At 67.6% G+C, this 56,412-nt stretch carries 49 protein-coding genes, 3 pseudogenes and 1 riboswitch (2 of these 53 cut by a window edge); of the genes and pseudogenes, 34 read left to right on the forward strand and 18 right to left on the reverse strand.

All coding sequences use genetic code 11. The annotated features are described in order from the left end of the window. From THIARS_RS08890 to THIARS_RS08900, 3 genes are all read left to right on the forward strand, one after another. On the forward strand, positions 1-2,678 hold the 3' portion of the coding sequence (locus THIARS_RS08890; protein ID WP_094160387.1) for an efflux RND transporter permease subunit. Its footprint begins 427 nt before the window's first position; 2,678 of the gene's 3,105 nt are visible here — the last part of the coding sequence; its start codon lies off the left edge, out of view; the stop codon is at positions 2,676-2,678. Between the two features lie 20 nt (positions 2,679-2,698). Beyond that, the gene (locus tag THIARS_RS08895) at positions 2,699-4,204 is read left to right on the forward strand and encodes an efflux transporter outer membrane subunit (RefSeq protein ID WP_245845676.1); all 1,506 of its coding nucleotides are present in this window, start codon (positions 2,699-2,701) and stop codon (positions 4,202-4,204) included. Positions 4,205-4,268: 64 nt separating this feature from the next. Further along, positions 4,269-5,759 carry an MFS transporter gene (locus THIARS_RS08900; protein ID WP_245845687.1) on the forward strand — a complete coding sequence of 497 codons (1,491 nt, stop codon included), beginning with the start codon at positions 4,269-4,271 and terminating at the stop codon, positions 5,757-5,759. 10 nt (positions 5,760-5,769) lie between these two features. Here the strand turns inward: THIARS_RS08900 and THIARS_RS08905 are convergent, their stop codons facing one another. After that, the gene (locus THIARS_RS08905) at positions 5,770-6,351 is read right to left on the reverse strand and encodes a TetR/AcrR family transcriptional regulator (protein WP_094160389.1); all 582 of its coding nucleotides are present in this window, start codon (positions 6,349-6,351) and stop codon (positions 5,770-5,772) included. A gap of 93 nt (positions 6,352-6,444) precedes the next feature. Between THIARS_RS08905 and THIARS_RS08910 the strand changes: the two genes are divergently transcribed. From THIARS_RS08910 to THIARS_RS08920, 3 genes are all read left to right on the forward strand, one after another. After that, complete coding sequence (locus tag THIARS_RS08910; RefSeq protein WP_094160391.1) at positions 6,445-6,912, forward strand: nuclear transport factor 2 family protein; 468 nt, start codon at positions 6,445-6,447, stop codon at positions 6,910-6,912. A 73-nt stretch (positions 6,913-6,985) separates the two neighbouring features. Next, positions 6,986-7,888 carry a D-hexose-6-phosphate mutarotase gene (locus THIARS_RS08915; RefSeq protein WP_094160726.1) on the forward strand — a complete coding sequence of 301 codons (903 nt, stop codon included), beginning with the start codon at positions 6,986-6,988 and terminating at the stop codon, positions 7,886-7,888. A 223-nt stretch (positions 7,889-8,111) separates the two neighbouring features. Beyond that, complete coding sequence (locus THIARS_RS08920) at positions 8,112-9,377, forward strand: D-amino acid dehydrogenase (protein WP_094160727.1); 1,266 nt, start codon at positions 8,112-8,114, stop codon at positions 9,375-9,377. A 7-nt stretch (positions 9,378-9,384) separates the two neighbouring features. Here THIARS_RS08920 and THIARS_RS08925 read toward each other — a convergent pair whose 3' ends face one another. Both THIARS_RS08925 and THIARS_RS08930 read right to left on the reverse strand, forming a co-directional pair. Further along, a complete protein-coding gene (locus tag THIARS_RS08925; RefSeq protein ID WP_094160393.1) occupies positions 9,385-11,049 on the reverse strand; it encodes a GMC family oxidoreductase in 1,665 nt (554 codons plus the stop codon). Between the two features lie 123 nt (positions 11,050-11,172). Next, positions 11,173-12,693, reverse strand: a complete 1,521-nt coding sequence (locus tag THIARS_RS08930) for a CoA-acylating methylmalonate-semialdehyde dehydrogenase (RefSeq protein ID WP_094160395.1) — start codon at positions 12,691-12,693, stop codon at positions 11,173-11,175. Positions 12,694-12,848: 155 nt separating this feature from the next. Here THIARS_RS08930 and THIARS_RS08935 point away from each other — a divergent pair, with 155 nt between their 5' ends. Both THIARS_RS08935 and THIARS_RS08940 read left to right on the forward strand, forming a co-directional pair. After that, the gene (locus tag THIARS_RS08935) at positions 12,849-13,811 is read left to right on the forward strand and encodes a LysR family transcriptional regulator (protein ID WP_094160396.1); all 963 of its coding nucleotides are present in this window, start codon (positions 12,849-12,851) and stop codon (positions 13,809-13,811) included. Between the two features lie 76 nt (positions 13,812-13,887). After that, complete coding sequence (locus THIARS_RS08940; protein WP_222423044.1) at positions 13,888-14,664, forward strand: SDR family NAD(P)-dependent oxidoreductase; 777 nt, start codon at positions 13,888-13,890, stop codon at positions 14,662-14,664. 15 nt (positions 14,665-14,679) lie between these two features. Here THIARS_RS08940 and THIARS_RS08945 read toward each other — a convergent pair whose 3' ends face one another. Then, positions 14,680-15,507, reverse strand: a complete 828-nt coding sequence (locus THIARS_RS08945) for a HesA/MoeB/ThiF family protein (protein WP_094160729.1) — start codon at positions 15,505-15,507, stop codon at positions 14,680-14,682. 255 nt (positions 15,508-15,762) lie between these two features. Here THIARS_RS08945 and THIARS_RS08950 point away from each other — a divergent pair, with 255 nt between their 5' ends. From THIARS_RS08950 to THIARS_RS08960, 3 genes are all read left to right on the forward strand, one after another. After that, positions 15,763-16,227 carry a pyridoxamine 5'-phosphate oxidase family protein gene (locus tag THIARS_RS08950; protein WP_094160398.1) on the forward strand — a complete coding sequence of 155 codons (465 nt, stop codon included), beginning with the start codon at positions 15,763-15,765 and terminating at the stop codon, positions 16,225-16,227. 178 nt (positions 16,228-16,405) lie between these two features. Then, positions 16,406-16,576, forward strand: a complete 171-nt coding sequence (locus tag THIARS_RS08955; protein WP_222423045.1) for an SRPBCC family protein — start codon at positions 16,406-16,408, stop codon at positions 16,574-16,576. A gap of 3 nt (positions 16,577-16,579) precedes the next feature. Further along, a complete protein-coding gene (locus tag THIARS_RS08960) occupies positions 16,580-17,059 on the forward strand; it encodes a Crp/Fnr family transcriptional regulator (protein ID WP_094160400.1) in 480 nt (159 codons plus the stop codon). A gap of 75 nt (positions 17,060-17,134) precedes the next feature. Here the strand turns inward: THIARS_RS08960 and THIARS_RS08965 are convergent, their stop codons facing one another. Both THIARS_RS08965 and gpmA read right to left on the reverse strand, forming a co-directional pair. Further along, the gene (locus THIARS_RS08965; protein WP_094160402.1) at positions 17,135-18,655 is read right to left on the reverse strand and encodes a S41 family peptidase; all 1,521 of its coding nucleotides are present in this window, start codon (positions 18,653-18,655) and stop codon (positions 17,135-17,137) included. 100 nt (positions 18,656-18,755) lie between these two features. Continuing rightward, positions 18,756-19,466, reverse strand: coding sequence for a 2,3-diphosphoglycerate-dependent phosphoglycerate mutase (gpmA, locus tag THIARS_RS08970; protein ID WP_094160404.1), 711 nt, complete (start codon positions 19,464-19,466; stop codon positions 18,756-18,758). A 228-nt stretch (positions 19,467-19,694) separates the two neighbouring features. Here gpmA and THIARS_RS08975 point away from each other — a divergent pair, with 228 nt between their 5' ends. The 6 genes from THIARS_RS08975 (at position 19,695) to THIARS_RS09000 (ending at position 23,285) form a co-directional block, all read left to right on the forward strand. Continuing rightward, positions 19,695-20,102 carry a rhodanese-like domain-containing protein gene (locus THIARS_RS08975; protein WP_094160406.1) on the forward strand — a complete coding sequence of 136 codons (408 nt, stop codon included), beginning with the start codon at positions 19,695-19,697 and terminating at the stop codon, positions 20,100-20,102. A gap of 121 nt (positions 20,103-20,223) precedes the next feature. Beyond that, a complete protein-coding gene (gene grxC / locus THIARS_RS08980; RefSeq protein ID WP_094160408.1) occupies positions 20,224-20,493 on the forward strand; it encodes a glutaredoxin 3 in 270 nt (89 codons plus the stop codon). A 113-nt stretch (positions 20,494-20,606) separates the two neighbouring features. Continuing rightward, positions 20,607-21,107, forward strand: a complete 501-nt coding sequence (gene secB, locus THIARS_RS08985; protein ID WP_094160410.1) for a protein-export chaperone SecB — start codon at positions 20,607-20,609, stop codon at positions 21,105-21,107. An 83-nt stretch (positions 21,108-21,190) separates the two neighbouring features. Next, entirely contained in the window at positions 21,191-22,243 is a 1,053-nt protein-coding gene (locus tag THIARS_RS08990; RefSeq protein ID WP_094160412.1) for an NAD(P)H-dependent glycerol-3-phosphate dehydrogenase, read from the forward strand. Continuing rightward, complete coding sequence (gene pth / locus THIARS_RS08995; protein ID WP_094160414.1) at positions 22,240-22,848, forward strand: aminoacyl-tRNA hydrolase; 609 nt, start codon at positions 22,240-22,242, stop codon at positions 22,846-22,848. Before THIARS_RS08990 ends, pth begins: the two co-directional genes overlap by 4 nt. Then, entirely contained in the window at positions 22,845-23,285 is a 441-nt protein-coding gene (locus THIARS_RS09000; protein WP_094160416.1) for a hypothetical protein, read from the forward strand. The genes pth and THIARS_RS09000 overlap by 4 nt, the downstream gene beginning before the upstream one ends. A gap of 22 nt (positions 23,286-23,307) precedes the next feature. Here THIARS_RS09000 and THIARS_RS09005 read toward each other — a convergent pair whose 3' ends face one another. The 3 genes from THIARS_RS09005 to rsmD are packed head-to-tail and all read right to left on the reverse strand — an operon-like array spanning position 23,308 to position 24,909. Further along, positions 23,308-23,616, reverse strand: a complete 309-nt coding sequence (locus tag THIARS_RS09005; protein ID WP_094160418.1) for a YfhL family 4Fe-4S dicluster ferredoxin — start codon at positions 23,614-23,616, stop codon at positions 23,308-23,310. 29 nt (positions 23,617-23,645) lie between these two features. Continuing rightward, positions 23,646-24,137 carry a pantetheine-phosphate adenylyltransferase gene (gene coaD, locus THIARS_RS09010; RefSeq protein ID WP_094160420.1) on the reverse strand — a complete coding sequence of 164 codons (492 nt, stop codon included), beginning with the start codon at positions 24,135-24,137 and terminating at the stop codon, positions 23,646-23,648. A 31-nt stretch (positions 24,138-24,168) separates the two neighbouring features. Beyond that, positions 24,169-24,909 (reverse strand): 16S rRNA (guanine(966)-N(2))-methyltransferase RsmD, encoded by a 741-nt coding sequence (gene rsmD, locus THIARS_RS09015; protein ID WP_245845699.1) that lies wholly within the window; start codon positions 24,907-24,909, stop codon positions 24,169-24,171. Between the two features lie 37 nt (positions 24,910-24,946). On the opposite strand from rsmD, the gene ftsY reads away from it, so the two are divergent. Beyond that, positions 24,947-26,020 (forward strand): signal recognition particle-docking protein FtsY, encoded by a 1,074-nt coding sequence (ftsY, locus tag THIARS_RS09020; RefSeq protein WP_094160422.1) that lies wholly within the window; start codon positions 24,947-24,949, stop codon positions 26,018-26,020. Positions 26,021-26,059: 39 nt separating this feature from the next. Next, the gene (locus THIARS_RS09025; RefSeq protein ID WP_186436614.1) at positions 26,060-26,803 is read left to right on the forward strand and encodes a GNAT family N-acetyltransferase; all 744 of its coding nucleotides are present in this window, start codon (positions 26,060-26,062) and stop codon (positions 26,801-26,803) included. A gap of 190 nt (positions 26,804-26,993) precedes the next feature. Here THIARS_RS09025 and THIARS_RS09030 read toward each other — a convergent pair whose 3' ends face one another. Then, positions 26,994-28,196, reverse strand: coding sequence for an IS4 family transposase (locus tag THIARS_RS09030; RefSeq protein WP_094159105.1), 1,203 nt, complete (start codon positions 28,194-28,196; stop codon positions 26,994-26,996). 329 nt (positions 28,197-28,525) lie between these two features. Next, positions 28,526-28,635, forward strand: a riboswitch (guanidine-I (ykkC/yxkD leader). Between the two features lie 52 nt (positions 28,636-28,687). Between THIARS_RS09030 and THIARS_RS09035 the strand changes: the two genes are divergently transcribed. From THIARS_RS09035 to atzF, 7 genes are all read left to right on the forward strand, one after another. Continuing rightward, positions 28,688-29,677 carry an ABC transporter substrate-binding protein gene (locus THIARS_RS09035; protein ID WP_094160424.1) on the forward strand — a complete coding sequence of 330 codons (990 nt, stop codon included), beginning with the start codon at positions 28,688-28,690 and terminating at the stop codon, positions 29,675-29,677. A gap of 76 nt (positions 29,678-29,753) precedes the next feature. Then, positions 29,754-30,611 carry an ABC transporter permease gene (locus tag THIARS_RS09040; RefSeq protein ID WP_094160426.1) on the forward strand — a complete coding sequence of 286 codons (858 nt, stop codon included), beginning with the start codon at positions 29,754-29,756 and terminating at the stop codon, positions 30,609-30,611. A gap of 13 nt (positions 30,612-30,624) precedes the next feature. Continuing rightward, positions 30,625-31,512, forward strand: a complete 888-nt coding sequence (locus tag THIARS_RS09045; RefSeq protein WP_094160428.1) for an ABC transporter ATP-binding protein — start codon at positions 30,625-30,627, stop codon at positions 31,510-31,512. Then, positions 31,509-32,246 (forward strand): urea amidolyase associated protein UAAP1, encoded by a 738-nt coding sequence (locus THIARS_RS09050; protein WP_094160429.1) that lies wholly within the window; start codon positions 31,509-31,511, stop codon positions 32,244-32,246. The genes THIARS_RS09045 and THIARS_RS09050 overlap by 4 nt, the downstream gene beginning before the upstream one ends. A 26-nt stretch (positions 32,247-32,272) precedes the next feature. Next, positions 32,273-32,971, forward strand: coding sequence for an urea amidolyase associated protein UAAP2 (locus THIARS_RS09055; RefSeq protein WP_094160430.1), 699 nt, complete (start codon positions 32,273-32,275; stop codon positions 32,969-32,971). Between the two features lie 159 nt (positions 32,972-33,130). Further along, the gene (gene uca, locus THIARS_RS09060; RefSeq protein ID WP_094160431.1) at positions 33,131-36,745 is read left to right on the forward strand and encodes an urea carboxylase; all 3,615 of its coding nucleotides are present in this window, start codon (positions 33,131-33,133) and stop codon (positions 36,743-36,745) included. Then, complete coding sequence (gene atzF / locus THIARS_RS09065; RefSeq protein ID WP_094160432.1) at positions 36,746-38,548, forward strand: allophanate hydrolase; 1,803 nt, start codon at positions 36,746-36,748, stop codon at positions 38,546-38,548. Between the two features lie 94 nt (positions 38,549-38,642). Here the strand turns inward: atzF and THIARS_RS09070 are convergent. From THIARS_RS09070 to THIARS_RS09080, 3 pseudogenes are all read right to left on the reverse strand, one after another. After that, positions 38,643-39,020 (reverse strand): annotated as a pseudogene (locus THIARS_RS09070) (IS3 family transposase); the annotation flags it as partial. Positions 39,021-39,220: 200 nt separating this feature from the next. Beyond that, positions 39,221-39,373 (reverse strand): annotated as a pseudogene (locus THIARS_RS18260) (transposase); the annotation flags it as partial. 23 nt (positions 39,374-39,396) lie between these two features. Beyond that, a pseudogene (locus THIARS_RS09080) lies at positions 39,397-39,648 on the reverse strand (response regulator transcription factor); the annotation flags it as partial. A 548-nt stretch (positions 39,649-40,196) separates the two neighbouring features. On the opposite strand from THIARS_RS09080, the gene THIARS_RS09085 reads away from it, so the two are divergent. The 5 genes from THIARS_RS09085 (at position 40,197) to THIARS_RS09100 (ending at position 49,784) form a co-directional block, all read left to right on the forward strand. After that, positions 40,197-42,416: a peptidase domain-containing ABC transporter gene (locus tag THIARS_RS09085; protein ID WP_245845702.1), complete on the forward strand. Its 2,220-nt coding sequence runs from the start codon at positions 40,197-40,199 to the stop codon at positions 42,414-42,416. A 13-nt stretch (positions 42,417-42,429) separates the two neighbouring features. Continuing rightward, positions 42,430-43,455, forward strand: a complete 1,026-nt coding sequence (locus THIARS_RS18265) for a TolB family protein (protein WP_141202365.1) — start codon at positions 42,430-42,432, stop codon at positions 43,453-43,455. A 158-nt stretch (positions 43,456-43,613) separates the two neighbouring features. Continuing rightward, positions 43,614-46,937 carry a calcium-binding protein gene (locus THIARS_RS09090; RefSeq protein ID WP_094160434.1) on the forward strand — a complete coding sequence of 1,108 codons (3,324 nt, stop codon included), beginning with the start codon at positions 43,614-43,616 and terminating at the stop codon, positions 46,935-46,937. 127 nt (positions 46,938-47,064) lie between these two features. Then, positions 47,065-48,423: an HlyD family type I secretion periplasmic adaptor subunit gene (locus tag THIARS_RS09095; RefSeq protein ID WP_094160435.1), complete on the forward strand. Its 1,359-nt coding sequence runs from the start codon at positions 47,065-47,067 to the stop codon at positions 48,421-48,423. After that, a complete protein-coding gene (locus tag THIARS_RS09100; protein WP_094160436.1) occupies positions 48,420-49,784 on the forward strand; it encodes a TolC family outer membrane protein in 1,365 nt (454 codons plus the stop codon). Before THIARS_RS09095 ends, THIARS_RS09100 begins: the two co-directional genes overlap by 4 nt. Positions 49,785-49,903: 119 nt before the next feature. Here the strand turns inward: THIARS_RS09100 and THIARS_RS09105 are convergent, their stop codons facing one another. Continuing rightward, on the reverse strand, positions 49,904-50,782 hold the full coding sequence (locus THIARS_RS09105) for an inositol monophosphatase family protein (RefSeq protein WP_094160437.1): 879 nt from the start codon (positions 50,780-50,782) through the stop codon (positions 49,904-49,906). 46 nt (positions 50,783-50,828) lie between these two features. On the opposite strand from THIARS_RS09105, the gene THIARS_RS09110 reads away from it, so the two are divergent. Further along, the gene (locus THIARS_RS09110; RefSeq protein WP_425444231.1) at positions 50,829-51,665 is read left to right on the forward strand and encodes an RNA methyltransferase; all 837 of its coding nucleotides are present in this window, start codon (positions 50,829-50,831) and stop codon (positions 51,663-51,665) included. Positions 51,666-51,735: 70 nt separating this feature from the next. Next, complete coding sequence (gene cysE, locus THIARS_RS09115) at positions 51,736-52,503, forward strand: serine O-acetyltransferase (protein WP_094160438.1); 768 nt, start codon at positions 51,736-51,738, stop codon at positions 52,501-52,503. Positions 52,504-52,555: 52 nt separating this feature from the next. Here cysE and THIARS_RS09120 read toward each other — a convergent pair whose 3' ends face one another. The 4 genes from THIARS_RS09120 to THIARS_RS09135 are packed head-to-tail and all read right to left on the reverse strand — an operon-like array spanning position 52,556 to position 55,118. Further along, positions 52,556-53,359, reverse strand: a complete 804-nt coding sequence (locus tag THIARS_RS09120) for a UDP-2,3-diacylglucosamine diphosphatase (protein ID WP_186436615.1) — start codon at positions 53,357-53,359, stop codon at positions 52,556-52,558. Then, on the reverse strand, positions 53,349-53,840 hold the full coding sequence (locus THIARS_RS09125; RefSeq protein ID WP_094160439.1) for a peptidylprolyl isomerase: 492 nt from the start codon (positions 53,838-53,840) through the stop codon (positions 53,349-53,351). The genes THIARS_RS09120 and THIARS_RS09125 overlap by 11 nt, the downstream gene beginning before the upstream one ends. Positions 53,841-53,850: 10 nt before the next feature. Next, positions 53,851-54,459, reverse strand: coding sequence for a peptidylprolyl isomerase (locus tag THIARS_RS09130; protein WP_094160440.1), 609 nt, complete (start codon positions 54,457-54,459; stop codon positions 53,851-53,853). 59 nt (positions 54,460-54,518) lie between these two features. Then, complete coding sequence (locus THIARS_RS09135; protein ID WP_094160441.1) at positions 54,519-55,118, reverse strand: tetratricopeptide repeat protein; 600 nt, start codon at positions 55,116-55,118, stop codon at positions 54,519-54,521. A gap of 124 nt (positions 55,119-55,242) precedes the next feature. Here THIARS_RS09135 and cysS point away from each other — a divergent pair, with 124 nt between their 5' ends. Then, on the forward strand, positions 55,243-56,412 hold the 5' portion of the coding sequence (gene cysS / locus THIARS_RS09140; RefSeq protein WP_094160735.1) for a cysteine--tRNA ligase. Its footprint extends 210 nt past the window's final position; 1,170 of the gene's 1,380 nt are visible here — the first part of the coding sequence; it begins with the start codon at positions 55,243-55,245; the stop codon falls past the right edge of the window.

Consider the following 56,412-nt stretch of genomic DNA (forward strand, 5'->3'; position numbering starts at 1 on the left):
CGCTGACGTCCAAGAGCCTGACGCGCGGGCAGATGTACGACGCTGCCTCCACCATCCTGGCGCAGAAGATCTCGCAGATCGCCGGCATCGGCCAGGTCACGGTGGGAGGCGCCGCGCTGCCGGCGGTGCGCGTGGAGCTCGAATTGCCACGCGTCAACGGCATGGGGCTGAGCCTGGAGCAGATCCGCCAGGCCATCGCCAGCGCCAATGTGGACACGCCCAAGGGCGCCGTGGACGGCGCCGAGCACCGCTGGCAGGTCGGCGCGAACGACCAGATGACGACCCCGGCGCAGTACCAGCGCATCGTCGTCGGCTACAAGAACGGTGCGCCGATCCGGCTCGACCAGGTGGCCGACGTGCGCGAGGGCCTGCAGAACGACCAGAACATGGGCCTGGCCAACGGCCAGCCGTCGGTGCAGCTCATCATCTTCCGCCAGCCCGGGGCCAACATCATCGACGCGGTGGACGGCGTGAAGGCGGCCTTGCCGCAGCTCGAGGCCTCGATTCCCGCGGCCATCGAGGTGCGCATCATGTCCGACCGCACCACCACCATCCGCGCCTCGCTCAGCGAGGTGGAGAACACCCTGATGCTCTCGGTGCTGCTGGTGGTGGGCGTGGTCTGGCTGTTCCTGCGCGACGCGCGCGCCACGCTGATTCCGGCGCTGGCGGTGCCGCTGTCGCTGGTGGGCACCTTCGCCGCGATGTGGTTGCTGGATTACAGCCTGGACAACCTCTCGCTGATGGCGCTGATCGTGGCCACCGGCTTCGTCGTCGATGACGCCATCGTGGTGCTGGAGAACATCATGCGCCACGTCGAGGCCGGCATGCGCCCGCTGGATGCGGCCCTCAAGGGCGCGCGCGAGGTGGGTTTCACCGTGCTGTCGATGAGCCTGTCGCTGGTGGCGGTGTTCCTGCCGGTGCTGTTCATGGGCGGCATCGTCGGCCGGCTGTTCCACGAGTTCGCCGTGACGCTGTCGGTGGCCATCGGCATCTCGCTGCTGGTGTCGCTCACGGTCACGCCCATGCTCGCGGCGCGCTGGCTGCGGCCGCATCGCGCCGCCCCGTCCGGCGCACCCGCACGGCCCTCGCGCCTGGCGGGCGCCTGGGACCGCATCCACCGCGGCTATGCGCGCAGCCTGCGCTGGGCGCTCGGGCATCCCAAGCTCATGCTGCTGGTGTTCTTCTCCACCATCGCGCTCAACGTCTATCTGTACAAGATCGTGCCCAAGGGTTTTTTCCCGATGCAGGACACGGGTCTGCTGGTGGGCTCGGTGCAGGCGGACCAGTCGATTTCCTTCCAGGACATGCGCAAGAAGCTCGAACGCATCGTCGCCATCGTGCGCAAGAATGAGGGCGTGCAGAACGTGGTGGCCTTCAGCGGCGGCGGCACGACCAACAGCGCCTTCATGTTCATGCAGCTCAAGCCCATCAGCCAGCGTCCGGGGGTGCAGACCATCATCATGCAGTTGCGCAAGGCGCTCGCGCGCGTTCCGGGCGCGCAGACGTTCATGTTCCCGGTGCAGGACATCCGCGCCGGCGGCAGGCCGGCGGCGGCGCTGTACGAATACACCCTGCAGGCCAGCGACCTCGGTGCGCTGCGGGAGTGGGAGCCCAAGGTGCTGGAGGCGTTCAAGCACATTCCGGGCATGAACGACGTCAACACCGACCAGCAGGCCAGCGGCCTGCAGCTCAGCCTGGTGCTGGACCGCGCGGCGGCGGCGCGCTACGGCATTCCGGTGGCGACGATCGACCAGACCCTGAACGACGCCTTCGGCCAGCGGCTCGTCTCGACCATCTACGCCCCGCTCAACCAGTACCGCGTGGTGATGGAGGCGGCCCCGCAATACCAGCAGAGCAGTTCGGCGCTGAACGACATCTACCTCGTCGGCAGCGGCGGCCAGCGCGTGCCGCTCTCGGCCCTGGCGCACGATGAACTGACCAACACGCCACTGGCGGTGAACCACCAGGGCTTGTTCGTGTCCTCGACCATCTCCTTCAACCTGGACAAGGGGATCTCGCTCGGGCAGATCCAGGGCAAGATCGACCAGGCCATGGCCGAGATCGGCCTGCCCTCGGACGTCCACGGTGGTTTCCAGGGCACGGCCAAGCTGTTCGCCGACACGCTGAAGAATCAGCCGCTGTTCATCATGGCGGCCATCTTCGCCATCTACATCGTGCTGGGCATGCTGTACGAAAGCACCCTGCATCCGCTGACCATCCTGTCCACCCTGCCGCCCGCCGGCGTGGGCGCGGTGCTGGCGCTGATGCTGTTCCACGCCGAGTTTTCCATCATCGCGCTCATCGGCGTGTTCCTGCTCATCGGCATCGTGAAGAAGAACGCCATCCTGATGGTGGACTTCGCCCTGCAGGCCGAGCGCGAGCACGGCGCCGGGCCGCGCGACGCCATCTACCAGGCCGCCACGCTGCGCCTGCGCCCCATCCTCATGACCACGCTGGCGGCGCTGTTCACCGCGCTGCCGCTGGCTTTCATCACCGGCAACGGCGCCGAGCTGCGCCAGCCGCTGGGCATTTCCATCGCCGGCGGGCTGATCGTCAGCCAGGCGCTGACGCTCTACACCACCCCGGTCATCTACCTCGAACTCGACCGCCTGCGGCAATGGACCTTGCGCAAGTTCGGACGCAGCGGCCGCCCGGCGCCGCTCGACAAACCGGTCTGATCGCCATGCCCGAGACCACCATGCCACCGCAGCCAGTCACCGTTCATGCCATGCCGGGGCGCGTTCACCGCGCCCTGCTGCCGGCCCTGCTCGCCTTGCTGTTGGGCGCCTGTGCCGCCAACCCGCCCGAACCGCCGGTGAAAGTCGCCATGCCGCCGGCCTACGCCCAGGCCCATGGCGACTGGCAGCCCGCCCAGCCACCCGCAGCCATGCCGCACGGCCCCTGGTGGCAGGCGTTCGGCGATCCCGTGCTCGACGCGCTGGAGCCGCAGGTGGCGCAGCACAACCAGAGCCTGGCGGCACAGCTGGCCGCCTACGAGCAGGCGCAGGCGGCCATCGCCGAGGCGCAGGCCGCCTACGATCCGACGCTGTCGGCCGGGCTTTCGGCCACGCGCTCGAAGTCGCCGGGCGCCAGCAACAGCGTCGCGGTGCCGGGGCGCATCTTCAACAGCGTGAGCGCGTCGGCCACGGCGAGCTGGGTGCCCGATCTGTGGGGCAAGGTGCGCTTGCAGGTGCAGGCCGGCGAGGCCAGCGCCGCGGCCAGCGCCGCCACCCTGCAATTCACCCAGCTCAGCCTGCAGGCCACCTTGGCGCAAAGCTATCTGCAGCTGCGCACGGTGGATGCGCAGATCCGCCTCGCCGAGGACACCGTGGCGGCCTACAAGCGCGCGCTGCAGCTCACCGAGAACCGCTACAGGGCCGGGGTGGACACGGCGGCCGACGTGGCCCTGGCCCGCACCCAGTTGCTGCAGGCCCAGACCAGCCTCACCGACCTCGGCGTGACCCGCGCGCAACTGCAGAACGCCATCGCCGTGCTCGTCGGCAAGGCGCCGGCGGATTTCTCGCTGCCCCCGACCGACGCGCTGCCTGCGGTGCCGGACATCCCCGCCGGCATTCCCACCCAGTTGCTGCAGCGCCGTCCCGACCTGGCCGCCGCGCAGGCGCAGGTGGAAGCGGCCAACGCGCAGATCGGCGTGGCGCAAACCGCGTGGTTCCCCAACCTCACCCTCTCGGCCCAGGCCGGCAGCCAGGCCACCCGCCTGGCCGATCTGTTCTCGGCGCCCAGCCTGTTCTGGTCGCTCGGCCCCAGCCTGGCCGCGGCCCTGTTCGACGGCGGCTTGCGCCATGCCCAGCTGGCGTCCAGCCAAGCCGCCTACCGGCAAACCGTGGCCAACTACCGGCAGGGCGTGCTGACCGCCATGCAGCAGGTCGAGAACAATCTCGCCGCCCAGCGCATCCTCATGCAGGAAGCGCAGCAGCAGGCCGAGGTGGTGCAGGCGGCCCGGGTGTCGCTGCGCCTGGCCGAGAACCAGTACAAGGCCGGCACCGCCGTGTACCTCAACGTCATCACCGCGCAGACCACGCTGTTCAACGCCCGCAACGCCCAACTCACGCTGCTGAACCGGCGCTACGTCGCGGCGGCGGGCCTGATCCAGGCGCTGGGCGGAGGCTGGGGCGACGCGGCGCGGCCGGCGCTGGGGGCGCCCCCGGCCGGTGAGGCGACGATGCGGCAAAGCGGCGGCTGACGCGCGTGGCGGCCGGCGCGGATGCGGAATTCGCCTTACGCTTGGGCACCGAGGCGCTGACGACGTGCGCCAACCCGGAACCCAGCCCATCCCGCCCGAGACCTTGAGCCACGCACCGCAAGAAGGGACATCCGCGGCCCAGCCCGAGGCCGCCGTGCCGTTCGGCCGCTTCGTGCAATTGTTCACGGCGGTCATGCTGCCCATCTTCCTCGCCGCGGTGGACCAGACCCTGCTGGCCACCGCCACGCCGGCCATCGCGCGCGACCTCGGCGACCTGCGCGACAGCGCGTGGATCGCCGTGGGCTATCTGCTGGCCTCCACCATCATGGCGCCGTTGTATGGCCGTCTGGGCGACCGCTACGGCCGGCGCGACGCGCTGGTGGCCGCGCTGGGACTGTTCGCGCTCGGTTCGGCCGCCTGCGCCGCCGCGCAAGGCATGTGGTGGCTGATCGCCGCGCGTCTGTTGCAGGGCCTGGGCGGCGGCGGGCTCATGGTGATGAGCCAGGCGCTCATCGGCGAAGCCGTGCCGCCGCGCCAGCGTCCGCGCTTCCAGGCGTATTTCGGCATCGTGTTCGTGCTCGCCAGCGTCACCGGGCCGCTGCTCGGCGGCCTGGTGGTCAGCAGCTTCAGCTGGCGCTGGCTGTTCGTGGCCAACCTGCCGCTGGCCGCCGTGGCCGTGTGGCGGGCCCTGCTGCTGCCCGAAAGCCCGCGTCACACCTTGCCCGGGCAGGGACACGACGCGCCCGGCGTGCTGCTGTTCGCCGCCACCGCCGGCCTGGCGCTGCTGTGGCTCACGCTCGCCGGGCATCGCTTCGCCTGGCTTTCGGCACCCAGCCTCGGCATGGCCGGGGCGGCCGCGGTGCTGGGCTGGTTGCTGGCGCGGCGCGAACGCGGCCTGGCGCATCCCTTCCTGCCGCTGGAATTGCTGCGCATGCCGGCCATCGCCTGGACCAGCCTCACCGTCACGTTGTCCACCGCCAGCATGTTCGCCCTGGTGTTTTTCCTGCCGGTGTACATCCAGCTCGGCAACCACGGCAACGCCGCGCATGCCGGCTTGCTGTTGCTGCCGCTGACCGGCGGCCTGGTGCTGGGAGCCAACCTCACCGGCCGCCTGGTGGCGCGAACCGGCCGGCCCGACCAGCCGCCGCGCTGGGGGCTGGGGCTGGCGGCTCTTGCGTTTCTTCTGCTCGGCCTGCTGCCCGCCGGCAGCGTCACCGTCGGCGTGCTCGGCGCGTTCGCCGGGCTGGGGTTCGGCACCGTGATGCCCACCTCGCAAGTGCTGATCCAGGCCGTCGCCGGACGCCAGCGCCTGGGCGCGGCGGCGGCCACGGTGTCGCTGGCGCGCTCCACCGGGGCGTCGGTGGGCACGGCGCTGTTCGGTGCGCTGGTGTTCGGCCTGATTTCCAGCGCCGACCTGCAGGCCGCCTTGCTCGGCACGGACGCGGCGGCCATCCAGCAGGTCACACGCGCTTTTCACATCGCCTTCGCTGCCGCCGGCGGAATCACGCTGCTGGCGGTGTGGATCTCCACCCGCGTGCCGCGCGTGGAGATCTGACGCAGCCGGGTCATGGGCCGGCGGTGATCGCCTGCACCACCCGTTTCAGACCTTTCAGCGCCAGGGTCGGGCTCGCATCCATTTGCGCGCGGAGGATGGCGCCGTCCACCGCGAGCGCGATGGCCTGCGCGTCGCCCAGGCGGTGCGCCGAAGGCGGCAAAAGGGAGGCGATCAACGCCGTCATCTGCTTTTTATGGCGTCTGGCGATTTCACCTGCGCCGGGCAGGACATCGCCCAGTTCGACGACCGTGTTGAGGAAGGCGCAGCCGCGGTAGCCGCCGTTGCGGAACCACGCGCCGAGCGCGGGGACGAGCGCCGCGACGCCCGGGCGCCCAACGGCGCCTTGGCGTTCCAGCGCTGCCGCGAACCACGCCATCCACAAGCCGTGCCGGTATTCGAGGAAGGCCTCGACCAGGTCGTTCTTGCTGGGGAAGTGGCGATAGAACGTCACCTTGGTCACGCCCGCGTCGGCAATGACGCGATCGATCCCGGTCGCCCGGATGCCGTCCCTGTAAAACAGATCGTGCGCCGCCAGCAGAATGCGCTCGCGGGCGGCGGGGAGCGGGCGGTCGTGGGGTGTTTTGGGGGCCATGGCATGCAGAGGTGATGGATTGCGGCTTCGGCTACATTGTGCGGGTAGACCGATCTGTCTACCTAGGGTATTTTTTCGCATCGCGAGGACATCATGGACACGAAACCCCCGCTACCTCCCTTTACGCGCGAGACCGCCGTGCAGAAAGTCCGCATGGCCGAAGACGCCTGGAACACGCGCGACCCTGACCGGGTCGTGCAGGTCTACACCGAGGACACGCGCTGGCGCAACCGCGCCGAGTTCCCGGTCGGCCGCGAGCAGGTGCGCGCCTTCCTGCAACGCAAGTGGAGCCGCGAGCTCGACTACCGGCTGATCAAGGAGCTGTGGACGTTCGGCGGCGAACGCATCGCGGTGCGTTTCGCTTACGAATGGCACGACGATTCGGGCCAGTGGTACCGCAGCTACGGCAACGAGAACTGGGCGTTCAACGCGCAGGGCTTCATGGCCCGCCGCTTCGCCAGCATCAACGACCTTCCGATCCGGGAAAGCGAGCGCCTGTTCCACTGGCCGTTGGGCCGCAGGCCGGACGATCACCCCGGCTTGAGCGACCTCGGGCTTTGACCGATCTGCGTCGAAGGCGCCGGCCTTGGCATCGCAGGCAGAATCGGCGCTTTCGCCACCATCGTTCGCCGCCATGCAAGATCTCGACGCGCTCAAGCCCTTTTCCATTCCCGGCCAGTTGGCCTTTCGCACCGGTCCCGGCGGTTTGCCCTACGCCGACATCGCCAACGCCGGCGGCACGGCCAGCATTTGTCTGCAGGGCGCGCATCTCACCAACTTCCAGCCCCGGGCGCAGCGCGCGCCGGTGGTGTGGCTGTCGCAGGCGGCGCGTTTCGCGCCGGGCAAGTCCATCCGCGGCGGCGTGCCGGTGTGCTGGCCCTGGTTCGGCGCGCATCCCACCGAACCCGGCTTTCCGGCGCATGGCTTCGCCCGCACCGTGCCGTGGGCGGTGGTGGACAGCGGCGCCGCGCAGGGTGTCACCCAGCTCGCGCTGCGGCTGGAGCCCAGCGCGGCCACCCGCGCGCAATGGCCGCATGCGACCCCGGTGGAGCTGCGCATCAGCGTGTCCGACACCCTGGGCATGGCGCTGATCACGCGCAACGAGGCGGGCGTTGCGCTGCCCTTGAGCGAGGCGCTGCACACCTACTTCCACGTCGGCGACATCGGCGAGGTCGTGCTGCAGGGACTCGATGGCTGCGCCTATCTCGACAAGGTGGAGAACTTCGCCCGCAAACAGCACAGCGGTGCGCTGCGCTTCGCCGGCGAGACCGACCGCGTGTACGTGAACACCGTGGCCGACTGTCTCATCGACGACGCGCGCCTGGGCCGGCGCATTCGCGTGCGCAAGCAAGGCTCGGCCTGCACCGTGGTGTGGACCCCCTGGGCCGAGAAGGCCGCGGCGATGGGCGACTACACCGCCGAGGGGTGGCGCCAGATGCTGTGCGTCGAGTCGGCCAATGCCGCCGACAACGCGCTCGTGCTGCAGCCGGGGGAGAGCCACACCTTGGAGGTGAGCTACGGCGCGGAGGCCTTGTAGCGTTCGTTAGATCCATATCAACCGGCGCGACCGGGAGTCTGCCTAGACTTCTTCCGGGACGCGGCCGGCAACGTGAACAGGCCAGCCGCAGATCAACGGGAATCGGCGCATCGGTCTTGCCGCGGCTTGGGCGCGATGCGCTGGATTTCCGCCCGTTCGGGCATCGGCGGCGTTGCTGCGCGCGATGCCTGTCATCGGATCTTTCCTCCGGAAAACCTTCAACATGCGCGTGATCGTGCTCGGTGCCGGCCTGCTCGGCGTCGCCTCGGCCCATTACCTCGACCAGCTCGGCCACGAGGTGACCGTGATCGACCGGCAGGCCGAGCCGGCGTCGGAAACCAGCTTCGCCAACGGGGGGCAGATTTCGGTGAGCCATGCCGAGCCCTGGGCCAACCCGAAGGCGCCGGCCAAGGTTCTGCGCTGGCTGTTCAAGGAGGAGGCGCCGCTGTTGTTCCGCCCGCGTGCCGATGTGCGCCAATGGCTCTGGGGCCTGCAATTCCTGCGCGAATGCACGCCGGCGCGCACGCGCCGCAACATCGGCCATCTCGTCAGGCTGGGCATCTACAGCCGCGACGCGCTGCGGCAGCTGCGGCGCGACACCGGCATCGCCTACGACGAACGCGCCCGGGGCATCCTGCACTTCTACACCAGCCAACGGGAATTCGATGCGGCGGCCGGTCCGGCCGAGCAGATGCGCGCACTGGGCTGCGAGCGCCGCGTGATCTCGGCCGACGAAGCCGTGCGCATCGAGCCCGCGCTGCATCACATCCGTCCCCGCCTCGCCGGTGCCACGTTCTCGGCCGACGACGAGTCCGGCGACGCCAACCGGTTCGCGCGCGAACTCGCGGCGCGGTGCGGGGAGCGCGGCACGCGCTTCCTGATGCGCCACACGGTCACGGCGCTGCGCGAGGCCGCGGGCCGGATCGACCATGTGGAGGTCATCGACGGCGAAGGCCGTTTCCGGCGCATCCGCGGTGACGCCTACCTGCTCGCCATGGGCTCGTTCAGTCCCTTCCTGGCCGCGCCGCTGGGCATCCGCCTGCCGGTGTATCCGGCCAAGGGCTACTCGGTGACCATGCCCGTCGAGGACGAGGCCATGGCCTATCAGGTGTCGCTCACCGACGATGAATACAAGCTCGTGTTCTCGCGCCTGGGCAGCAGGCTGCGCATCGCCGGTACGGCCGAAATCAACGGCTATGGGCGGGATCTGAATCTCGTCCGCTGCGGGGCGATCATGCGCCGCGTCGAAGCCTTATTCCCCGGGGCTGGAGACACGGGGCGGGCCGAGTTCTGGGCCGGCCTGCGCCCGGCCACGCCGGGCAACGTGCCCCTCATCGGCAAGACCCGCCTGCCCAATCTTTATCTGAACACCGGCCATGGCACGCTGGGCTGGACCTTGGCCTGTGGCTCGGGCCGATCGGTCGCGCGCATCATCAGCGGCCTGAAACCGGAGGTGGAGTTCGCGTTCATAGGCGCAGACATCGCGTGAACAGGCCCTAAACGGCGGCCTCGCGGATCCACCGCGCGGCCTTTTCGGCGATCATCAGCGTCGGGCTGTTGATGTTGCCGCTGGGGATGGTGGGCATGACGCCCGCATCCACCACGCGCAGGCCGGCGATGGTGCCGCCGCGGCCATCAAGCACGCGCAGGCGCGTGTCCACCACCGCCATCGGGTCGGCGGCCGCGCCCATGCGGGTGGTGCCGGCGGGGTGGAAGATGGTGGTGGCGATGTCGCCGGCCAGCCGCGCGAGTTCGGCGTCGGTCTGGAACTGCGTGCCGGGCCTGTATTCCTCGGGCTGATAGGGCACCAGCGCCGGCTGCGCGACGATGCGGCGCGTCAGCCGCAGGCTGTCGGCGGCCACCTTGCGGTCTTCGTCGGTGCTCAGGTAGTTCGGGGCGATGGCAGGGGCGTCCTCGAAGCGCGGGCTGCGGATGGCGACCGTGCCGCGGCTGCCCGGGTTGAGGTTGCACACGCTGGCGGTGAAGGCGTTGAAGCCGTGCAGCGGTTCGCCGAAGGCGTCCAGACTCAGCGGCTGGACGTGGTATTGGATGTTCGGGTGGGCGTACTGCGCGCTGCTGCGGGTGAACACGCCGAGCTGGCTCGGCGCCATGCTCATCGGGCCGCTGCGCTTGATGGCGTATTCCAGGCCGATCATGGCCTTGCCCCACAGGCTGGAGGCCAGGGTGTTGAGGGTCTTCACGCCTTGCACCTTGAACACCGCGCGGATCTGCAGATGGTCCTGCAGGTTGGCGCCCACGCCGGGAAGGTGGGCCACCGGCGTGATGCCGTGCGACTGCAGCAGCGGCGCGGGGCCGACGCCCGAGAGCTGCAGGATCTGCGGCGAGCCGATGCTGCCGGCGCTGAGCACGACCTCGCGCGAAGCGCGCACTGTCACCATTTCCTGTCCGGTCCACACTTGCGCGCCGCCGCAGCGCAGGCTGCCGTCGGGCAGGGTGTCGAACAGCAGTCGCGAGACCTGGGCGCGGGTCCAGAGTTCGAAGTTGGGCCGCGCCATGCAGGCGGGACGCAGGAAGGCCTTGGCGGCGTTCCAGCGCCAGCCCTTGCGCTGGTTGACCTCGAAGTAGCTCACGCCCTCGTTGGTGCCGCAGTTGAAGTCGTCGGTGGCGGGAATGCCGGCCTGCTGCGTGGCGCGGGCGAAGGCGTCGAGGATGTCCCAGCGCAGGCGCTGCCGCTCCACGCGCCATTCGCCGCCGTGGCCGTGCAGCGCGGCGAACGCCGGGTCCTGCGCGCGGTCGAGCCGGTAGTGGTTCTCGTGGGCGCGGAAGTCGGGCAGGCAGTTGTCCCAGTTCCACGCCGCGTCGCCGGTGGCGCGCGCCCAGGCGTCGTAGTCGCGGGCCTGGCCGCGCATATAGATCATGCCGTTGATGCTGCTGCAGCCGCCCAGGGTCTTGCCGCGCGGGTAGCGCAGGCTGCGGCCGTTGAGCCCGGGGTCGGGCTCGGTCTTGTAGAGCCAGTCGGTACGCGGGTTGCCGATGCAGTGGAGATAGCCGACCGGGATGTGAATCCAGAGATAGTCGTCCTTGCCGCCGGCCTCGATCAGCAGCACGCGTCGGTTCGGGTCGGCGCTCAGGCGGTTGGCGAGCAGGCAGCCGGCCGTGCCCGCGCCGATGATGATGGTGTCGAACGTTGTCTCGCTCATGCAAGCTCCCGTTGCTGCGCATGCCGCCATGCAAGGCTTTGTGCGTCTTCGGAACGGCTGCGCGCGGCCCGCAAGGCCGCTTGCGCCGCGCATCCCCACGCCCTTCGCGGGCGCGGCCAAGGCCTACTTGGACGTGGGCATGGCGAATTCTGCGCCCTTGGGCGTGCTCTCGGGCCAGCGCTGCATCACGCTCTTCTGCTTGGTGTAGAAGCGCACGCCTTCTTCGCCGTAGGCATGCATGTCGCCGAACAGGCTGGCCTTCCAGCCGCCGAAGCCGTGCCAGGCCATGGGTACCGGGATGGGCACGTTGATGCCGACCATGCCGGCCTGGATGCGGCGGCCGAACTCGCGCGCCACGTGGCCGTCGCGGGTGAAGCAGGCCACGCCGTTGCCGTAGGCGTGGGCGTTCACCAGCTCCACTGCCCGTGCGAAGTCGGGTACGCGCACGCAGGCCAGCACGGGGCCGAAGATCTCTTCGCGGTAGATGCGCATCTCGGGCCGCACCTGGTCGAACAGGGTGCCGCCGAGCCAGAAGCCGCCTTCATGGCCCGCCACCTGCAGGCCGCGGCCGTCCACTAGCAACTGCGCGCCTTCGCGCTCGCCGGAGGCGATGAGGTCGGCGATGCGGCTGCGCGCCGCCGCAGTGACGATGGGACCCATCTCGGCGTCGGGCTCCATGCCGTTCTTGACTTTGAGCGCGCGGGTGCGCTCCACCAGGCGCGGCAGGATGCGCTCGGCCACCTCGCCCACCAGCACCGCCACCGAAATGGCCATGCAGCGCTCGCCGGCCGAGCCGAAGGCCGCGCCCATCAGCGCGTCCACCGCCTGGTCGAGGTCGGCGTCGGGCATCACCACCATATGGTTCTTCGCGCCGCCCAGGGCTTGCGCGCGCTTGCCGTGACGCGCGGCTTCCTGGTAGATGTGGTGCGCCACCGGGGTGGAGCCGACGAATGAGACGGCTTTCACGTCCGGGTGGTCGAGCAGGGCGTCCACCGCGTCCTTGTCGCCCTGCACGACGTTGAACACGCCGTCGGGCAGGCCGGCCTGCTTCAGCAACTCGGCCATGAACAAGCTGGGGGAGGGGTCGAGCGGGCTGGGCTTGAGCACGAAGGTGTTGCCCGCGGCCAGCGCCACCGGGAACATCCAGCACGGCACCATGCAAGGGAAGTTGAACGGCGTGACCCCGGCCACCACGCCCAGCGGCTGGCGCATGGTCCAGTTGTCGATGCCGGTGGACACCTGTTCGGTGTAGTCGCCCTTGAGCAATTGCGGAATGCCGCAGGCGAACTCGACGATCTCGATGCCGCGCGTGACCTCGCCCTGCGCGTCGGAGAACACCTTGCCGTGTTCGGCGGTGATCATCGCCGCGATGGTGTCGCGCTGCTGGTTCATCAGCTCCAGGAACCTGAACAGCACGCGCGCGCGGCGCAGCGGCGGGGTGTCGGCCCATTTCGGGAACGCGGCCTGCGCCGCCGCCACTGCGGCCTGCACGTCGGCGGCGTCCGCCAGCGCAACGCTGCGCGCCTGCGCGCCCGTGGCCGGGTTGAACACCGGCTGGCTGCGACCGCTGCGGCCGGGCACGATTCGGCCGTTGACGAAATGGCCCACCGTGGCGGTGGCGGTAAAGGCTTCGGGTGCCCCCATGCGAGTCTCCAGATCTTGGTTTGGTGCGGCAAGTCTAGGCTGCGGGCCGTGTCTTGACCAGGACGAAAACATGACAACATTGTTCATTTGCGTGAACAATCACGGCTGCGGAGCGCACGTGCCCGCTTGCCCGGCTTGTTTCAGGACAGAACCATATGACCCCATCCAATGTTCCCCCACGCGACGACCAGCTCTGGCAGCAGGTGCACTGGCTCGGCGTGATCGCCTCGGCCGGCACGCTGACCGCCGCGGCGCAGCGTCTGGGGGTGTCCAAGGCCGCGGTGAGCCAGCATCTCGCCGCCCTGGAGCGTCGCGTCGGCGTGCCGCTGGTGCGCCGCTCCACCCGCGCGCTGCGTCTCACCGAGGCCGGGCAGCGCCTGGTGGACGACACCACACCCAGCTTCGCGCACATCGTCCAGAGCGTGTCCTCGGTGCATGATCTCGCCGCCGCTCCGCGCGGGCTCGTGCGCGTGACGGCCCCGGTCGCACTGGGCCGCCAGCACGTGGTGCCGCACCTGCTGGACTTTCTCCGGCGTTATCCGGACATCCGCGTCGAGCTGGAATTGTCGGACCGCTTCGCCAACCTGCCGCAGGAGGGCTTCGACCTCGCCGTACGCCACGTCGCCGCGCCGCCCGACAGCCACGTGGCCTGGAAGCTGTGCGGCACGCGTACGCTCTTGGTGGCGACCAACGCCTATCTGCGCAAACGTGGCACGCCGCAGCATCCTGGCGAACTGGCGATGCACGACTGTCTTGCCTATCTGCGTCCGGGGGCCGCGGTGTGGATGTTCGAGCATGCCGACGGCGCGGGCGGCGAACCGCAGCGCGTGCGCGTTCCGGTGCGGGGGCCGCTGCGCGCCAACACCAGCGAAGTGCTGCGCGAGGCCGTGCTGAGCGGCTTGGGTATCGCCCTGGTCCCGGACTTCAGCATCGCCACGGCCGCGCATCGCGCGCGCTTGCACCGGCTGCTGCCGCAATGGAAGCCCGTAGGCTTTTTCGGCGAGTCGATCTACGCCATTCGGCCCTGGAGTCCGAACACGCCGCGCGCGGTTCAACTTCTGGTGGACCATCTGCGCGTGGTGATGGCGCGGAGCATCGGCCATGGCGCGCAAGCCTGATGCCGGCGCGGCCGGCACCATCGCCAAGGCATCATCCACCACCGGAAGGCAGGCACACATGAACGAGGAGGCAAGCATGGACAGATGGGCAGTGGTCACAGGGGCATCGGGCGGCATCGGCCTGGAAATCGCCCGCGAACTGGCGGCGCGGGGGCATGCTCTGGTCCTGACGGCACGCAGCGTGGACAGCCTGAACGCCTTGGCGCATACCCTGCAGCGCGAGCACGGCACACGCTGCCTCGTGGTGCCGCTGGACCTTGGCGCGCCGGGCGGCGCCGAGGCGCTGGCGCAGCGCATCAGCGAGGCCGGCGTGGAGCCGGCAGTGCTGGTCAACAACGCCGGCTTCGGCGTGTACGGGCGTTTCGCCGGGGCCGACATCGGCCAGACGCAGGCCATGATCGACCTCAACGTCAGCGCGCTCACGCGCCTCACCGCGCTGCTGCTGCCGGCCATGCTGCGCCGTCGCCAGGGTCGCATTCTCAACGTCGCCAGCACGGCGGCGTTTCAGCCCGGGCCGGGCATGGCGGTGTATTTCGCCACCAAGGCCTACGTGTTGTCGTTCAGCGAGGCGCTGGACGCGGAATTGCACGGGCAAGGCGTCACGGTGACCGCGCTATGCCCGGGTGCCACGGCCACCGGCTTCGAGGCGCGTGCCAAAGGCGAGCGCTCGGCGCTGTTCCAGGGCCGCGTGGCCACGGCGCGAGCTGTGGCGCGCTATGGGGTGCGTGCCATGGAGCGCGGCCAGCGCGTGGCGGTGGAAGGCTGGCTCAACCGCATCATGGCCGCCAGCGTGCGCTTCGCGCCGCGCCGCGTGGTCACGGCGCTCGCCGGGTGGTTGATGCGCGAGGTGTGAACCCGCCGTCCCGCGTCACGCGCCGCGCGGCGTGGCGCAGGACGTGAAGGCGATGGTTTCGGCGTGGGCCTGGGCGGGGTTCGCGTGCGCGCCGCATACCGGACACTGCGGGTTGCGTGGAATGCGTATGGTGTGAATGTCCATGTCCAGCGCTTCGATCAGCATCAAGCGCCCCGCCAGGCTGCGCCCGGTGGCAGCCATGAGTTTGAGCGCCTCGGCCGCCTGCAGGCTGCCGACGATGCCCACCAGTGGCGAGAACACACCCATCACGGCGCAGCGCACCTCCTCGACCGCCGCGTCCGGCGGGAACAGGCAGGCGTAGCAGGGGCCGGGCTCGCCGTCCGCCTGCGGGCGCGGGTCGAACACGCTGACCTGACCGTCGAAGCGTATGGCCGCGCCGCTCACCAGCGGCACGCCGTGGCGCACGCAGGCGGCGTTGAGCGCATGGCGGGTGGCGAAGTTGTCGCTGCAGTCCACGGCCACCGTGGCCTGGGCCACCAGCGCGTCCAGCAGGGCCGCGTCGGCCCGGCGCGGCACCGTGTCCACCCGCGCCTGCGGATTGATCTGGAGCATGGCTTCGCGCGCCGACTCCACCTTGCGCTGGCCCACGCGCGCCTGGGTGTGCGCGATCTGGCGCTGCAGATTGGTCAGGTCCACCGTGTCGTCGTCCACCAGGGTGATGCGGCCCACCCCGGCGCTGGCCAGATACAGCGCCACCGGCGAGCCCAGCCCCCCGGCGCCGAGCACCAGGGCATGGCTGGCGGCAATGCGCTCCTGTCCTTCCACGCCAAGGTCGTCGAGCAGGATGTGGCGCGAATAGCGCAGCAGGTCGTCGTCGTTCATGGGCGTAAGCATAGGGCCGCCGGGACGGGGGCCGTCTTTTGGGCAGATGGTCATGGACTGGCAGAGACGGATGCGGCTTGTTCTGCCGGAAAGACTCTGTAACCATGGCCACGCCGGAACTCGCAGTGGTTTGGCTACACGTGGATACACAGATTGATATGTTGTTTAACTCATCCACTGAGAAGGCGTAATCTGGTAAAAGTATGCCTTCTCATGTCATCGCCAGGCATCACAAATTCCCTAAGCGCGACGCCCATGCTCTCGCCTGAAGTCTTCAACGCTGCGCATCACAGTGTCCTTTGCTGGCTCGCCACCGTGGATGAGGCGGGCCAACCCAATGTTTCGCCGAAAGAGATCTTTTCTGTCTTCGACAACGAACACCTGGTCATTGCCAACATTGCCTCGCCCACCAGTGTGCGCAACGTCGCATGCAACCCGCAGGTCTGCGTTAGTTTCATCGACATTTTTGTGCAGAAGGGCGTCAAGGTCATTGGCACGGCCATGAATGTTCGTCGTGAGGAGCCCGATTTCGCGCAGTGGGTGGCCCCACTGCAAACCATGGCTGGAACGCGCTTTCCCATACGTAGTGTTCTGGTGGTCAAGGCGCGCGCCGTCGAACCCATCGTGGCTCCGAGCTATCGGCTCTATCCGGCAGAAACCACGGAAACGTCTCAGGTGGCTGCTGCCATGCGTGCCTATGGTGTGCGAGCGGCACGATGATGCCGAGTTTCTCGCACAACGGGTCTCGGCGTAGCTAATGCCGCGGCGCAAACCCTTGATTGAAAACGTGCTCGTTGGACGAGGACGTCTAACGCCCTCAACTTACGTGCCGCCGGCCCATTTGCCGCACCCAACCCACGCACAATGGTGTCACGCTGTTGAATGGAGGGGCAGGCTCATGACCACCAACACCATTCGGCTTCCCCGGGTGCTGCGCGCCAGCCCGGAAAGAATCTACCGTGCCTTTCTCGATCCGGCGGTGGAGGCCAAATGGCGGCCAGCGCATGGGTTCACGGCGGGCGGGCGAGAGTCGCTTGCGTTGCTGGTCGGGGCGCAGGGAGGGGGTTGAGTCATGCACCCGAACCGGCTCGAGCTGTTGCAGCGCATGCCGATCTTCGGCGGAATCCGCGAGGAGGCCCTGGCGGTGCTGCTGCAGCGCGCACGCGTGGCCGTGGTGCCGACGGCGGACTATTTTTTTCGCGAGAACGATCCGGCGCAGTCGATGTTCGTGCTCGAAGCCGGCAGCGTGAGGGTGATCAAGAGCTGGCAGGGCCGCGATGTGGAGTTGCGCCGGCTGGCGCCGGGTGACTGCTTCGGCGAGATGGCGCTGATCGACCTGTACCCGCGCAGCGCCTCGATACGCGCGGCCGAGGACTGTCGGGCACTGGAATTCGGTCCCGAGGACCTGATGCACCTATTCGAGCACGACATGGAACAGTTCGCGCTGATTCAGATGAACCTGGCGCGCGAACTGAGCCGGCGATTGCGCGACACGGATGCGAAGTTGTTCCGCGTCAAGATGGGTGAGGCGCCCGAGCGGCCGCAGGGCTGATCCCCTGGGCCTGATCGCCCGCACCGGGCGCGCCCGGTGTTTCATTCCCCGGCGGTTGCGTCCGCGCGCTTACTCTTACTTGCTGTCCGGATTGGCGGGGCGGGGCGCCGGCGCCGGTTTTTGCACCGGACCCGCCGACGAAGTCGGTGCGGGCGGCTTGGCGTTCTTCTCCTGGGCGTCGGCCACCATCTTCGCCGTGACCACCGGCTTGCCTTCCAGGTAGTTCAGGGCCTGCTCCATCTGCCAATCCTCCTTGCTGCCGTACTCCGGCAGCTTGGGGAATTTGTTTGGATCTTTCTCGATCTCGGCTTCCAGCAGGCGGCGGGCTTCTTCCTGCTTGCGCAAGGCTTCCTTCACGCTGCTGGAATCGGACGCCTCGACGCCGGTGCCGATCTGGTTCTTGTAGTCGACCTCGCGCATGCGCAGCGCGGCATAGGGGTCGCCGGTGGGGAGCGGGTCGACGAAGTAGTTGGGCGTGATGCCCTTGGCCTGGATGGATTCGCCGTTGGGGGTGTAGTAGCGGGCGGTGGTGAGCTTGAGCGCGGTGTCCGGCCCTAGCGGCAGCACGGTCTGCACCGAGCCCTTGCCGAAGGTTTGCGTGCCCATCACGACGGCACGCTTGTAGTCCTTGAGCGCGCCGGTGACGATTTCGGACGCCGACGCGGAGCCGCCGTTGACCAGCACGACGAGACGCACGGTTTTCACGCCCGCGGGTAGGCCTTCCAGCGGATTGTCGCCCGGGGTGCGCGAATAGTCGCTCGGCGTGTTGCGGTAGCTGACGTTGGCCTCGGGAATCTGGCCTCGCGTGGACACGATCACGACGTCGCGCGGCAGGAACACCGAGGCCACGCCGACGGCGCTTTCCAGCAGCCCGCCGGGGTCGTTGCGCAGGTCGAGCACGATGCCCTTGAGCTTGGGATCCTGCTTGTAGAAATCCTCGATCTTGCGGGTGAAGTCGGGCAGGGTGTCGGACTGGAACTGGGTGATACGCACCCAGGCGTAGCCCGGCGCGACCATCTTGCCGCGCACGCTCTGGACGTGGATTTCCTCGCGCGTGACGGTGACGTTGAAGGTGCGGTTCTCGCTCTTGCGCAGGATGGTGAGCGTGACCTTGGTGCCCGGCTTGCCGCGCATGAACTTGACCGCCTGGTTCAGCGGCAGGCCCTTCACGGGGGTGTCGTCGATGCGGGTGATGAGGTCGCCGGCCTGGATGCCGGCGTGCGCGGCCGGCGAGCCCTCGATGGGCGACACGACCTTCACCAGCCCGTCCTCGGCGGTGATCTCGATGCCGACGCCGACGAACTTGCCGCTGGTGCTCTCGCGGAATTCCTTGAAGCTTTTCTGGTCGAGGTATTCGGAATGGGGGTCGAGGCTGTTGACCATGCCGGAAATGGCATCGTGAACCAGCTTCTTGCCCTCCACGGGCTCGAAATAGTCGGCCTTGATCAGGCCGTAGACTGCGGCGAACTGTTGCAGTTCCTCCAGCGGCAGCGGTGACACGGCGTTGCGCGCCATGGCTTGCAGTTGCAGGGTTGCCAGAGCCCCGGTGAGCACACCGACGGTGACCCAAGCCGCGATTTTGAATTTGCCAGCCATGCGTGATTCCTCGAAGACAGCACAGTATAGAGTGGGAAAATCAGCCGAAATTCCGCAGGGGCTGGGTCTGCGCCCAGGGGCAGCCGGCGGCGCCCTCGGTTCAGGCCGCGGCGGCGGCAGGCGCTTCGAGGTAATAGCGGCGGATGGGCTTGAGTTCGGCGTCGAGTTCGTACACCAGCGGGACGCCGTTAGGGATGTTCAGGCCCACGATGTCGGCGTCGGAGATGCCGTCCAGATGCTTGATGATGGCGCGCATCGAGTTGCCGTGTGACACCGCCAGCACCCGCTTGCCGGCGCGGATGGCGGGCGCCAGGGACTCCTCCCACAGCGGCAGCACGCGGCGCACGGTGTCCTTCAGGCACTCGGCCAGCGGCAGATCCTGGGGGTTGACGCGGGCGTAGCGCGGATCGGCAGCCAGTTCGTGGCGGTGCGATTCGTCCATCGGCGGCGGCGGCACGTCGTAGCTGCGGCGCCAGATGTGGACCTGCGCGTCGCCGTACTTCGCGGCGGTCTCGGCCTTGTTCAGGCCCTGCAGGGCGCCGTAATGCCGTTCGTTGAGGCGCCAGGCATGCACCGTGGGCAGCCACATGCGGTCCATTTCATCCTGCACCGCCCACAGCGTGCGCACCGCGCGCTTGAGCACCGAGGTGTAGGTGACGTCGAAGTCCAGCCCATGCTCCTTGAGCAGCCGGCCGGCTTGCCGCGCTTCGGCCAGGCCTTTGGCGGTGAGGTCAACGTCCACCCAGCCGGTGAAGCGGTTTTCCTGGTTCCAGGTGGATTCGCCGTGGCGGATCAATACGAGTTTGTGCATGGTCAGGCGTCGGTGTCGCGCATGGGGAGCGCCGAGGTTCGTCAAGGTTCAGCGGGGCAGGGAACCCCTCGATGCGGCATGGTAGTGGAGCCTGGTGATTTCTCATGCGCGCAGGGGCGTGCCGTGGCGGCAATAACCCTGCGCGGCTCGCATCCAGTGACCGCACGTGCCATGGGCTCGGCCCGATGTTCCTAAAATCCGGGTTTCCCTTGATTCGGAGTCGGTATTTTGAAATTCGTCATCGACAACCTCGCCCTCATCGCCATCGCCCTGGTGTCCGGTGGCATGCTGCTGTGGACCACGTTCTCGCGCGGCAGTGGCGCAGGAGTCTCGGCGGCCGAGGCGGTACGCCTAGTCAACCGCGAAAAGGGCGTGCTGATCGACGTCTGCGAACCGCAGGAACACGCCGCCGGGCATTGCACCGGCGCGCGCAACGTCCCGCTGGGCCAGCTCGAGCAGCGCCTCGCCGACTTGCCCAAGAACAAGGAGACCCCGGTGCTCGTGATGTGCCAAAGCGGAGCCCGCGCCAGCCGCGCGGCGGCCACCTTGCGCAAGCTGGGCTATACCCGGGCTGTGGCCGTGGCCGGCGGCCTGCGGGCCTGGCGCGAGGCAGGACTGCCGGTGGAGCGCGGCTGACGCGCGTGGGGCGCCTCGCTCCCTGATTCCCTTTTCGAGTTGCTTGCCGGGCCTGGCGCCCGCGGCATTGCTTGGCGGTCCGCTCGGGTTTGCGGCCGGCCAGGCCCAGTTTGGAGTTTGTATGACCCAGGTTCGCATGTACACCACCGCAGTCTGCCCCTATTGCCAGCGCGCCAAGGCGCTGCTGCACAAGCGCGGCGTGCAGCACATCGAGGAGATCCGCGTCGACCTCGACCATCAGGCTCGCCTGCACATGATGGAAACCACGGGCCGGCGCACCGTGCCGCAGATCTTCATCGGCGCCACCCACGTCGGCGGCTGCGACGACCTCTACGCCCTGGATGCGCAAGGCGGGCTTTTGCCCTTGCTGGGCGAGGGCCAGAATTCCTGATCGCCTCGGGCGCAGGCCGCCCCAGCCGCGCCCCCGGGCACGGCTCCTACAATGCCGGGTTCCATTCCCTCCGCCCGCCCAGCGGGCGAACCCACACCCTGGAGCCTTCTTGCATGAGCACTCCCACGAATTCCGCAGGCGCTGACCAGTCGCCGGTCTTTATGCTGCAGCGCTGCTATCTCAAGGATCTGTCGCTGGAGCAGCCCAACGCGCCCAAGATCCTGCTCGAGCAGGCCCAACCCACGGTCGACGTGCAGATGAACGTGGAGTCCCAGACCGTGGTGGACGGCATTTTCGAAGTGGCCATCACCGCCACCATCACCGCCCGCATCAACGACCAGACCCTGTTCCTGGTCGAGGGCAAGCAGGCCGGCATTTTCGAAATGCGCAACATCCCCCAGGAGCATGCCGACCTCCTGCTGGGCATTGCCTGCCCACAGACCGTGTATCCGTATCTGCGCGCCAATCTGGCCGACGTCATCACCCGCGCCGGATTCCCTCCCGTGCACCTGGCCGAAATCAATTTCCAGGCCATGTACGAAAGCCAGCGCGCCCAGGAAGCCGGCCAGAGCCCCAGCGGCCTGATCGCGCCCGACGGTTCGGCCTTGAACTGACGGCGAGCCGGTCCGCGCGGCTCGCCTTGCGCGGCCCGCGCCGCGACCGCTCGTGAGCCGGCTGCGATGCGTCCAGCATGCGCATGAACATTTCCATACTCGGTGCGGGCGCCTGGGGAACGGCGCTGGCCTGCCATGCCGCGCGCCGCCACGCCGTACAGCTCTGGGGCCGCGACGCGGCGCAGATCCGGACCCTGCGCACGCGCGGCGAGAACACCCGCTACCTGCCCGGCGTGGCTTTACCTGAAGCTCTGGGTTTCACGACGGAACTGAACGCGGCGCTGGCCCATGTCGGCGCCGGCGGGCTGCTCGTGCTGGCCGTGCCCGTCGCCGGCCTGCGGCCGCTGGCGCAAGCCCTGCGCGCGCAGGGCCAGGAAGCCCCGCAAGACTTTCCCAGGCATGTGCTGGTGCTGGCCAAGGGCTTCGAGCAGGGCAGCCGGCTGCTGCCGCATCAGGTGCTGGAGCAGGTGTTCGAGGGTTGGGCACGGCAGCCGGCACTGGGCGTGCTGTCGGGACCCAGTTTCGCCCTGGAGGTGGCGCGCGGCCTGCCGGTGGCGCTTACGGCCGCGAGCGCCGACGAGGGCCTCATCCAGGCCACGGTGCGGGCGCTGCACGGCGGCGGCATGCGCATCTACGCCAGCGCCGATCTGCTCGGCGTGGAGGTGGGCGGGGCGGTGAAGAATGTGCTAGCGATCGCCTGCGGCGTGAGCGACGGCCTGGAGCAGGGCCACAACGCGCGCGCCGCGCTCATCACCCGGGGCTTGGCCGAGATCAGCCGCCTGGGCCTGGCGATGGGAGCGCGCACGGAAACCTTCATGGGCCTGAGCGGCCTCGGCGACCTGGTGCTCACCTGCACCGGCGAGCTGTCGCGCAACCGGCGCGTGGGTCTGCAGCTGGCCGCGGGCAAGCCGCTGGACCGGATCGTGGCCGAGCTCGGGCATGTCGCCGAAGGCGTCTACACCGCGCAAACAGTGCTGGAACTCGCGCTGGCGCACCAGGTCGACATGCCGATCACCGCCGCGGTGGCGGATGTGCTGGGCGGGCGCCGCAGCCCGGCCGAGGCGCTGCGCAACCTGCTCGCGCGCGAGCCCCAGCCCGAGGTTTCCCCGTTGGGCGAACCGGGAGTGCAGCCTTGATCCGGCTCATTGTCGGTTTGGGCAACCCTGGCCCCGAGCACGCGCTGCAGCGGCACAACGCGGGGTTCTGGTGGGTGGACCAGATCGCGCAGCGCGAGGGCCTCGCCCTGCGCGCCGAGCGCGGTTTCTTCGGCGACGTCGCGCGCCTGCGCGGGCCCCATGGCGACGTCTGGCTGCTCGAGCCCGGCACCTATATGAACCGCTCCGGCCAGGCCGTGGCGGCGCTGGCGCGGTTCTACAAGATCGCGCCGGAGCACATCCTGGTGGCGCACGACGAACTCGACCTGCCGCCCGGGCAGATCAAGCTCAAGCTGGCCGGCGGCCATGCCGGCCACAATGGCTTGCGCGACATCGCCGCGCAGATCGGCACGCCGCAGTTCTGGCGCCTGCGCATCGGCATCGGGCATCCGGGCGATCGCGACGCGGTGGTCGGCTTCGTGCTCGGCCGTCCGCCGCGCAGCGAACTGGAGCGCATCGAGCAGGCCATGCAGCGCGGCCTGGACGAGTTGCCGCGCCTCTTGCGCGGCGAGTTCGAGGCGGCGATGATGCATCTGCACCGCGGCAACGTGCCGCCCGCCGCGCCAGCCAAGGAGTCGCCGAAATGATCCCAGCGTTCGCCCACGTTGCCTCACACCTCACCGGCGTCCTGCCCGCCGCGCGCGCGGTGGTCGCGCTGGTCGCGGCGGGCTTGGCCTGGTGGTCCTGGCCTGCCGCGGCGCAACAGGTCTACCGCTGCGGCAACGCCTACGCCCATGCGCCATGCCCGCAGGGCAGGCCGGTGGATGTGGCCGACCCGCGCGACCCCGCGCAGGTGGAGCAGGCGAGGGCGCAGACCGCGCGCGACCAGCAACTCGCCGACCAGCTCCACCGCGAGAATGCCGCGCGCGAGGCCGCGCACCGCAAGGCCCTGCTGGCCGAGGCGAAACAGGCGCAAAAAATGGCGGCCGCGCAACGCCGCGCGGCGCGGGCCAGGGAGCGTGCGCGCAAGGCCGCGCAGCAACTGGCCACCCGCAAGGCGGTCAGCCCCAAGGCCTTGCCCTGAGTCGCCGCGGGGGCGTCCCCGCTCAGTCGCTGGGGACGGCCTGCGCTGCGGGATTCGCGGCCTCGGCGGCCGGCCGCTTCGCGTCGAGTCCTGCGAGGCGCTGGTAGCGGGCCATGAGCGTGTCGCGGCTTTCCACGCGGTCGGGCCGGATCGGGATGCAGTTCACCGGGCAGACCTGCACGCACTGCGGCTGGTCGAAGTGGCCGACGCACTCGGTGCAGCGGTCGGGGTCGATCTCGTAGATTTCCGGTCCGAGCGAAATCGCCTGGTTCGGGCACTCGGGCTCGCACACATCGCAGTTGATGCACTCGTCGGTAATCCACAGCGCCATGGCTTGCGTCCTCGTGGTTCGGGCGTCGGTCAGTTGCTCTGGCGCTCGGCCAGCTTGGCGGCCAGGCGCTCGGTGACCAAGGGAACCACAAATTTGCTCACGTCGCCACCCAGCAGGGCGATTTCCCGCACGAACGTCCCGGATACGAACTGGTACTGGTCGGCCGGGGTCAGGAAGATGGTTTCCACGTCGGGCATCAGCTGGCGGTTCATGCCGGCCATCTGGAATTCGTATTCGAAGTCGCTGACGGCGCGCAGGCCGCGGATCACCACCTCGGCGCCGCGCTCGACGACGAAATTGCGCAGCAGCCCGGTGAAGCCTTCCACCGTCACGTTCTTGTAGGGGGCGAGGATGGCGCGCGCCAGATCGAGCCGCTCGTCGAGGCTGAACAGGGCGTTCTTGTGGTGGCCGGCGGCGACGGCGACGATGATGTTGTCACACAGCTTGGAGGCCCGGCGCACCAGATCCTCGTGGCCGCGTGTGAAGGGGTCGAACGTGCCGGGATAAACGGCCAGAAGCATGTCGGGCTCCAGATTGCTGCACGGCGGCAGTTTAGCCCGGCACCGGCTCCGCCGGCAGGCGTTGAAGCAGGGCGTAGTGCACCGCGCCGGCCCGGTCCTGGCGGTGCACGGTCCAGTCCGGTCCCGCGGTCCATGCCTCCAGCAGCCGTGCGTCGGGCGCTTCCAGATAAGCCTGGCCCCCGGGCGGCAGCAGGCGCGCGGCCGCGGCCAGCGCGGCGGCATGCAGCCCGCTTGCGGCCTGCGTGAAAGGCGGGTCGATGAAGACCAGGTCGTAGCTGGCGGCTGGGCGGCCCGCGGCGAATTGCAGGGCGTCGCGCGCATGCACATGGGCCTGCGCGGCGCCAAGCCGGGCGCAGGCATCGGCGAGCAGCTTGGCCAGGCGGGGGTCGCGTTCCACCAGGTCGACCGACGCGGCGCCGCGCGACGCGGCTTCCAGGCCGAGCGCGCCGCTGCCGGCGAACAAGTCCAGGCAGCGCAGTCCGCCGAGATCCTGGCCGAGCCAGTTGAACAGGGTTTCGCGCACGCGGTCGGGCGTGGGACGCAGCCCCGGGCGGTCGGCCACGACCAGCTTGCTGCGTTTGAGACTGCCGCCGATGATGCGCACGACACCCGGTCCGCGCTGGGGCTGGCGGTTGGCGGGGCGGGGGGCGGGTGCTGGTTTTCCGGGCATGTGGGAGGCGATGTGGGTCGGGTCGGGCAGGGTGAGCATAGCCGCATGACCGCCCGCGCGGCGCGGGCGGCCCGATGCGGGCGACAATAGGGTTTTGCGCATGCCCCCGGCATGCGCACCCTTCCCGCCATCATTGCCCATGTTCCGTTTTTTCAAGCGCAAACCCTCCACGCCCGAAACTCCGCAGACCGCATCGCCAGCCCCGGATTCGGTGCCGCCGGTCACGGCGGACGAGGCGGTCCTGGCCGCGGCCCAGGAAGCAGCTCCAGGCGAGGAGGCCGAAGCGCCGGGCCAGGCCGTGCCGGCGCAGCCCGGGTCTTCCAGTTGGTTGACGCGTTTGCGCCAGGGCCTGCGCAAGACCGGCGCCGGCCTTTCGGGCTTGTTCGGCGGCAGCCGTATCGACGAGGCGCTGTACGAGGATCTGGAGTCGGCGCTGATCCTGGCCGACGCCGGCATGCCGGCGACGCAATACGTGCTCGAACAGTTGCGCAAGAAGGTGCGCGCCACGCGCGCCGAAACACCGCAGCAGGTGAGGGATTTGCTGCGCGAGGTGTTGGCCGAGCTGCTGGCGCCGCTGGAAAAACAGCTCGACATCGGCAAGTCCACGCCCACGGTGATGATGATGGTGGGGGTCAACGGCGCCGGCAAGACCACCAGCATCGGCAAGCTCACGCGGCACCTGCAGCAGGCCGGCTGCAAGGTGCTGCTGGCGGCGGGCGACACCTTCCGCGCCGCCGCGCGCGAGCAGCTCGCCGCCTGGGGCGACCGCAACGCGGTGCAGGTCATCGCCCAGCAGGGCGGCGACCCCGCCGCGGTGGCGTTCGACGCGGTGAGCGCCGGCCGCGCGCGCGGCATGGACGTGGTGATCGTGGACACCGCCGGCCGGCTGCCGACGCAGCTGCACCTCATGGACGAGTTGAAAAAGGTCAAGCGCGTGATCGGCAAGGCCATGGACGGCGCGCCGCACGAGGCGCTGCTGGTGATCGATGCCACCAACGGCCAGAACGCGCTGGCGCAGCTGCGCGCCTTCGACGACACGCTGGGCCTCACCGGCATCATCCTCACCAAGCTCGACGGCAGCGCCAAGGGCGGGGTGATCGCCGCCATCGCACGGGAGCGGCCGGTGCCGATCTACTTCATCGGCGTGGGCGAATCGCTCGAGGACCTGCAGCCCTTCGATGCGCGCGCCTTCGCCCGCGCCCTGGTGGGCTGAGGCATCGTTCCGCACCGTGCCTGCGTTGAACCCATGGCCATGACGACGACAGCCACCGACAAGGGCCAGGCGTTGCCCCCCAATGGCCCGCTGGGTGCCGAGCTGCCTGGCTGGACGCCACCCCCCGCGCCCGCGCGAGGGGTGCTGGCCGGGACGCGCGTGCGCCTGGAGCCGCTGGACGCCGCGCGCCATGCTCCCGCGCTGCACGCGGCCTTCGCCGCGGATGCGCAAGGCGCCACCTGGACCTATCTGCCCTACGGGCCGTTCGCCGACGCGCAGGCCTACGCGGATTGGGCGCAGGGCTATGCCGGCGTGGCCGACCCCATGCTGTTCGCCATCGTCGAAACCATCACGGGCCAGCCCGCGGGCGTGGCCGCCTACCTGCGCATCGATCCGCGCAACGGCTGCATCGAAATCGGCCATCTGGCCTTCGCGCCAAGCCTGCAACGCACGCCGGCGGCGACCGAGGCGATCTTTCTCATGATCGACCATGCCTTCGCGCTGGGCTATCGGCGCGTGGAATGGAAGTGCAACGCGCTCAACGCCGCGTCGCGCCGGGCCGCGCAGCGCCTGGGGTTCAGCTTCGAGGGCGTGTTCCGGCAGGCGGCCGTGGTGAAGGGGCGCAACCGCGATACCGCGTGGTACGCCATTCTGGACACCGAATGGCCCGCCTTGCGCACCGCGCATGTGCGCTGGCTGGCGGCCGGCAACTTCGACGCGCATGGCAGGCAGCGCAGCGCGCTTGCCGATCTGACGCGTCCGCTGCTTGCGGCGCGGGGTTAGGGCCAATACTGTTCAGATACGTAGGATTGGTGTTGGCTGATGGTGTTGATGGAGTACCTCTCCGCGATGTCGGAGGTTGTAGTTGCTCATTTTGCGTTTGACGCCGCGCGGGTTGGTCCGACCTCGGCTGCTCACGCAGCGACCGCGGGCGATTTCCTCGAACAAGGCGTCGCGCCAGCAAGGCAGTCGCTCAGGGGGGAATGGCCGCGGCCTGCGGCATTTTTCGCTTGATCACTCGCACTGCGTGGGTGAAGCTCAAGCGATCCGGATCGAGTCCGCGTGGCCAGGCGGCTTGCGCCATGATTTGGCGAATCGCGAAGTGCGCCAGAAGCAGTCCCCAAAGTTCCTGCCTCACCAGTTCCGGTGTCTTGCTTCGCAGGACGGTGCTGTTGGCTCGCAGGTGCGTCTTGAATTCGGCGAAGACGCTCTCGACTTCCCAGCGTTCGTGGTAGAGCGCCGCCAGCTCGAGCGCCGGAGCATCCTCGGGATCCAGGATGTTGGTGACCAATCGGTAGCTGTCCTGTGTTGGCGTGGCGGAGTTGGTCAACAGGTACTCGACGATCCGAATCGTTTGCCCGACGCGCTCGCTCCTGCGATCGTCGCTGTCGAACACCGTACTGAGATAGGAGCCGTCCGGCAGCGCTTTTTCAATCGGCAGTTTGCTCGTAGACGGCACTCGCCATGCCAGTTTGGCACCGGTGGCGCACGCGATCTGCCAGAGCTTGAATCCGTAGAAGCCGCGGTCGGCAAGCACGAGCATGTTTGCTGTCAACTTCTGGGGCAGCAGTCGGCTCGCCATGACGCGTTCGCTCTGGCTGTAGGGGCCGATGTCGGCGGCCACAACGGCGTGGGTGCCGCACTCGACCAAGCCCAGCAGCCGGGCCTGTGGAAAGGCGCTCTGTCCGCGTGTGGCACTCGGGTAGCCGAAGTAAGAGGCGTTGGCCGCCTCGTCCGCCACGTCCATGCCGCTGCCATCCAAAGCCATCACGCGCAGCCCGCGATACCAAGCTCCAGGTGCCCCGGGCGCTGCAAGCGGCCGCAACACCCGATCAGCCAGTTGATGCATGACCTCGGCACCGAGCCGCGTGCGCGCCTGCGAAATCGCCGACTTGCTGGCCTGGACTGCACCAGCCCGGCTATCGCCGAGCCATTGCAGGCCCTCGCAAACGACGCGCAGAACCTCCTCCAGCGGCGCCTCCCGCCACAGCGCCAACGCCATCACGTAGTACACCACCGCCGGCGCTGGAAGAAGACGCTCGCGCTGGCTTGCTCGGCCTGTCTCGCTTAGCACCTCCTCGATCAGCGCCCGCGGACAAACGCTGGCCAAAACCCCCGCGCTGATCAGGTGTGCCACGTCAACCTGGGCCGGTAACGCCTTGCGTGTCCTGGCCATGCCTCATCCTCATCGACACCTCGATGAGGATGAATTATGACTGATTGCCTGCTATCTGAACAGTATTGGGGTTAGGGCCTGTTCACGCGATGTCTGCACTCGCGCCTGGGGTTTGGCGCGATCGCGTGGTGCGATGTGTGACAGGGTTTCATAGCGAGCCCTTGTTTTGGTGCGTTTGCGCACCAGAACGGAGTGCGCGACTCCTGGGTTCGAGCTCGATCGCCCCGCGGCCCAGGCGTGAAGCACGCAAGTGGGTGATCGACCTCGCGAACCTGGCGGGTGGCATGCTTTCTGCTTGATGTTGGCCAGGAGGCGTGCCGCGAGCACGCACTGAGGCAAGCTAGGGTTCCGGTCGCCATGCCACGCGGCGATGTCTGGTCCGAGAGCATGCCGGCTCTGCACATGCAGGGCTCCACGGAGGGATAAAAGCCCGGGAGGTCGCCAGTCGCGCGCCTCCGCTTGTATTCCACACACTCACCCTGGAGCCCGTCATGTCCGTGTTGCGAAACCTGTTGCGCAGAGTTGTCCCCCTCGCCGGCCTGCTGACCCTCGCCCTGCACCCGATTCCATCGTTCGCCCAGGTCACGCTCGGCCTGTCGGACTGGCCCGGCTGGGTCGCCTGGTACGTGGCCGAGAAGGAGGGCTACTTCAAGAAGTACGGCGCCGACGTCAAGCTGGTCTGGTTTCCCGACTACATGACGTCGGTGAACGCCCTGGCCGCCGGCCAGATCGACGCCAACTGCCAGGCGCTGATCGACACGCTGTCCCCGGTGGAGAAAAAGGTTCCGGCCAAGGTCATCCTCGTGACCGACAACTCCGCCGGCAACGACGCGCTGATGGTGAGCAATGCCATCAAGACCTTTCCCGAGCTCAAGGGCAAGAACGTGGGCGTGGAAATCGGCTCCATCGAACATTACCTCGCCGTCACCGCGCTGAGGACGCATGGCATGACCGACAAGGACGTGACCTTCGTCAACATGTCCACGGGCGACGCCGCCGCCGCGGTGATCGCCGGCAAGATTCCGGCCGCCGGCGTGTGGAACCCCTGGATCCAGCGCATCGAGAACGCCAAGGCCGGCCATCCCCTGTTCACCAGCAAGTCCGCGCCGGGCCTGATTCCCGACGTGGTGTACGCCCGCGATTCGGCCCTGGCCGCGCACCGCAAGGACTTCGTGGCGATGACCAGGGCCTGGTTCGACGCCGTCAAATTCATCGAGAAAAACCCGCAGAAGGCGGCCGAGATCATGGCGCCCCACGTCGGCCTCAAGCCCCAGGAATACGCCCTGAGCCTGGCCGGCACGCGGCTGTTCGGCGCCAAGCTGAACATGGAGGCCATGCACAAGAGCAGCGCTCCGGTCTCGCTGTACAAGAGCACGGCCGATTCCGGCGCCTTCCTGATCAGCCAGAAGGCCATCACCGCCACACCCGACCCGGCCACCTTCATCGACGCCTCCATCGTGAGCGAGGCGATGAAGCCATGAGCGCATCGCACGGCCGCCCGAAGATGGGCGATCCCTCCCCCTTGGGGGGAGCGCGCACCGCGCCGAGGGGACAGCCATGAGCGCTGCACCCCTGGATTCCGCCGATGGCCTCGCGCTTGGCATGCACAAGCCGGCGTCCGGGGGCGCGCGCTGGCGCGAGCGCATGCGCATTCGCGCCGCCATTCCGAACTGGGTCTATGTCCTGCTCTCGGTGTTCGGCTTCCTGCTGCCGTTGCTCGTGTGGCAGTTGGTGGCCGCCAGCGGCTGGGTGGGTGCGCTGTTCCTGCCCTCGCCCGGGGCCGTGGTGCACAGCTTCGTCGACTGGACGCACAACGGCCTGTCGGACGACACCCTCATCAGCATCTACCGCGTGGTGATGGGCTTTGTCATCGCCGCCGTCATCGGCGTGCCGCTGGGCATCTACATCGGCGCCTACAAGTGGTTCGAGGCGCTGCTGCAGCCCATCAACGATTTCGTGCGCTACATGCCGGCCTCGGCCTTCATTCCGCTGGTGCTGCTGTGGGTGGGCATCGGCGAGGGGTCGAAGATCGCCATCATCTTCATCGGCGTGATCTTCCAGATCATCGTCATGGTGGCCGACGCGGTGCGGCGGGTTCCCGAGAACTACCTCGAGGTGGCCTACACCATGGGCGCCACGCAGGGGGAGGTGCTGGGCCTGGTGATCTGGCGCAGCGTGCTGCCCGAACTGCTGGACATCCTGCGCATCAACATGGGCTGGGCCTGGACCTATCTGGTGGTGGCCGAGATGGTGGCGGCCAACAGCGGTCTGGGCTTCCAGATCCTGCAGAGCCAGCGTTTTCTCAACACGCCCAAGATCTTCGTGGGCATTTTCGTCATCGGGCTCATCGGTCTGCTGTTCGATCTGGCGTTCCGCTGGATCTACCGTCTGGTGTTCCCCTGGAAGCGAGCCTGAGGAGGCCTGAACCATGGCGCAATCGGAAGTGCAGTTCGACGCGGTCAGCAAGAGTTTCGCCCGGCGCAGCGAGCCGCCCCTGCTGGTGCTGGACCGCGTGTCGCTGCGTGTCGCGCCGGGCGAGTTCCTGGTGCTGGTCGGGGCCTCGGGCTGCGGCAAGTCCACCTTGCTGCGCATCCTTGCCGGGCTGGAGCGCTACGACGACGGCCGTCTGATCCTGGACGGCCAGCCGGTCCACGGCCCCGGCGCGGACCGCGCGATGGTGTTCCAGCACTACAGCCTCTATCCCTGGCTGACGGTGAAGGACAACATCCGCTTCAGCCGCCAGCTCAAGGTGGTGCGCGACAACCTCACCAGCAACGACGTGGAAGTGGCCTCGGGCCGCTCCGACGCCTTGCTCCAGCTCATGGGCCTGGCGCACGCCGCTGACTATTACCCCAACCAGCTTTCCGGCGGCATGCAGCAGCGGGTGGCCATTGCCCGCGCGCTGATGAACCGTCCCAAGCTGCTGCTGATGGACGAGCCGTTCGGCGCACTCGATGCGCAGACGCGCGAGGTGATGCACGACCTCATCCGCCACGTGCATCAACTGGAGGGCACGACCATCGTGTTCGTGACGCACGACGTGGAAGAGGCCTTGTACCTCGGCGACCGCGTGGTGGTGATGGCGCCCAAGCCCGGGCGCATCGACAGCGTGGTCGACCTGCCCTTCGGCCGCCGGCGCGACCAGGATCTGAAGATCACGCCGGAGTTCCTCGCCATCAAGCGCCAGATCCTGCAGCGCATTCGCGAGACCTCGGGGATGAAGACCGACCTCGAACAACTGGAACAGCTCAGCAAGCATCTCGAGTCCGCGACCGGGAGCACAGTCATGAACACCGCACAAGGAGATATCGCATGACGCAGAGCGTCAATCCCGTCCCGCCGGACACCCTGCTGTGGGAGGAAGTCCTTCCGGGCGGCTGTCATTGGTCCGGGCTGATGCGGCGCGGCACCGCGCTGCGGCTCACCGACACCGGCGGGCGGGCCAACCTCGCGGCCCTGTTCTACCGCGCCGACGAGAAGCTCGAGCGCTACAACATGCCCGACACCCTCAAGGCGCAGCACACCGCCATGCTCACGCGCGGCCATGCACTGTACTCCGACATGGGCCGGGTGATGTGCTCCATCACCGCCGACACCTGCGGCTGGCACGATCCGCTCGGTGGGCTGTCCACCGATGCCGGCATCCTGGCCCGCTACGGCGCGGCCAGCTACCAGCGCCACCGCAACGCCATGTACCGCAGCGGCGAGGACGGCCTGCTGATCGAACTCGGCAAATACGGCCTGGGGCGCCGGGATCTGGTACCCAACGTCAACTTCTTCAGCAAGGTCACGGCCGACGCCGACGGGCGGCTGTACTTCGATACCGCCCACGGCCGCACCGGCGCGTGGCTGGACCTGCGCTTCGACATGGACGTGCTCGCCGCGTTTTCCACCGCGCCGCATCCCATGGACGCTCGGCCCGGCTACGCCCCCAGCGACGTGGTGCTCACCGCCTGGCGCTGCGGGCCGGCCGATGCCGGCGACCTCTGCCGCAACGCCTGCGCCGAGAACCAGCGCGGCTTCTACCGCTCCGACCTGCTGGTTCGCTGAACCCGACTCCCCGATACCGATCCGCCATGTCATCCTTCCATCTCGTCGAAAGTCCGCTCGACCCCGGCACCGCCGTGTACGACCACGTGCTTCCCGCAGGCGAGGGCTGGCTGCACCCGATCCAGGCCGGCCAGACCTTGCGCATCCTGGACCTGGAGGGCAACCAGGCCGTCGACACCCTGTTCTACAACGCGCACGACTTCACCGAGCGCTACAGCGCCACCGAAACCCTCAAGCAGCAGGGCGCCATCTACCTCACCGCCGGCAGCAAGCTGATGTCCAGCCACGGCCGCGAAATGCTCGCCATCACCGCCGACACCTGCGGCCGCCACGACACCCTGGGCGGCGCCTGCGCGGCCGAGAGCAACGCCGTGCGCTACGCGCTGGACAAGCGGCCCATGCACTCCTGCCGCGACACCTTTCTCAAGTGCCTGTGGCAATACGGCGACGGCCTCTCAAGGACACTTGAGGGGCAGGCCGGCCCGGGCGCGGCCCTGGGGGCGCTCACCAAGCGCGACATCACCTGCAACATCAACTTCTTCATGAACGTGCCGGTCACGCCGACAGGCGGGCTGGAGTTCGCCGACGGCGTGTCGGCGCCCGGCAAGTACGTGGAGATGCGCGCCGCGATGGACGTGCTGTGCCTCATCTCGAACTGCCCGCAGCTCAACAACCCCTGCAACGCCTACAACCCCACGCCCGTGCGCCTGCTGATCTGGAACTGACGAAGGCGCTTTCAAACGCCCGCCGGGACGGCCTGGACGGGACAACCCAGATCCTGCGGGACGACCCGCCGCAGTCCAGCATGAAACGACTCCCAAGTTCATTCGACGCATTGCCCGCCGGGGTTCCAGCGCCTTTCGGGCGGACGGGCGGGTCCTGAGATGTTCGACACCGTCCTCATCGCCAACCGCGGCGCCATCGCCTGCCGCATCATCCGCACCCTCAAGCGCATGGGCATTCGCGCCGTGGCCGTGTATTCCGAGGCCGACCGCGACAGCGTTCACGTGCGCATGGCCGACGCCGCCGTATGCATCGGCCCGGCCCCGGCGGCACAGAGCTATCTGCGTGCCGACGCCATTCTGGATGCGGCACGGCAGACCGGCGCCCAGGCCATTCACCCCGGCTACGGCTTCCTGTCGGAGAACCCGGATTTCGCCGAAGCCTGCGAGACCGCCGGCATCGCCTTCATCGGCCCCACGCCGGCGCAGATGCGCGCCTTCGGCCTCAAGCACACCGCGCGCGAACTGGCGCGGCAAAACGGCGTGCCGCTGCTGCCGGGCAGCGGCCTGCTGGCGGATGCAGGCCATGCGCTGGCCGAGGCGCGGCGCATCGGCTTTCCGGTGATGCTCAAGAGCACGGCCGGCGGCGGCGGCATCGGCATGCAGCTGATCTGGAGCGAAGACCAGCTGCAGGAGGCCTACGCCCGGGTCGAGCGTCTGGCGCGCGCCAACTTCAAGGAAGCCGGCATCTACCTGGAAAAGTACGTGCAGGCGGCGCGCCACATCGAGGTGCAGGTGTTCGGCGATGGCGCCGGGCATGTGGTGCACCTCGGCGAGCGCGACTGCTCGGTGCAGCGCCGCAACCAGAAGGTGATCGAAGAGACCCCGGCGCCCCATCTGCCGGACGCGGTGCGCCAGGCCCTGTGCGACACCGCGCTGCGGCTCATGCGCAGCGTGAACTACCGCAATGCCGGGACCGTGGAGTACGTGCTCGACGCCGACACCGGCGCGTTCTACTTCCTCGAGGTCAACACCCGCCTGCAGGTCGAGCATGGCGTGAGCGAGGAGGTCGGCGGCGTCGACCTGGTGGCGTGGATGGTGCGCCAGGCCGCGGGCGAGTCGCCCGGCGCCGATTATGTGCACGCACCGCGCGGCCACAGCATCCAGGTGCGCCTGTACGCCGAAGACCCGGCGAAGGACTTCCAGCCCGCCACAGGCCTGCTCACCGAGGTGGTGTTCCCGCCCGAGGCGCGGGTGGAAACCTGGATCGAGCCCGGCAGCGAGGTCGGCGCTTTCTACGATCCTATGCTGGCCAAGCTCATCGTGCGCGGCGCAGACCGCGCCGACGCCCTGGCCCGGCTGCAGGCGGCGCTGGCCGCCACCCGGCTGTACGGTTTCGAAACCAATCTCGGCTATCTGCGCCAGGTCGCGGCCGACGCTACCTTCGTCCAGGGCCGCCAGACCACGCGCTACCTCACCGGCCTGGCCTACCATGCCCGCACCGTGGACGTGCTGGAGCCCGGCGTGCAGACCAGCCTGCAGGATTGGCCCGGACGCCTGGGCTATTGGGACGTGGGCGTGCCGCCTTCGGGGCCGATGGACGCGCTGGCCCACCGCGCCGCCAACCGTCTGCTGCACAACCCGGCCGATGCCGTGACGCTGGAGATCACCCTGGCCGGACCGACGCTGCGCTTCAATGCCGACACCGTCATCGCCCTCGCGGGCGCGGAGCTCGACGCCAGGCTCGACGGCGAGCCGCTGGCGGCCTGGCGTAGCCATGCGGTGCGCGCCGGGCAGGTGCTCAAGCTGGGCGCCGTGCGCGGTGGCGGCTGCCGTGCCTACCTTGCCGTGGCGGGAGGCTTCGACGCGCCGCCGTATCTCGGCAGCCGCGCCACCTTCACGCTGGGGCAGTTCGGCGGCCACGCCGGTCGCACCCTGCGCGCCAGCGACGTGCTGCACATGGGCCGCAACCCGCAGGCCACGGCGGGCGCGGAAGTGGCCGCGCAGGCGCGGCCCGCCTATGCCGCGCAATGGGAAATTGCCGTGCGCTACGGCCCGCATGGCGCGCCGGATTTTTTCACCGACGACGACGTGGCCATGCTGTTCGCCACCGACTGGGAGGTGCACTACAACTCCAACCGCACCGGGGTGCGCCTCATCGGCCCCAAGCCGCAATGGGCGCGCAGCGACGGCGGCGAGGCCGGCCTGCATCCGTCCAACATCCACGACAACGCCTACGCCGTGGGCAGCATCGACTTCACCGGCGACATGCCCATCCTGCTCGGCCCCGACGGTCCCAGCCTGGGCGGCTTCGTCTGCCCGGGCGTGATCGTCGCCGCCGACCTGTGGAAGATGGGCCAGCTGCGCCCCGGCAACACGGTGCGCTTCGTGCCCGTGAGCCTGGACGAGGCCGCCCGGCTGGAAGCCGCGCAGGATGCCGCGCTGCAAAGCCTGCACGCGCCCGACGGCCCGCCGCTGGACCCGCCGCTGGCGGCCGCGCCGGCGCTGGACTCTCCCGTCGTTGCGCGGCGCGGCGCGCAGGACGGGCATCCGGTGGGCGTGGCCTACCGCGTGGCCGGCGACAAGAACCTGCTGGTCGAATACGGCCCGTTGGTGCTCGACCTCGAACTGCGCTTTCGCGTGCATGCGCTGATGCAGTGGATCGCCGCCGCCGGCCTGCCGGGCATCGTCGACCTCACGCCGGGCATCCGCTCGCTGCAGATCCACTACGACAGCCGCCGCCTGCCGCTGCGCACCCTGCTCGACGCGCTGCGCCAGGCCGAAGACGCGCTGCCGCCGGCCGAAGCGATGGAGCTGCCCACGCGCATCGTGCACCTGCCGCTGAGCTGGGACGATCCGGCCACGCGCCTGGCCATCGAGAAGTACATGGCCGGCGTGCGCAAGGACGCGCCGTGGTGCCCGAGCAATATCGAGTTCATCCGCCGCATCAACGGGCTGGAGTCGGTGGACGACGTGCTGCGCATCGTGTTCGAGGCCAGCTATCTCGTGCTGGGCCTGGGCGACGTGTACCTGGGCGCGCCGGTGGCCACGCCGCTGGACCCGCGCCACCGCCTGGTCACCACCAAGTACAACCCGGCGCGCACCTGGACCCCGGAGAACGCGGTGGGCATCGGCGGCGCGTATCTGTGCGTCTACGGCATGGAAGGCCCGGGCGGCTACCAGTTCGTCGGCCGCACGCTGCAAATGTGGAACCGTTGGCGCCAGACCCCGGTGTTCACCGGCGGCAAGCCCTGGCTGCTGCGCTTTTTCGACCAGATCCGCTTCTTCCCGGTGAGCACCGAGGAGCTGGCCGCCATCCGTGCCGATTTCCTGCACGGGCGCTACCCGCTCGACATCCGCGAGGACCGCTTCAGCCTCGCCGACTATCGCCGCTTCCTGGATGACAACGCCGCAAGCATCGCCGCGTTCCGCACCCGCCAGCGCCAGGCCTTCGCCGAAGAGCGCGAGCGCTGGGAACGCAGCGGCCAGGCCGACTGCGCCAGTGACGCCGGCGTGGCCGAGGCCGCCAGCGACAGCGAGCTCGATCTCGCGCCGGGCAGCCGCCTGGTGGCCAGCCACGTTGCCGGTAGCGTGTGGAAAGTGCTGGTCGAGCCGGCGCAGGCCGTGAAGGCGGGCGAGGTGCTGTGCATCCTCGAGTCGATGAAGATGGAGATCAGCGTGGCCGCGCCGGCCGACGGCGTGGTGTCGCGCCTGCTGTGTCGCGAGGGCGGCGCGGTGAGCGCCGGCCAGAACCTATTGGTGTTGACGGAGACCTGAATGCCCACGAGCCTGACCATCCCCGCGCTGCTGGACGCCTACCGCGCCGGCACCCTGACCCCCACGGCCCTGGTGGAAGAACTGCTGGCGCGCCATGCGCGCTACCCGGACCATGCCATCTGGATCACCCCGCCCGAGCGCGAACGCCTGCTGGCGCGCGCCCGCGAGTTGGAGGCGCGCGGCATGGAAGGGCTGCCGCTGTTCGGCGTGCCGTTCGCGATCAAGGACAACATCGACCTGGCCGGCGTGCCGACCACCTGCGCCTGCCCGGCCTATGCCTACACCCCGGCGCAATCGGCCACCGTGGTGCAAAAGCTGCTGGACGCCGGCGCCATCGCCATGGGCAAGACCAATCTCGACCAGTTCGCCACCGGGCTCAACGGCACGCGCTCGCCGTTTGGTGCCTGCCGCAACGCCTTCGACCCCGACTACATCTCCGGCGGCTCCAGCGCCGGCTCGGCGGTGTCGGTGGCGCTCGGCCTGGCCAGCTTCTCGCTCGGGACCGACACCGCAGGCTCCGGGCGCGTGCCGGCCGCGTTCAACAACCTCATCGGTCTCAAGCCCACCTGCGGCCTGCTGTCCACCCATGGCGTGGTGCCGGCCTGCCGCTCGCTGGACGTGGTGTCCATCTTCGCGCTGTCGGCCAGCGACGCGCAGCAGGTGTTCGGCGTGGCGCTGGGCGAGGACGCCGCCGACCCCTATTCGCGCCCAGCGCAGCCGCATGGTTTCGACTTCGGCGCCGCGCCGCGCTTTCGCTTCGGCGTGCCCGCGCGCAAGGACCTGCAGTTCTTCGGCGACGCCGAGTCCGCGCATCTGTTCGACGCCGCCGTGGCGCGGCTGCAATCCTTGGGCGGCGAGGTGGTGGAGTTGGACTTCGCCCCCTTCGTCGACACCGCGCGCCTGCTCTACGGCGGCCCCTGGGTGGCCGAGCGCTATCAGGCCATCCGCGCCTTCGTCGACGCCCAGCCCGAGGCCCTGTTTCCGGTGACGCGCGAGATCACACTCGGCGGCGCCAAGCCGCTGGCCGCCGACGCCTTCGCCGCGCAATACCGGCTGCGCGAACTCAAGCGCATTTGCGACCGCATCTGGAAGGACGTGGACTGCGTGATCACCCCAACCGCGGGCACCATCTATACCCGGGCGCAGATGCTGGCCGAGCCCATCGCGCGCAACACCGACATCGGCCTGTACACCAACTTCATGAACCTGCTGGACTACGCCGCCATCGCGGTGCCCGCCGGTTTCCGTGGCGACGGCCTGCCGTTCGGCGCCACGCTGTTCGCGCCGGCGCACCAGGACGTGCCGCTGCTGCATCTGGCGGCACGCTGGGAGCGCAGCATCGACAGGCCGTGTGGCGCGGTGGAAACCTCGCCGGCAGCGGAGTCTCCGACAGTGGCATACGCCGTGCCGAGCGGCCAGGTCCGCGTCGCGGTGGTGGGCGCCCATCTCAGCGGTTTGCCGCTGAACGGACAACTCACTTCACGCGGCGGTCGCCTGGTGGCCGAAACGCGCACGGCGCCTATTTACAAGCTCTATGCGCTGCCTGACGGCAAGCGTCCGGGCCTGGTCCGCGTGCCCAGCGGCGGCGCGTCCATTGCCTGCGAGGTGTGGGAACTACCTGTCAGCACCTTCGGCAGTTTCGTCGCCGGCATCCCCGCGCCGCTGGGCATCGGCAGCCTGCAGCTCGAGGGCGGCAGTACGGTGAACGGCTTCATCTGCGAAGGCATCGGCATCGATGGTGCCCGCGACATCACCGCGTTTGGCGGCTGGCGGGCGTATCTCGCGGCGGCTGGCACGGATTAACTGAGACGCTCGACGACGCAATTCCCCGTAACGTCCCCAGGTACAGATTCCCGAAACTGGGGCATGCTTTCTTGGGTACCTTTGCCGTTGACGCGTCCGACACCCAGAGCTGGTTGGATCCCTCGGCTTTGAACACCCGCTTGACGTGGTCCTGCGGACACGGCGTGCAAGTGTCGGGGACCGTGGTTCGCACTTTCTTGCCCCGCCGCGCACCCTGCAGCCCCAGGCGTTTCATCAGCCGCTCGACCGTGCAGCGCGCCATCCGGTTGCCCTCGCGGTTCATCTGCAACCAAACCTTGTCAGCTCCATACACCTGCCAGTTGGCGTGCCACACACGCTGGATGTCCGCAGCCAGCGCATCGTCGCGCTGAGCACGGGCGCTGCGCAACTCGGGGTCGCGATGGCGCGCGGCATGGCGCCAGTAACACGACGGGGCCATCTGCAGCACTTTGCAGATGGGCTCGACCCCGTGCATGGAGACGCTGATCAATCCAAGAATCAGCGTCAATCATTGAGATTGGCCGACGCGAGTCGGCCAATCTCGCTTTGGGTCGCCATGGCGAGCGAAGAAAGCGTCCATTGAGCCCGCTGGTGGCGCGAAATCGCACTCGCTGGGCGGCTGCCGCGCTTCTGCGGCACACTCAAAGACGCACCTCGGGCTTGGAGCGCCAACAAGCTTCGCTTGGCAATCACCAGGTTCGCCAGACCCAACAAACTGAAGAGCTGCGCGGTGTTCTTGGCCAGTCCACGGTAGCGCAGCTTGCGGTGCCGGAAGAGATTCTTGATCACGTGAAACGGATGCGCGACCTTGGCGCGGATACTGGCGGTCAGGCGCTCGCGCTGGCCGATCAGCGCATCGACCGCGCGGCCCTTGTCGGCCATGACGACGTGCCCGTAGGCGTCTCGACCTCGGCATCAACCACCCAATGCCCGCTGCTGGCCAGCGCTGCAGCCGCGGCACGGGTTTCCACACCAAGCTTTTTGAATACATGCTCAAGGTGCTTATTCACAGTGCGCGGGCTCATGCCAAGGATGTCGCCGATATCGCGGTTAGTCTTCCCCTTGGAAAGCCAGGACAGCACCTCCGTTTCCCGTGGCGTCCAAGAGGCGAGCGAGGCCTTGCGGATTCTCGAGGCGCTTTGGGTCTGCCCTGACGACTCCACGTTGACGGAGCGGCGGGAAACCTCACTCTAGCCGCAGCCAGCCGTCAGAACCATACCAGCAAGGGCGCGCTGCATGGAGCCGATGATTCAGCGCCTCGGCGCTTGCTTTTTCGCATGCCCACAGCCTCTATGCGGTGGGTGGGCGGGGCAACTTCGGATGGCCTGGACCGTCACGCAAATCTGGCGCATTGGAACAGATCGCCGGTGTTTTGATACAGCCGGACCGAACCTCATTTGTCGAGGCGCCCATGGCAGGACGGCACAAGGGCATTCTGGGTCCGGGCCGCAATCCGCCGGTAATTCGGCCTGTGACGAGGGGTGATCGAGGCGATCTCCAGCCGTAGAAAACCCCAGAAATAGGCCTGATTGCGCACCAAGGTACCAAGACACCAAGAATGATGCATAGCTCCTGCGATAAAAACCGATTGCCGCAAACTTTCAAAGAATGTAATGTTTAGTATCAAAAGTAACTTTCAAAGACATTCATGCCTGCCTTGCCGGATACGCCCATTGCTGCGGAAGACTGGTTGTGGTTGCTCGGCAGCATGGCTGTGGCCAAGGGCGTGGCCTTCGACGCAGAGCTGGTCCAGCGAGAGTTTCCCCCGCCGCATGACGGCCCATCCCTGATCCGAGCGGCGAGTTCCCTGGGTTTGGCGCTGGCCGCACACCGGGTTCAGGTTCCATCGCCGGCGGGATTGCCGACGCCGATCGTGGCTTGGCTGCGCAGCGCCACTTCAGCCCCTGGGCTTGCCGCAGAAGCAAGCGAAGCAGACGCTGCGTCAACGCCGGGCCCCGCGCACCCCTCACCCACACCCCGACCCGCCCTGATTCTGCGCGCCGACGCCGACCGGCTGCTGTATTTCGAGGCTGGCAGCGACCTGCCCCATACCGTGCCTGGCGCGCAGTTCGCCGCATTGTTCGAACCCGAGGTGCTGCTGGCGCGGCGCCAGGTCGAGCCGGCGCCTGATGACGGCGTCGCGGAGCCCCAGGGGCGGCGCTTCGGCCTGCGCTGGTTCGTTCCCGGGTTCCTGAAACACAAGCACATCTGGCGCGACGTGCTGTTGGCCTCGCTCGTTCTGCAGCTGCTGGGGCTGGCTGTGCCGCTGCTCACCCAGGTGGTGATCGACAAGGTGGTGGTGCATCACACCGCATCAACCCTGGCCGCAGTCGGCGCAGGCCTGTTCATCGCCATGGTGTTCTCCGCCGTGTTCAGCGGGCTGCGGCAATACCTGCTCATCCACACCGGCAACCGCATCGACGCCGCGCTCGGCGCCCAGGTGTTCAGCCACCTGCTGCGCCTGCCGCTGCCGTACTTCATGCACCGGCCCACCGGCGTTCTCGTGGCCCGCCTGCACGGGGTGGAGACCATCCGCGAATTCCTCGCCGGCAGCCTCGTCACCCTGCTGCTCGATTTGCCCTTCATGCTCGTGTTGATCGCGGTGATGATCGTCTACAGCTGGCAGCTCACCCTCATCAGCCTGGCCATGCTGGTTCTGCTCACCGGCCTGAGCCTGGCGGTCACGCCCACGCTTCGCGCCCGGCTCAACCAGCAGTTCCTGCGCGGCGCGCGCAACCAGAGCTTCATCACCGAATACACGGCCGGGGTGGAAACCGTCAAGAGCCTGCAGATGGAGCCCCAGCTCGACGCCCGCTACGGCCAACTGCTGGCCGACTACCTGGACGCGGGTTTCAAGACCCGCCAGCTCGCCAACCTGTACAACACTGCGGCCAACGCCATCGAGCAGGCCCAGACCCTGGGCATCCTGGTGGCCGGCGCCCTGCTGGTGATGGGCAGCGACGGCTTCACCGTCGGCATGCTCGTGGCCTTCCAGATGTTCTCCGGCCGCCTGTCGCAGCCCGTGCTGCGGCTGGTGGGGCTGTATCAGGAACTGCAGCAGGTGCGCATCGCCATTGCCCGCCTGGGTGACATCCTGGACGTGCCGCAGGAACCCCACAGCCTCGTCTCCGCGCGAGCGCAACGGCCCCATGCCCAGGGCGCCCGCATCGAACTGCACGGCCTCGGTTTTCGCTACGACGACAAGCAGCCATGGCTGTACAGGAATATGCGCCTGCTCATCCCCGCCGGCAAGACCGTGGCCGTCATGGGCCCCTCCGGCACGGGAAAAAGCACCTTGGCCAAGCTGCTGCAAGGCTTCTACCAGCCGCAGGAAGGGCGCATGCTCATCGACGGCGTGGACTTGCGCCACCTCGCCGCCAACGAACTGCGCGGCCATTTCGGCGTAGTGCCGCAGGAGACCCTGCTGTTCTCCGGCACCCTGTACGACAACCTGCTGGCCGCAGCGCCCCATGCCGGTTTCGACGACATCGTCGCCGCCTGCCGCATGGCCGAGATCCACACCTTCATCGAAACCCTGCCCCGTGGCTACCAGACCGAGGTGGGCGAGCGCGGCGTGGGCCTCTCCGGCGGACAGCGCCAGCGCATCGCCATCGCCCGCGCCCTGCTCAAGCGCCCGCGCGTGCTCATCTTCGACGAAGCCACCAGCGCGCTCGACGCCGCCACCGCCGAACACCTCGCCGCCACCATCAACACCCTCAAGGGCAGCGTCACCCTCTTGTTCATCGCCCACCAGCTGCCCAAGGGCCTGCAGGTCGATGGGGTGGTGCGGCTGGGGGCGGCGGATCAATCAGGGGTCAGAGGCGGCAACGTCGGGCAAGCCGATACGTCAGGGCAAGTAACTGCATGAACAGGAAAGAAAGATGATCGAGAGAAAATCAATACAAAACATATTCTCGCCAATGAGATTATGGGTGAGGGTTCCATCCGTCATTCTGATATTGGTATGGCTGCTGCATCCTCCCGCATTCGGCGCGGAAAATAATGTTTTCCGAACGGGATTGTTCAACGTCAAGTCTGGGACGGTTGCGGTTACGCCTGACGGCCGCGCCCTTGTCTTTACGACGAGTCACATGCCCGATGGGTTTCGCCACCTCGATCTTCAGACGGGACAAATCAGAATCATCAATCAGAATTCCAGACGTTTTTGGCATGACCCTCGATGGTCACACGATGGAAGGCGGTTGGTGGTGGTTTCCGCAGGCGTGGATCCAAAAGGCTATTACCAATTGAATGATACCCAGATCGCGCTGATCGATCCACGAACGTGGGCCTCTCGCACTCTCACGCAAGGCAATGGCGTAAGGTTGTCTCCTTTTTTTTCCAACGATGGGAAAACGGTTTATTATTTTCACGCGCAGATCCGAGAGCGCGGGATGAGGCCGGCTGATAATTACGATTTATATGCCATTGATTTACAAAATGGCGTTGAGAAGAAAATAACTGACGAAGAATTCTATAAAGCTATGCCGGGAGATATGGATGGGCAAGGTCGAATTTTGTTCACAGCCAGCGTTCCATCAAAGCACATTCCTGCGCCGAAAAAGAAAGACCCTTGGGGTTTGTCGGCTTCGTTACTTACGCCATTCAAATTGGATTTGCAAGGCGGCCGAATATCAGAGTTTTTAATTTCCACTGGAGGGCAGATTGGCAATGAATTCTATATTCCACGGTTGGATCGCCTCGACAATATATATTTTAAGGCTGCGATGGCCAATAAATCTCCATTTGTTTATGCAATATACAAGGTCGATGCATTCGGCAAAAACCTTACGGAATTAAGTCGCATAGTAATTGGTTATGAATTCGACGTTGCGTGGCGCACCGGAGATGTCATCATGATGGATCAACAAGGAGGGGAGTTGATTTTTCGGGGGCTATTTCATTAATTCTTGTTTATAATCTAAATTAGGGGCTTAAAATGAATCTTAAAATATTTTATTCCAGCGCTTCTGGTAGTATTTTTCAATTCAAAATTGATGAAACAAATTTTTGTGGCCCAGGTTACTCAAATGGTCAATTTGTTCCGCCATTTTCTGATGTGAATATGAAATTTCCTACTACGGGGCCAGTTGATATTTCCTGCCAAGCACATGATCTCGCGTACAGGAGCGCGAAGAATCCCTACGATATATTAATTGCGGATGCTAAGCTAATAAAAGACATTATTGATGATCAAACTGGGGGCCAATTAACCCCAAAAGAATTTTCCGACGCGGAGCTGATTAAAAGCGCATTTATTTATAAATTAGGGCTTTATGATGTGCCTAAGGTGGCGCTTGAAAAAGTATTGGATCTGATTGGAAGCTATCCAGAGTTGTTCATTGCATCACCTTTTATTGCTGTCATATCAAAAGCGCTCGGCGCGACGCCGGACATGATGGTCAAGACCATCCGCTACGTGGATCCATTGGTCTTGGATCTGGACGGCGACGGGCTGGAGATCACGCCCTTGTCCGCGGGCGTGCTGTTCGACGCCAACGGCGACGCCATCAAGACCGGCACCGCCTGGGTGGGGGCAGACGACGGCATGCTGGCGTGGGACCGCAACGGCAACGGCAGCATCGACGGCGGAGCGGAGCTGTTCGGCGACGAAACCGTGCTGGCCAGCGGCCAGAAGGCCGCCGACGGCTTCGCCGCGCTGGCCGAACTTGACAGGGGCAGCGTGGTGGACGGCCAACTGATCGGCGCGGGCGATGGCGTGTTCGACGCGCGCGATGCGCAATACGCCAACCTGCGCGTCTGGCGCGACCTCAATCAGGACGGCATCAGCCAGGCGGGTGAACTCAAAACCCTGGCCGAAAGCGGAGTGCAAAGCATCCAGCTCGGCAGCACGGCGGTCAACACCAGCTACGGCGACGCGCAACTGGTGCAGAAGGGCAGCTACACCCGCGCCGACGGCAGTGCGGCGCAGGCCGGCAGTTTCAACCTGGCGCAGAACACCTTCGTGCGCGAATTCGTGCCGATGGCCGTGAGCGTGGAGGCCCAGGCGCTGCCGTCCTTCCAGGGCAGCGGCTGGGTGCGCGACCTGCGGGAAGCCGCGACGCTCAGTCCTGCGTTGATCACGCTGTTCAAACAAGCCCAAGACGCCGCGACACGCGCGGAGTTTCGCGGCGCCGTGGATGCGCTGCTGCGCGAATGGGGAAATGATTCTGTCTATGAGAGCGCGAGCAGACAGGCCTTGGCGGCTGGCTACGGCCTGGTTCTGAGCGAACCGCTGGACGATCAGGAGCGTGGCTGGATGGATGTGGCCATCAAGGCGAGCGAGTCTGCGCGCCAGGCGTTCCGGGCGGCGCTGGGAACGGATGACCTGGCGAAATTCGATGCCATGCGCGAGCGCATGGTGGGCGGTTTGGAAAAGCTGTATGCCTACGAGGCTTTTACAGGGTATACGTTTCTGAATTGGTCAAGAGTCCAGGGCGACGCCTTCGCCTACTCGGTTAGGGCTGCTGTCCAAACGCGTGGTGTTCCAGTCGTGGCCTGGGTACCGTTATCGCAAATTCTCTACGAAAATCAGAATGCGTTCGTCACCAGCCAACCTGGATACTTGCGCGTCAACATTCCAACGCCCGCGGGCGGCTTGCCACCCATCGAAACGCTCTGGAACAGACTGGTCGATGACGCCACCAGCAATCTGTTGCCATCGCTGCGTTTGTCAAAGTATCTCGACATGCTGGATCTGAATGTGTCCGAGTCGGGCGCGAATTTCGATTTCTCGCGCTTGAATGCCGCCATTGCTTCGCTTCGCACGCAAGACTCATACGAGGGTGCGGCCCTCTTTCTCGATTTGAATCGCCTCTATGGCGAATCGTTTAACAGGATGGGTTGGGACGGCATTGCGCAACTGCATGAAACGATGCGCCTTGGCGCGTTAGATGCCAATGTGCGAGCCGCGTTTGCAGCGACGGGGGCCAGTTATTTTGCAGGTGGCGACACGACAGGCGGCAATGCAGCGGACTGGTACGCTGGCGATGCTGGTCACAATACGTTTGATGCAGGTTCCGGAGACGATGTTGTCGATGGCCACGATGGCAACGACATCCTCAACGCCGCGGGCGGCAACGATCTGCTGGACGGCGGCGCCGGGGACGACACGCTCAATGCCGGGGACGGCGACGACGTGGTGTACGGCGGGGCCGGGGCCGACAAGATCGACGGCGGCAACGGCAACGACCTGCTGGATGGGGGCGAAGGCAACGACACCCTTGCCGACGCGGCAGGGTTCAACACCCTCCGGGGCGGCGCCGGGGACGACGCGCTCAGCGGACACGGCAGCTTCGAGGGCGGCGCGGGCAACGACACGCTCAGCGCCGCGGGCCTGTACTGGGACAACTCGGGCGACACCTACCTGTTCAACCCGGGCGACGGGCAGGACACCATCGTCGAGTGGGGCACCAACAACGCCTACTACCACGCCAACCTCGGCGCCAAGGACGTGCTCAAGTTCGGCGCCGGGATCGACCCCGGGGCGGTGAGCCTGGGGCGCAGCGGCAACGACATGGTGTTCAAGGCCGGCGGGGCCGACCAGGTGACGGTGAAGGACTGGTTCGTCACCAGCGAGCGCTACATCGAGGAGGTGCGGTTCGCCGACGGCACGGCGTGGGATCTGGCCAAGCTGCAGACCCTGGTGCCGCAGCTGTACAACGGCAGCGTTGGTGGTGATGTATTGACTCTAACCAATGGAGCGAATGTCTTTAACAGTCTATCTGGAGAAGACACCCTCACTGGAGGCGCCGGCAACGAGTTGTTCGTCGGCGGTGCGGGCAACGACACCCTCACCACGGGCAACGGCGCCGACGTCATCGTGTTCAATCGCGGCGACGGGATGGACAACGTGAACGGTGGCACCGGCACGGACAATACGGTCTCGCTGGGCGGCGGCATCCGCTACGCCGACCTGACCCTGAGCAAATCGTCCAACGACCTGGTGTTCGGTCTGGGCGGCGCAGAGCAGATCACCTTCAAGAACTGGTACGTCACCACTGCCAACAACAAGAGCGTGGCCAAGCTGCAGCTCGTGTTGGAGGCTACGACCGACTTCGATGCCGCATCGACCGATCCGCTGCGCAACAAGAAGGTGGAACAGTTCGACTTTGCCGGACTGGCGGCCCAGTTCGACCAGGCGCGCGCGGCCGATGCCACGCTCACCACCTGGGCGCTGGCCAGCGCCTTGACCAGCTATCACCTGGGGAGCAGCGATACTGCGGCCCTGGGCGGCGACCTGGCCTACCACTATGGCGTGCGGGGCGGTCTCGCGGGGATGAACGCGCAGGCTGCCGAGGAGGTAGTCGGCAACGTCCAGTTCGGTACGGCCAGCCAGACCCTGCGGCCGTTCGCCGGGATTTCCGGGGGGGCGGTGACCTTGAGCTGAAGCGGGGACGGCGGCACACGGGCCGCCGTCTTTCATCCCCCATCCATCCCTACTCTTCAAATCCGCCGCAGCCCCGCCACCGGGCCGCGGCTTCCTGTTACGCGCACCCGAACGAGCAACCGACGCCATGGGAACCGACGCCCGCGATTTCCTGCCTGGCCTGCTGGCCATCCAGCGCACCCCGCCGCACCCGGCGGCGCGCTGGGTGCTGTGGGTCTTTCTCGCCCTGTTCGCCAGCCTGCTGGGCTGGGCCGCCTTCGGCACGCTGGACATCGTCGCCGTGGCCGAGGGCAAGCTGGTGCCGTCCACCTACCTCAAGATCGTGCAGCCGGCCGAAGCCGGCATCGTGCAGCAGATTCTGGTCAAGGAAGGCCAGGCCGTGGCGGCGGGGCAGGTGCTGGTGCGCATGGATGCCGCCATGTCCGAGGCCGACCGCAAGTCGGTGCTGGCCGAATACCAGGCGCGGCAACTGGCGCTGCGTCGCATCGACGCCGAGCTGTCCGGAGGAATCTTGCAGCGCGAAGTCGGCGACCCTCCCGCACTGTTCGCCCAGGCCATGGCGCAGTACGACGCCGACCGCCTCAACCTCGCGAGCCAGACCGTGCAGATGCGGGCCGCGGTGGAGCGGGCGCAACACGAACTGGCCGTCGCCGAGCAGGTGCGCGCCAAGCTGGAAGAGGCGCTGCCGCACTACCGTCGGCAGGAGGCCGCCTATGCCGAACTCGGCAAGGATGGCTTTGCCGGCCCCATCATGGTGAGCGACAAGGCGCGCGAGCGCCAGGAGAAGGAGCGTGAGCTGCAGGGGCAGACCGCGGCCATCCGCGCCAGCCAGGCCGCGCTGGCCGAGGCGCGGCAGCGCCTGGCGCAAGTGCGGTCCGACGCACACCAGCGCCTGCAGGCCGAGCGCAGCGCCGCGATGACCGACATCGCCAAGCTTGGCGAGGAGCTGACCAAGCAGATACACCGCGCGGACCTGATGGAGTTGCGCGCGCCGCAGGCCGGGGTGGTGAAGGACCTGGCCACCCACACCCCAGGCACGGTGGTGCAGCCCGGCGCCATCTTGATGAGCCTGGTACCCAGCGGCGAGCCCTTGACGGCCGAAGTCTGGGTGAGCAACCAGGACATCGGCTTCGTGCGCAGCGGGCAGATGGTGCGGCTCAAGCTCGCCACCTATCCCTTTCAAAAGTACGGCATGGTGGACGGTGTGGTCGCGCAGATCAGCGCCGACGCGCAGGAACCGCAGCAGGGCGGTGCGCTGTCCGGCGGTTCAGCATCGAACCGCCGGACAGCGCCGGAAGATGGAGGCCTGGTCTACCGCGCTCTGGTGCATCTGAGGGTGCAACACCTGGCGCGTGACGGCGGCGCGCTGACGCTGGCCCCCGGCATGCGCGTGACGGCAGAGATCAACCTCGGCGACCGCACGGTGCTGGAGTATCTGCTGTCACCTGTGCGCAAGGCGTTCTTCGAAGCGGGGCGGGAACGGTGAAGCACGCCACCAAGACGGTGGGTCGCGCATGGGGTTTGCGCGGCAGTTTCGCCGGGTTTGCTCTCACGCTGCCCTTGCTGGCATGGGCCGAGAGCTTGCAGAATCTGTACGGGCGCGCGCAGCAGTCCGATCCCGCGCTGACCGCCGCGCGCTATGCGCTGGAGGCCACTGGCGAGAAACCGGTGCAGGCTCGCGCGGGCTTGTTGCCGCAGGTGGGGCTCACTGGCAGCGCCGGATACGCCAGCAACCGCACCACCTTCAGCGGCTACTCGACCTCGCAGCGCGACATCAAGACCACCAGCTGGGCCGTGCAACTCACCCAGGTGGTCCTTGACCCCAAGGCCTGGGCGGCGCGCGATGAGGCCGATGCCTTGCTGGAGCAGGCGCGCGCGCAATACGCGCAGGCGCAGCAGGAATTGATTCTCCGTCTATGCCAAGCCTACTTCGACGTGCTCGGTGCACAGGATGGCATTGTCGCAGCACAGGCTCAGTTGGATGCGGTGGATCAGTTGCTGGCGCAGGCGGGAGCCAACTATGCCGCGGGCCTTTCCAGCATCACCGACGTGTACGAGGCGCGTTCCCGGCTGGAACTGGCCCGCGCGCAGCGCATTGCGGCCGAGAGCGAGTTGGAGTCGCGGCGCATCGCGTTGGAGACCATGGTCGGCTCGTTGGAGAACGGCACCCTGCGGACGGCCTCCGGCGATGCGCCGTTGCCGGTGCCGACAGCACTGGATGTCGCCCGTTGGGTGGAGGAAGCACCGCAACACAACCCGGCGGTGCAGGCACAGGCCGCCGCCGCGCGCGCCGCCGAGAACGCATTGCGCAAGGCCGCTGCCGAGCATTCCCCAACCCTGGCCTTGGTTGCTAGCTATGGCGACAACAATGCATCAGGCAGCACCACGCTGACCGCCGACATCGGCCAGCGCAACCGCGCCGCCCAGGTCGGGCTGCAGCTGTCGGTGCCCTTGTATGCCGGAGGCGGCGTGGTCGCACGCGAACGCGAGGCCGCCGCCCTGCTGCGCAAAGCGCAGGCCGAACTCGACGGTGCGCGTCGCCAAGCCCAGGCGCAGGCAAGGCAATCGTGGGCGGCGCTGCAGCAGGGCCTGGCCCGGACACGCGCTCTGGAGGTTGCGGTGCAGGCCAGTGGCTTATCGGTGCAAGCCAACCGCCGTGGCCAGCAGGTGGGGTTGCGCATTCTGGTGGACGTGCTCGACGCCGAGCAGCAACTCTACACGGCGAGGCGCGACCGTGTCCGTGCCCGGCATGACGTGGTGCTGTCAACGCTCAAGCTCAAGGCCGCAGCCGGTGTGCTGAACGATGCCGACGTGCAGGCGCTGGATGCGTTGATCATGCGTCGATGAGGGGTCTTGCACGCCGACCGGTGAAACCACCGACCGGTGCCGTCATGGCCGTCGGATCCGAACGTGGATGCGAGGCGAACCCCTGGCTGCCGCGCATTCTGCGCCGCAGCCAGGGGCGTTCAGAACGGCGCGTCGTCACCCGATGTTTCGGCGGCTTGGGTGGCGGCAGCCTGGCGCTTGGCGCCGGGCTCGGGCGCATTGCGGTCGGTTCTCGCGTAGGGCTTGAGCAGGGTGACGAGTTGGGCGTAGATGCGCGGGCTGCCGGTGACCAGTTCGCCGCGGTGCAGGAAGTCGGACTCGCCGGTGAAGTTGCCCACCAGGCCGCCGGCTTCGGTGATGAGCAGCGAGCCCGCGGCCACGTCCCAGGGCTTCAGGCCGGTTTCGAAGAAGCCGTCGTAGCGGCCCGCCGCCACATAGGCGAGGTCGATGGCCGCCGCGCCGGGGCGGCGCAGGCCGACGCAGCGCTCGGACACCTTCTTGAACATTTCCAGATAGGTGTCGAGGTCGTCGCCCTTGCGGAAGGGGAAGCCGGTGCCGATGAGGCTGTCCTCGATGCGGGTGCGCTTGGATACGCGCAGCCTGCGGTTGTTGAGGAAGGCGCCGCCGCCGCGGCTGGCGGTGAACAGCTCGTCGCGCGAGGGGTCGTACACCACGCCGTGCTGCACCGCCCCGTGGTGGGCCAGGGCGATGGACACGGCGTACACCGGCATGCCGTGGATGAAATTGGTGGTGCCGTCGAGCGGATCGATGATCCACTGGAAGTCGGAGTCTGCCTTGCCGTGCGTGGTGCCCGTTTCCTCGCCCAGGATGCCGTGCTGGGGGTAGGCCTTGAGCAGGATGTCGATGATCGCCTGCTCGCTGGCGCGGTCGACCTCGGTGACGAAGTCGTTGGCCGATTTCTGCGACACGCGCAGCAGGTCGAGGTCGAGGCTGGCGCGGTTGATGATTTTGCCGGCTTCGCGGGCTGCGCGAACGGCGACGTTGATCATGGGATGCATGGTGGATGCGAAGGACGCGACAATGGCGCCTCGAGGAGGACAGCGGGTGGATGTGAAAGAGCAGGGCGAATCAGGCCATTTTATCGAAGGGGCGGTCTCGTCCGCGCCTGGCGGGCCGGCGGCACCGTTGTTCGTGTTGGTGAACACCAGCCACCCGGGTAACGTGGGTGCTGCGGCGCGGGCCATCAAGACCATGGGTTTCGCGCACCTGGCGCTGGTGGCGCCGCGCTTTGCCGACGTGCTGCAGCAGCCCGAGGCGCTGGCCCTGGCCAGCGGAGCGGACGACGTGCTGCGCAACGCGCGCCAGGCGGACACGCTGGTGGAGGCCGCAGGCGACTGCGGCGTGCTCGTCGCGCTGTCGTCGCGCGTGCGCGACTTCGGCCCTCCATTGCGCGGGCCGGACTGGCTGCCCGAACTGGCCCGCGACGCTGCGGCGCAGGGCCGGCGCGTGGGCTTCGTGTTCGGCAGCGAACGCTACGGCCTGGACAATGACACGGTGTACCGCTGCGACGCACTGCTGAGCCTGCCGGCGTATTCGCAGTACGCCTCGCTCAACCTGGCGCAGGCGGTGCAGATCGTGGCTTGGGAATGGCGCAAGGCCGTGGGCGCCTTCAGCCTGCCGCCTGGGCCGCCGGTCGAAGCGGCGGCGACCCAGGCGGAGGTTCAAGGCTTGCTGGAGCACGCCGAACAGACCCTGGTGGCGCTGGGTTATCTGGATCCGGACGCGCCGAAGAAGCTCATGCCGCGGCTGACCAGGCTGGCTGCGCGCGCTGCGCTCACGCAGCAGGAGGTGCATATCCTGCGCGGCATCTGCAAGGCCGGACTGCAGCGCATGCGGACGGCCGAAGACCCCGCGGATCCACCACGCCGCTTGCCGGATTGACGTGCCGGCGAGCGGCGCGGGCGGGGCTCCAATACACTCGAATGCCCCTTTGACAGTTCAGCACACCATCATGCTCCGGCATTTGCGTGAAGACATCCAGGTCATCCTCGAACACGATCCCGCGGCGCGCTCGCGCTGGGAGGTGGTGACCTGTTATCCCGGCCTGCACGCCCTGGTGCTGCACCGCCTGGCGCACCGCCTGTGGGGACGGGGCTGGCATTGGCTGGCGCGCTGGATCTCTCACTGGGGGCGCTGGCTCACCGGCATCGAAATCCACCCCGGCGCGACGATGGGCCGGCGCGTGTTCATCGACCATGGCATGGGCGTGGTCATCGGCGAAACCGCCGAGGTGGGGGACGACTGCACCATCTACCAGGGCGTGACCCTGGGCGGCACCTCGCTGTACAAGGGCACCAAGCGCCATCCGACGCTGGAGGCCGGCGTGGTGGTGGGGGCCGGGGCCAAGGTGCTGGGCGGCTTCACCGTGGGGCAGGGAGCGCGCATCGGCTCCAACGCCGTGGTGGTCAAGGCCGTGCCGGCCGGGGCCACCGCGGTGGGAAACCCGGCGCGCATCATTCACAAGGACGTCGAGCAGCAGCGCGAGGCCACGGCGGCGCGCATGGGTTTTTCCGCCTATGCGGTGACGCAGAACGGCGACGACCCGCAGGCCCAGGCGATCCGGGGCCTGATCGACCATGCCGCCCAGTTGGAGCATCAGGTCGCGCTGCTGTGGCAGGCGCTGGAGCGCCAGGGCGTGTGCCCGGCCGAAGCCTGTCCGCCGGAGGCCATGCGCGTGGAGCACTTCGACAAGGATCAGCTCGAAAAGCTGGTGGAGTGAGGCATGCTGCGCGTGCGCGCCGCTTTCCCGTCGCTGCCCTGAAGCGGGGGTTTCAGGCGAGGTCGTGTCGCTCGACCGCGGTGTATCGATCCCCGGTCCGCAAGGTCAGCACTTGCGCTTTGCCGGCGCGGGAGGCCGCGTGGTCCAGATCCCAGTCGCTCAACACCTGGCGCAGGCGGCCGTCGTCCCAGTGTTCGCGCGGGCGGTGGGTGTGGCCGTGGATCATCCAGCGGCAATCCGCGCGATCCAGCCAGCGTGCCGCTTCGGCCGCGTCGGCATCGCTCCAGGTTTCCATGCGTCCTTGCGCGGCCTGACTTTGCGCGCGCATGGCCGCGGCCTGGCGTCTGCGCGCGCCGAGCGGCTGGGCGAGGAATTGCGCTTGCCACTGCGGGCTGCGGCAGAGGGCGCGCCATTGCAGGTAGGCGGTGTCGGCGAGGCACAGGGCGTCGCCGTGGCTGAGCAGGATGCGCTGGCCGGCGAAGTCCAGCACGCAGGGGTCGGGCAGCAGTTGCGCGCCGGTGTGGCCGGCGAAGCCGGCGCCGAGCAGGAAGTCGCGGTTGCCGTGCATGACGGCCAGGGCGCGTCCGTCGGCGGTGAAGCGGGCCAAGGCGTCGCAGACGGCGTGATGGGCGTCTGTGGGCGTTGCCGCGAGCAGGTCGTCGCCGATCCAGGCCTCGAACAGGTCGCCGAGGATGATCAGGACGTCGGCCCGCCGCGCCTCGTCGCGCAGCCAGCCGAGAAAGCGGGCCGTCGTGCGCGGCGCGTCGGGACCGAGGTGCAGGTCGGAGACGAGGGCGGCGCGCCGCCAGGAAGACGGGGCTGGCGCGCGCAGTTCGGGAATGGCCTCAGACTTCAACGGCTTTGAGGATCACCACGTCTTCCACCGGTACGTCCTGGTGGAAGCCCTTGTTGCCGGTTTTCACGGACTTGATCTGGTCGACCACGTCCTGGCCTTCTACCACGTGGCCGAACACGGCGTAGCCCCAGCCCTGCGGCGTGGGGGCGGTGTGGTCGAGGAAGGCGTTGTCGGCGACGTTGATGAAGAACTGCGCGGTGGCCGAGTGCGGGTCGCTGGTGCGGGCCATCGCCAGGGTGTAGCGCTTGTTCTTCAGGCCGTTGTCGGCCTCGTTCTGAATGGGGGCCAGCGTGGGTTTTTGCTTCATGCCGGCGTCGAAGCCGCCGCCCTGGATCATGAAGCCGTCGATCACGCGGTGGAACACGGTGCCGTCGAAATGCCCGCTTTTCACGTAGGCCAGGAAGTTGGCGGCGGATTTGGGCGCTTTCTCGGCGTCGAGTTCGATGCGGATGACGCCTTTGCTGGTGTGCAGTTCAACCATGGGTGGTCCTTTACTTGAGAAGAATGGCTTGCTTGATGACGACCGGCGTGACCGGCACGTTCTGGTAGGGGCCGGCGTCCTGGGTGGGGACCTTGGCGATGCGGTCCACCACGTCCATGCCCTTGATGACCTGGCCGAAGACGGCGTAGCCGTGGCCGTCGGGCTGAGGATAGTCGAGCGCGGGGTTGTCCACCAGGTTGATGAAGAACTGCGAGGTGGCCGAGTTCGGATTGGCGGTGCGCGCCATCGCGATGGTGCCGCGCAGGTTCTTCAGGCCGTTCTGGCTCTCCAGCGGGATGGGCGGCTGGGTGGGTTTTTGCTGCATGTCGGGGGTGAAGCCGCCGCCCTGGATCATGAAGCCGGGAATGACGCGGTGGAAGATGGTGCCGCCGTAGAACCCGCTCTTCACGTATTGCAGGAAATTGGCCACGGTCTTGGGCGCGCGCTGCGGGTCGAGTTGCACCTCGATCGTGCCCAGGCTGGTGACGAGTTCCACGCGGGGCGGGGTCTCGGCGCGCGCGGGCAAGGACGTCGACAGGACCAAGCCGAGCGCGGCTGCCGCCGACAGCAGCAGGCGGCGGGACAGATCGATGGGGCGGGGGATTTCAAGGCGTTGCATCAAGGCACTCCTGCTGGGGAACGAGCCGCCGGCCACCCGCTGGATGGGCCGGACCTGGCTCAGGGTCGGGGCGTCGCGGCTTGCGGCGGCGCCGGTTTGGGGGTGGGGAGCAATTTGTCGATCAGGGCCAGCTTGGGTTCGATGGCATCTTTCCGACTCGCGTCGAGCTGCAGCGATTTCTGGTAGGCCTTGCGGGCCAGCGCGACCTCGACGTCACCCAGGTTCTCGTAGGCGGTGGCATAGTCGGGGTTGGTGCGTATGGCCATGTCCAGCGCCGCACGCGCCTTCTCGTCATGGCCCTGCCGGGCATACAGCACGGCCAGGTTGTTGTAGGGCTCGGGCAATTCGGGGTATTGCTGGGTGAGCCGGGTGAAAACCTGAATGGCTTCCTCGGTCTTGTGCTGCGCGCTGAGGATGACGCCGCGCAGAAACGCGTATTGCGGGTCTTGGGGGTTGGCCGCGATGAGCGCGTCGACCTTGGCGAGCGCCTGCGGCAGATGACCCTCGGCGACGAGCTGCCGGGCTTCCGACAGGCCGCCAGCATGCGCCTGCGGTGGCTGGGCGACGAGTGCGGTGGCGCCCCCAAAGGCCAGCAAAACCAGCGTGCGCCGAAGGATCCGCAGGGGTTGCGCGGCGCGTGGGCTGGCGATGTGGGGCATGGATTCGGCTTGGTTCGGGCTGTGCTAAGTTTGCGATTTTATCCGGGCATGCTTGCCCCTGAGCCCTCAAGCCGCCTTGCTTGCGCTGCTCCATGGCGCGACGCGGCTGGCCACGACCCCATCCATGACTCTGCAGATTCACAACACGCTGTCGCGCGAGAAGCAGCCGTTTTCACCCATCGAGCCGGGCCATGTGCGCTTGTACGTCTGCGGCATGACGGTGTACGACTACTGCCATCTGGGACATGCCCGCGTCATGGCCGTGTTCGACCTGGTGCAACGTTGGCTCAAGGCGCGCGGTTATCGCGTGACCTATGTGCGCAACATCACCGATGTGGACGACAAGATCATTCGCCGCGCCGTGGAACGGGGCATGACGGTGCGCGAGCTCACCGACCGCTTCATCCAGGCGATGCACGAGGACACCGACGCCCTGGGCATCGAGCGTCCGACGCACGAGCCGCGTGCCACCGATTACATCCCGCAGATGCAGGGCCTGATCCAGCGCCTGCTGGACAAGGGCTTGGCCTACCAGGACGCGGCGGGCGACGTCGATTTCGCCGTGCGGGCCTTCCCCGGCTACGGCAGGCTCTCGGGCAAGACCCTGGACGAACTGCACGCCGGGGAACGGGTCGAGGTCGATCTGGCCAAGCGCGACCCGCTCGATTTCGTGCTGTGGAAGCGCGCCAAGCCGGACGAACCCGCCGAGGTGCGATGGAATTCTCCCTGGGGCCCTGGGCGCCCGGGCTGGCATATCGAGTGCTCGGCCATGAGCTGCGCGCTGCTGGGCGAGCACTTCGACATCCACGGCGGCGGCGCCGACCTGCAGTTCCCGCACCACGAGAACGAAATCGCGCAAAGCGAGGGGGCGAGCGGTGGAACCTTCGTCAATGTCTGGATGCACAACGGATTCGTGCGCGTGAACGAGGAGAAGATGTCCAAGTCGCTGGGCAATTTCTTCACCATCCGCGACGTGCTGAAGGTGTTCGACGCCGAGACCGTGCGCTTTTTCATCATCCGCGCCCATTACCGCAGCCCGCTCAACTACACCGAGGACAATCTGCGCGACGCGCGCCATGCCTTGTCGCGGCTGTACACCGCGTTGCAGGATTTCGCCGATGTGCCGGCCGCCGTGGACTGGGCGCAACCGCAGGCGCAGCGCTTCGCCGCGGCGATGGACGACGACTTCAACACGCCCGAGGCACTGGCCGCGTTGTTTGAACTGGCCAGCGAGGTGAATCGCTCGCGCAGCCGGGAACTCGCCGGCCTGCTCAAGGGCCTGGGCGCGACGCTG

The sequence above is a fragment of the Thiomonas delicata genome (genome assembly GCF_900088825.1).
Taxonomy (GTDB): domain Bacteria; phylum Pseudomonadota; class Gammaproteobacteria; order Burkholderiales; family Burkholderiaceae_C; genus Thiomonas_A; species Thiomonas_A delicata.

Coding starts and splice junctions, on each gene's coding strand:
- THIARS_RS09055 (WP_094160430.1), top strand. CDS start 32,273: ATGTCATCCTTCCATCTCGTCGAAAGTCCGCTCGACCCCGGCACCGCC.
- THIARS_RS09085 (WP_245845702.1), top strand. CDS start 40,197: ATGCCTGCCTTGCCGGATACGCCCATTGCTGCGGAAGACTGGTTGTGG.
- grxC (WP_094160408.1), top strand. CDS start 20,224: ATGACCCAGGTTCGCATGTACACCACCGCAGTCTGCCCCTATTGCCAG.
- secB (WP_094160410.1), top strand. CDS start 20,607: ATGAGCACTCCCACGAATTCCGCAGGCGCTGACCAGTCGCCGGTCTTT.
- THIARS_RS09030 (WP_094159105.1), bottom strand. CDS start 28,196: ATGGCCAGGACACGCAAGGCGTTACCGGCCCAGGTTGACGTGGCACAC.
- THIARS_RS08990 (WP_094160412.1), top strand. CDS start 21,191: ATGAACATTTCCATACTCGGTGCGGGCGCCTGGGGAACGGCGCTGGCC.
- THIARS_RS08910 (WP_094160391.1), top strand. CDS start 6,445: ATGGACACGAAACCCCCGCTACCTCCCTTTACGCGCGAGACCGCCGTG.
- THIARS_RS08945 (WP_094160729.1), bottom strand. CDS start 15,507: ATGAACGACGACGACCTGCTGCGCTATTCGCGCCACATCCTGCTCGAC.
- THIARS_RS08960 (WP_094160400.1), top strand. CDS start 16,580: ATGCACCCGAACCGGCTCGAGCTGTTGCAGCGCATGCCGATCTTCGGC.
- rsmD (WP_245845699.1), bottom strand. CDS start 24,909: ATGCGCAAAACCCTATTGTCGCCCGCATCGGGCCGCCCGCGCCGCGCG.
- THIARS_RS09090 (WP_094160434.1), top strand. CDS start 43,614: ATGAAATTTCCTACTACGGGGCCAGTTGATATTTCCTGCCAAGCACAT.
- THIARS_RS18265 (WP_141202365.1), top strand. CDS start 42,430: ATGATCGAGAGAAAATCAATACAAAACATATTCTCGCCAATGAGATTA.
- THIARS_RS09105 (WP_094160437.1), bottom strand. CDS start 50,782: ATGCATCCCATGATCAACGTCGCCGTTCGCGCAGCCCGCGAAGCCGGC.
- THIARS_RS09000 (WP_094160416.1), top strand. CDS start 22,845: ATGATCCCAGCGTTCGCCCACGTTGCCTCACACCTCACCGGCGTCCTG.
- THIARS_RS09135 (WP_094160441.1), bottom strand. CDS start 55,118: ATGCCCCACATCGCCAGCCCACGCGCCGCGCAACCCCTGCGGATCCTT.
- THIARS_RS09035 (WP_094160424.1), top strand. CDS start 28,688: ATGTCCGTGTTGCGAAACCTGTTGCGCAGAGTTGTCCCCCTCGCCGGC.
- atzF (WP_094160432.1), top strand. CDS start 36,746: ATGCCCACGAGCCTGACCATCCCCGCGCTGCTGGACGCCTACCGCGCC.
- THIARS_RS08965 (WP_094160402.1), bottom strand. CDS start 18,655: ATGGCTGGCAAATTCAAAATCGCGGCTTGGGTCACCGTCGGTGTGCTC.
- THIARS_RS08905 (WP_094160389.1), bottom strand. CDS start 6,351: ATGGCCCCCAAAACACCCCACGACCGCCCGCTCCCCGCCGCCCGCGAG.
- THIARS_RS08895 (WP_245845676.1), top strand. CDS start 2,699: ATGCCACCGCAGCCAGTCACCGTTCATGCCATGCCGGGGCGCGTTCAC.
- THIARS_RS08925 (WP_094160393.1), bottom strand. CDS start 11,049: ATGAGCGAGACAACGTTCGACACCATCATCATCGGCGCGGGCACGGCC.
- THIARS_RS08930 (WP_094160395.1), bottom strand. CDS start 12,693: ATGGGGGCACCCGAAGCCTTTACCGCCACCGCCACGGTGGGCCATTTC.
- THIARS_RS09095 (WP_094160435.1), top strand. CDS start 47,065: ATGGGAACCGACGCCCGCGATTTCCTGCCTGGCCTGCTGGCCATCCAG.
- THIARS_RS09040 (WP_094160426.1), top strand. CDS start 29,754: ATGAGCGCTGCACCCCTGGATTCCGCCGATGGCCTCGCGCTTGGCATG.
- THIARS_RS09005 (WP_094160418.1), bottom strand. CDS start 23,616: ATGGCGCTGTGGATTACCGACGAGTGCATCAACTGCGATGTGTGCGAG.
- THIARS_RS09125 (WP_094160439.1), bottom strand. CDS start 53,840: ATGGTTGAACTGCACACCAGCAAAGGCGTCATCCGCATCGAACTCGAC.
- THIARS_RS09045 (WP_094160428.1), top strand. CDS start 30,625: ATGGCGCAATCGGAAGTGCAGTTCGACGCGGTCAGCAAGAGTTTCGCC.
- THIARS_RS08955 (WP_222423045.1), top strand. CDS start 16,406: ATGACCACCAACACCATTCGGCTTCCCCGGGTGCTGCGCGCCAGCCCG.
- THIARS_RS08940 (WP_222423044.1), top strand. CDS start 13,888: ATGGACAGATGGGCAGTGGTCACAGGGGCATCGGGCGGCATCGGCCTG.
- THIARS_RS09130 (WP_094160440.1), bottom strand. CDS start 54,459: ATGCAACGCCTTGAAATCCCCCGCCCCATCGATCTGTCCCGCCGCCTG.
- uca (WP_094160431.1), top strand. CDS start 33,131: ATGTTCGACACCGTCCTCATCGCCAACCGCGGCGCCATCGCCTGCCGC.
- THIARS_RS09050 (WP_094160429.1), top strand. CDS start 31,509: ATGACGCAGAGCGTCAATCCCGTCCCGCCGGACACCCTGCTGTGGGAG.
- THIARS_RS08920 (WP_094160727.1), top strand. CDS start 8,112: ATGCGCGTGATCGTGCTCGGTGCCGGCCTGCTCGGCGTCGCCTCGGCC.
- THIARS_RS08950 (WP_094160398.1), top strand. CDS start 15,763: ATGCTCTCGCCTGAAGTCTTCAACGCTGCGCATCACAGTGTCCTTTGC.
- gpmA (WP_094160404.1), bottom strand. CDS start 19,466: ATGCACAAACTCGTATTGATCCGCCACGGCGAATCCACCTGGAACCAG.
- ftsY (WP_094160422.1), top strand. CDS start 24,947: ATGTTCCGTTTTTTCAAGCGCAAACCCTCCACGCCCGAAACTCCGCAG.
- THIARS_RS08915 (WP_094160726.1), top strand. CDS start 6,986: ATGCAAGATCTCGACGCGCTCAAGCCCTTTTCCATTCCCGGCCAGTTG.
- THIARS_RS08935 (WP_094160396.1), top strand. CDS start 12,849: ATGACCCCATCCAATGTTCCCCCACGCGACGACCAGCTCTGGCAGCAG.
- cysE (WP_094160438.1), top strand. CDS start 51,736: ATGCTCCGGCATTTGCGTGAAGACATCCAGGTCATCCTCGAACACGAT.
- coaD (WP_094160420.1), bottom strand. CDS start 24,137: ATGCTTCTGGCCGTTTATCCCGGCACGTTCGACCCCTTCACACGCGGC.
- THIARS_RS09025 (WP_186436614.1), top strand. CDS start 26,060: ATGACGACGACAGCCACCGACAAGGGCCAGGCGTTGCCCCCCAATGGC.